General features: G+C 40.6%; 49 protein-coding genes and 2 pseudogenes (2 of these 51 running past the window's edge). 21 read left to right on the forward strand and 30 right to left on the reverse strand.

Going from position 1 to position 57,671, the window contains the following annotated elements:
- Positions 1 to 700, forward strand: the 3' portion of a protein-coding gene (locus F4W09_RS09885; RefSeq protein ID WP_151504675.1) for a PDR/VanB family oxidoreductase. It extends 245 nt beyond the left edge of the window; 700 of the gene's 945 nt are visible here — the last part of the coding sequence; its start codon lies off the left edge, out of view; it ends in the stop codon at positions 698 to 700.
- Between the two features lie 48 nt (positions 701 to 748).
- On the opposite strand, the gene F4W09_RS09890 is transcribed toward F4W09_RS09885, so the two are convergent.
- The 3 genes from F4W09_RS09890 to mhpT all read right to left on the reverse strand — a co-directional run bounded on the left by F4W09_RS09890 (position 749) and on the right by mhpT (position 3,325).
- Positions 749 to 1,432, reverse strand: coding sequence for a GntR family transcriptional regulator (locus F4W09_RS09890; protein WP_151504676.1), 684 nt, complete (start codon positions 1,430 to 1,432; stop codon positions 749 to 751).
- A gap of 125 nt (positions 1,433 to 1,557) precedes the next feature.
- Entirely contained in the window at positions 1,558 to 2,034 is a 477-nt protein-coding gene (locus F4W09_RS09895; protein WP_151504677.1) for a MarR family winged helix-turn-helix transcriptional regulator, read from the reverse strand.
- Between the two features lie 64 nt (positions 2,035 to 2,098).
- Positions 2,099 to 3,325, reverse strand: a complete 1,227-nt coding sequence (gene mhpT / locus F4W09_RS09900) for a 3-(3-hydroxy-phenyl)propionate transporter MhpT (protein ID WP_151504678.1) — start codon at positions 3,323 to 3,325, stop codon at positions 2,099 to 2,101.
- A 255-nt stretch (positions 3,326 to 3,580) separates the two neighbouring features.
- Between mhpT and F4W09_RS09905 the strand changes: the two genes are divergently transcribed.
- Both F4W09_RS09905 and F4W09_RS09910 read left to right on the forward strand, forming a co-directional pair.
- Positions 3,581 to 4,414: a p-hydroxycinnamoyl CoA hydratase/lyase gene (locus F4W09_RS09905; protein ID WP_151504679.1), complete on the forward strand. Its 834-nt coding sequence runs from the start codon at positions 3,581 to 3,583 to the stop codon at positions 4,412 to 4,414.
- Between the two features lie 39 nt (positions 4,415 to 4,453).
- A pseudogene (locus F4W09_RS09910) lies at positions 4,454 to 5,905 on the forward strand (aldehyde dehydrogenase); the annotation flags it as partial.
- Here F4W09_RS09910 and F4W09_RS17465 read toward each other — a convergent pair.
- A pseudogene (locus tag F4W09_RS17465) lies at positions 5,882 to 5,941 on the reverse strand (hypothetical protein); the annotation flags it as partial. The pseudogenes F4W09_RS09910 and F4W09_RS17465 sit on opposite strands and share 24 nt — an antisense overlap.
- A gap of 89 nt (positions 5,942 to 6,030) precedes the next feature.
- Between F4W09_RS17465 and F4W09_RS09915 the strand changes: the two are divergent.
- The 6 genes from F4W09_RS09915 (at position 6,031) to F4W09_RS09940 (ending at position 13,290) form a co-directional block, all read left to right on the forward strand.
- Positions 6,031 to 7,917: a feruloyl-CoA synthase gene (locus F4W09_RS09915; RefSeq protein WP_171492418.1), complete on the forward strand. Its 1,887-nt coding sequence runs from the start codon at positions 6,031 to 6,033 to the stop codon at positions 7,915 to 7,917.
- Positions 7,918 to 7,991: 74 nt separating this feature from the next.
- Entirely contained in the window at positions 7,992 to 9,131 is a 1,140-nt protein-coding gene (locus F4W09_RS09920) for an acyl-CoA dehydrogenase family protein (protein WP_151504682.1), read from the forward strand.
- Positions 9,132 to 9,213: 82 nt separating this feature from the next.
- On the forward strand, positions 9,214 to 10,467 hold the full coding sequence (locus F4W09_RS09925; RefSeq protein WP_215899324.1) for an OprD family porin: 1,254 nt from the start codon (positions 9,214 to 9,216) through the stop codon (positions 10,465 to 10,467).
- A 52-nt stretch (positions 10,468 to 10,519) separates the two neighbouring features.
- On the forward strand, positions 10,520 to 11,056 hold the full coding sequence (locus F4W09_RS09930; RefSeq protein WP_151504683.1) for a DUF3237 domain-containing protein: 537 nt from the start codon (positions 10,520 to 10,522) through the stop codon (positions 11,054 to 11,056).
- 54 nt (positions 11,057 to 11,110) lie between these two features.
- Positions 11,111 to 11,503, forward strand: a complete 393-nt coding sequence (locus tag F4W09_RS09935; RefSeq protein WP_016168000.1) for a PaaI family thioesterase — start codon at positions 11,111 to 11,113, stop codon at positions 11,501 to 11,503.
- A gap of 32 nt (positions 11,504 to 11,535) precedes the next feature.
- Positions 11,536 to 13,290 carry a tannase/feruloyl esterase family alpha/beta hydrolase gene (locus F4W09_RS09940; RefSeq protein ID WP_151504684.1) on the forward strand — a complete coding sequence of 585 codons (1,755 nt, stop codon included), beginning with the start codon at positions 11,536 to 11,538 and terminating at the stop codon, positions 13,288 to 13,290.
- Between the two features lie 309 nt (positions 13,291 to 13,599).
- Here F4W09_RS09940 and F4W09_RS09945 read toward each other — a convergent pair whose 3' ends face one another.
- Both F4W09_RS09945 and F4W09_RS09950 read right to left on the reverse strand, forming a co-directional pair.
- The gene (locus tag F4W09_RS09945) at positions 13,600 to 14,238 is read right to left on the reverse strand and encodes a LysE family translocator (protein ID WP_151504685.1); all 639 of its coding nucleotides are present in this window, start codon (positions 14,236 to 14,238) and stop codon (positions 13,600 to 13,602) included.
- Positions 14,235 to 14,879 carry an alanyl-tRNA editing protein gene (locus tag F4W09_RS09950; protein ID WP_151504686.1) on the reverse strand — a complete coding sequence of 215 codons (645 nt, stop codon included), beginning with the start codon at positions 14,877 to 14,879 and terminating at the stop codon, positions 14,235 to 14,237. Before F4W09_RS09950 ends, F4W09_RS09945 begins: the two co-directional genes overlap by 4 nt.
- A gap of 89 nt (positions 14,880 to 14,968) precedes the next feature.
- On the opposite strand from F4W09_RS09950, the gene F4W09_RS09955 reads away from it, so the two are divergent.
- Positions 14,969 to 15,904, forward strand: coding sequence for a LysR family transcriptional regulator (locus tag F4W09_RS09955; protein ID WP_151504687.1), 936 nt, complete (start codon positions 14,969 to 14,971; stop codon positions 15,902 to 15,904).
- A 170-nt stretch (positions 15,905 to 16,074) separates the two neighbouring features.
- Here F4W09_RS09955 and F4W09_RS09960 read toward each other — a convergent pair whose 3' ends face one another.
- Positions 16,075 to 16,947, reverse strand: coding sequence for a LysR substrate-binding domain-containing protein (locus F4W09_RS09960; protein WP_016168005.1), 873 nt, complete (start codon positions 16,945 to 16,947; stop codon positions 16,075 to 16,077).
- 140 nt (positions 16,948 to 17,087) lie between these two features.
- Between F4W09_RS09960 and F4W09_RS09965 the strand changes: the two genes are divergently transcribed.
- Positions 17,088 to 18,503: an aspartate ammonia-lyase gene (locus F4W09_RS09965; protein ID WP_151504688.1), complete on the forward strand. Its 1,416-nt coding sequence runs from the start codon at positions 17,088 to 17,090 to the stop codon at positions 18,501 to 18,503.
- Between the two features lie 167 nt (positions 18,504 to 18,670).
- Here F4W09_RS09965 and F4W09_RS09970 read toward each other — a convergent pair whose 3' ends face one another.
- Genes F4W09_RS09970 through F4W09_RS09985 form a run of 4 tightly spaced genes read right to left on the reverse strand, consistent with a single transcriptional unit; the run spans position 18,671 to position 23,736 of the window.
- Complete coding sequence (locus F4W09_RS09970) at positions 18,671 to 19,789, reverse strand: ABC transporter permease (RefSeq protein WP_151504689.1); 1,119 nt, start codon at positions 19,787 to 19,789, stop codon at positions 18,671 to 18,673.
- 4 nt (positions 19,790 to 19,793) lie between these two features.
- Positions 19,794 to 20,918, reverse strand: a complete 1,125-nt coding sequence (locus F4W09_RS09975) for an ABC transporter permease (protein WP_151504690.1) — start codon at positions 20,916 to 20,918, stop codon at positions 19,794 to 19,796.
- Positions 20,919 to 22,715 (reverse strand): ATP-binding cassette domain-containing protein, encoded by a 1,797-nt coding sequence (locus tag F4W09_RS09980; protein WP_151504691.1) that lies wholly within the window; start codon positions 22,713 to 22,715, stop codon positions 20,919 to 20,921.
- A gap of 1 nt (position 22,716) precedes the next feature.
- Positions 22,717 to 23,736, reverse strand: a complete 1,020-nt coding sequence (locus F4W09_RS09985; protein ID WP_151504692.1) for an HlyD family secretion protein — start codon at positions 23,734 to 23,736, stop codon at positions 22,717 to 22,719.
- A 120-nt stretch (positions 23,737 to 23,856) separates the two neighbouring features.
- Between F4W09_RS09985 and F4W09_RS09990 the strand changes: the two genes are divergently transcribed.
- The 3 genes from F4W09_RS09990 (at position 23,857) to F4W09_RS10000 (ending at position 27,912) form a co-directional block, all read left to right on the forward strand.
- Positions 23,857 to 24,507, forward strand: coding sequence for a TetR/AcrR family transcriptional regulator (locus tag F4W09_RS09990; RefSeq protein WP_151504693.1), 651 nt, complete (start codon positions 23,857 to 23,859; stop codon positions 24,505 to 24,507).
- Between the two features lie 159 nt (positions 24,508 to 24,666).
- Positions 24,667 to 25,455, forward strand: coding sequence for a crotonase/enoyl-CoA hydratase family protein (locus F4W09_RS09995; protein WP_151504694.1), 789 nt, complete (start codon positions 24,667 to 24,669; stop codon positions 25,453 to 25,455).
- Positions 25,456 to 26,100: 645 nt separating this feature from the next.
- Positions 26,101 to 27,912 (forward strand): monovalent cation:proton antiporter-2 (CPA2) family protein, encoded by a 1,812-nt coding sequence (locus tag F4W09_RS10000; protein ID WP_151504695.1) that lies wholly within the window; start codon positions 26,101 to 26,103, stop codon positions 27,910 to 27,912.
- A gap of 68 nt (positions 27,913 to 27,980) precedes the next feature.
- On the opposite strand, the gene F4W09_RS10005 is transcribed toward F4W09_RS10000, so the two are convergent.
- From F4W09_RS10005 to F4W09_RS10070, 14 genes are all read right to left on the reverse strand, one after another.
- Positions 27,981 to 28,874, reverse strand: coding sequence for a LysR family transcriptional regulator (locus F4W09_RS10005; RefSeq protein ID WP_016168010.1), 894 nt, complete (start codon positions 28,872 to 28,874; stop codon positions 27,981 to 27,983).
- A 113-nt stretch (positions 28,875 to 28,987) separates the two neighbouring features.
- Positions 28,988 to 29,626, reverse strand: coding sequence for an ATP-binding cassette domain-containing protein (locus tag F4W09_RS10010; protein ID WP_151504696.1), 639 nt, complete (start codon positions 29,624 to 29,626; stop codon positions 28,988 to 28,990).
- Positions 29,620 to 30,315 (reverse strand): molybdate ABC transporter permease subunit, encoded by a 696-nt coding sequence (modB, locus tag F4W09_RS10015; RefSeq protein WP_151504697.1) that lies wholly within the window; start codon positions 30,313 to 30,315, stop codon positions 29,620 to 29,622. The genes F4W09_RS10010 and modB overlap by 7 nt, the downstream gene beginning before the upstream one ends.
- A gap of 10 nt (positions 30,316 to 30,325) precedes the next feature.
- Positions 30,326 to 31,090 carry a molybdate ABC transporter substrate-binding protein gene (modA, locus tag F4W09_RS10020; protein WP_151504698.1) on the reverse strand — a complete coding sequence of 255 codons (765 nt, stop codon included), beginning with the start codon at positions 31,088 to 31,090 and terminating at the stop codon, positions 30,326 to 30,328.
- Between the two features lie 37 nt (positions 31,091 to 31,127).
- Positions 31,128 to 32,354 (reverse strand): molybdopterin molybdotransferase MoeA, encoded by a 1,227-nt coding sequence (locus F4W09_RS10025; protein ID WP_151504699.1) that lies wholly within the window; start codon positions 32,352 to 32,354, stop codon positions 31,128 to 31,130.
- Complete coding sequence (moaCB, locus tag F4W09_RS10030; RefSeq protein WP_131264851.1) at positions 32,354 to 33,277, reverse strand: bifunctional molybdenum cofactor biosynthesis protein MoaC/MoaB; 924 nt, start codon at positions 33,275 to 33,277, stop codon at positions 32,354 to 32,356. Before moaCB ends, F4W09_RS10025 begins: the two co-directional genes overlap by 1 nt.
- Before the next feature lie 22 nt (positions 33,278 to 33,299).
- Entirely contained in the window at positions 33,300 to 33,827 is a 528-nt protein-coding gene (locus F4W09_RS10035; protein WP_151504700.1) for a molybdenum cofactor biosynthesis protein MoaE, read from the reverse strand.
- Positions 33,828 to 33,832: 5 nt separating this feature from the next.
- The gene (locus F4W09_RS10040; protein ID WP_151504701.1) at positions 33,833 to 34,096 is read right to left on the reverse strand and encodes a MoaD/ThiS family protein; all 264 of its coding nucleotides are present in this window, start codon (positions 34,094 to 34,096) and stop codon (positions 33,833 to 33,835) included.
- Between the two features lies 1 nt (position 34,097).
- A complete protein-coding gene (moaA, locus tag F4W09_RS10045) occupies positions 34,098 to 35,108 on the reverse strand; it encodes a GTP 3',8-cyclase MoaA (RefSeq protein WP_151504702.1) in 1,011 nt (336 codons plus the stop codon).
- 128 nt (positions 35,109 to 35,236) lie between these two features.
- Positions 35,237 to 35,848 (reverse strand): molybdenum cofactor guanylyltransferase, encoded by a 612-nt coding sequence (gene mobA / locus F4W09_RS10050; protein ID WP_151504703.1) that lies wholly within the window; start codon positions 35,846 to 35,848, stop codon positions 35,237 to 35,239.
- Positions 35,845 to 38,625, reverse strand: a complete 2,781-nt coding sequence (locus tag F4W09_RS10055; protein WP_151504704.1) for a nitrate reductase — start codon at positions 38,623 to 38,625, stop codon at positions 35,845 to 35,847. The genes mobA and F4W09_RS10055 overlap by 4 nt, the downstream gene beginning before the upstream one ends.
- 60 nt (positions 38,626 to 38,685) lie before the next feature.
- Positions 38,686 to 40,305 (reverse strand): nitrite reductase small subunit NirD, encoded by a 1,620-nt coding sequence (gene nirD, locus F4W09_RS10060; protein WP_151504705.1) that lies wholly within the window; start codon positions 40,303 to 40,305, stop codon positions 38,686 to 38,688.
- A gap of 14 nt (positions 40,306 to 40,319) precedes the next feature.
- Positions 40,320 to 42,866 (reverse strand): nitrite reductase large subunit NirB, encoded by a 2,547-nt coding sequence (gene nirB, locus F4W09_RS10065; protein ID WP_151504706.1) that lies wholly within the window; start codon positions 42,864 to 42,866, stop codon positions 40,320 to 40,322.
- Positions 42,867 to 42,891: 25 nt separating this feature from the next.
- Entirely contained in the window at positions 42,892 to 44,232 is a 1,341-nt protein-coding gene (locus F4W09_RS10070) for an MFS transporter (RefSeq protein WP_151504707.1), read from the reverse strand.
- 470 nt (positions 44,233 to 44,702) lie between these two features.
- Between F4W09_RS10070 and F4W09_RS10075 the strand changes: the two genes are divergently transcribed.
- Together F4W09_RS10075 and F4W09_RS10080 are read left to right on the forward strand one after the other, a co-directional pair.
- Positions 44,703 to 45,290 carry an ANTAR domain-containing response regulator gene (locus tag F4W09_RS10075; RefSeq protein ID WP_016168024.1) on the forward strand — a complete coding sequence of 196 codons (588 nt, stop codon included), beginning with the start codon at positions 44,703 to 44,705 and terminating at the stop codon, positions 45,288 to 45,290.
- Between the two features lie 3 nt (positions 45,291 to 45,293).
- The gene (locus F4W09_RS10080) at positions 45,294 to 46,283 is read left to right on the forward strand and encodes an ABC transporter substrate-binding protein (protein WP_151504708.1); all 990 of its coding nucleotides are present in this window, start codon (positions 45,294 to 45,296) and stop codon (positions 46,281 to 46,283) included.
- Positions 46,284 to 46,298: 15 nt separating this feature from the next.
- On the opposite strand, the gene F4W09_RS10085 is transcribed toward F4W09_RS10080, so the two are convergent.
- The 5 genes from F4W09_RS10085 to F4W09_RS10105 form a co-directional block, all read right to left on the reverse strand.
- On the reverse strand, positions 46,299 to 47,096 hold the full coding sequence (locus F4W09_RS10085) for a thioesterase family protein (RefSeq protein WP_151504709.1): 798 nt from the start codon (positions 47,094 to 47,096) through the stop codon (positions 46,299 to 46,301).
- A gap of 57 nt (positions 47,097 to 47,153) precedes the next feature.
- On the reverse strand, positions 47,154 to 47,831 hold the full coding sequence (locus tag F4W09_RS10090; RefSeq protein WP_151504733.1) for a class I SAM-dependent methyltransferase: 678 nt from the start codon (positions 47,829 to 47,831) through the stop codon (positions 47,154 to 47,156).
- A gap of 83 nt (positions 47,832 to 47,914) precedes the next feature.
- The gene (gene bioB, locus F4W09_RS10095; RefSeq protein WP_151504710.1) at positions 47,915 to 48,907 is read right to left on the reverse strand and encodes a biotin synthase BioB; all 993 of its coding nucleotides are present in this window, start codon (positions 48,905 to 48,907) and stop codon (positions 47,915 to 47,917) included.
- Positions 48,908 to 49,004: 97 nt separating this feature from the next.
- On the reverse strand, positions 49,005 to 50,696 hold the full coding sequence (locus tag F4W09_RS10100) for an AMP-binding protein (RefSeq protein ID WP_151504711.1): 1,692 nt from the start codon (positions 50,694 to 50,696) through the stop codon (positions 49,005 to 49,007).
- 103 nt (positions 50,697 to 50,799) lie between these two features.
- Positions 50,800 to 51,429: a TetR/AcrR family transcriptional regulator gene (locus F4W09_RS10105; RefSeq protein ID WP_016168030.1), complete on the reverse strand. Its 630-nt coding sequence runs from the start codon at positions 51,427 to 51,429 to the stop codon at positions 50,800 to 50,802.
- 143 nt (positions 51,430 to 51,572) lie between these two features.
- Here F4W09_RS10105 and F4W09_RS10110 point away from each other — a divergent pair, with 143 nt between their 5' ends.
- The 5 genes from F4W09_RS10110 to F4W09_RS10130 form a co-directional block, all read left to right on the forward strand.
- The gene (locus F4W09_RS10110) at positions 51,573 to 52,769 is read left to right on the forward strand and encodes an isovaleryl-CoA dehydrogenase (protein ID WP_151504712.1); all 1,197 of its coding nucleotides are present in this window, start codon (positions 51,573 to 51,575) and stop codon (positions 52,767 to 52,769) included.
- Between the two features lie 90 nt (positions 52,770 to 52,859).
- Complete coding sequence (locus F4W09_RS10115) at positions 52,860 to 54,512, forward strand: carboxyl transferase domain-containing protein (RefSeq protein ID WP_151504734.1); 1,653 nt, start codon at positions 52,860 to 52,862, stop codon at positions 54,510 to 54,512.
- 10 nt (positions 54,513 to 54,522) lie between these two features.
- Positions 54,523 to 55,317, forward strand: a complete 795-nt coding sequence (locus F4W09_RS10120; protein ID WP_151504713.1) for an enoyl-CoA hydratase/isomerase family protein — start codon at positions 54,523 to 54,525, stop codon at positions 55,315 to 55,317.
- Positions 55,318 to 55,336: 19 nt separating this feature from the next.
- Positions 55,337 to 57,325 carry an acetyl/propionyl/methylcrotonyl-CoA carboxylase subunit alpha gene (locus F4W09_RS10125; RefSeq protein WP_151504714.1) on the forward strand — a complete coding sequence of 663 codons (1,989 nt, stop codon included), beginning with the start codon at positions 55,337 to 55,339 and terminating at the stop codon, positions 57,323 to 57,325.
- Positions 57,322 to 57,671, forward strand: the 5' portion of a protein-coding gene (locus F4W09_RS10130) for a hydroxymethylglutaryl-CoA lyase (protein ID WP_151504715.1). The gene runs 553 nt beyond the window's last position; 350 of the gene's 903 nt are visible here — the first part of the coding sequence; it begins with the start codon at positions 57,322 to 57,324; its stop codon lies off the right edge, out of view. Before F4W09_RS10125 ends, F4W09_RS10130 begins: the two co-directional genes overlap by 4 nt.

Raw genomic sequence — 57,671 nt, forward strand, 5'->3', positions numbered from 1 at the left:
TCAAAAAGGTGATGTATTAAGTATTGGACAGCCACGTAATTTATTTGCATTGCATGGCAATACAAAAAAAGCTGTATTGTTTGCAGGGGGAATTGGAATTACCCCTATTCTTTCAATGGCTTATTGTTTAAAAGCACAGAACATTCCATTTGAATTGCATTATTTCGTACGTAGTCATGAAATGATCGCCTTTTATGGCAATTTAACCCAACACTTTGCAGAACAGATTCATTTTCACATTCAAAATCAGGTTGATACAGAATGTAATATGGCAAACGTATTGCAACAACCCGATTCAAGCAAACACCTATATGTCTGCGGGCCAACAGGTTTTATGCAATTTGTAATGCAGTCGGCTGAAACAGCAGGTTGGCAGTCTGAACAGCTGCATCAAGAGCATTTTGTGGCACAGCAAAGCAAGCAGGAAAATGATGAAGCATTTACTTTGGAAATTGCTGGCACAGGACAGCGAATTGAAATTCATTCAGAACAGACTGTAACTCAGGCCCTGTTAGCACATGGTTTTGATGTGCCTGTATCTTGCGAACAAGGTATTTGCGGTACTTGTATTACCCGTGTTGTTTCAGGGGTTCCAGATCATCGGGATGTATTTATGACAGATGAAGAACGCGCCTTGAATAATCAGTTCACACCTTGCTGCTCTCGCGCTAAATCCAAACATTTGGTAATTGAGCTATAGGAATACTCATTTTACTCCTGCCCAAATTCATTGAGCAGGAGTTTTTCATTACACTTCAGTCAATATTTTTTTTACGGTTTCACCGAGTAAAGCGACACTGCTATGTTCCCGCATTAAAGTTTCGGCACGACCTGACTGGCGCTGAAGTAAAGCTTCATAAATAGAGCAATGCTGCAAATGTGCGTAGTGTAAGCGACGATATTCAGATAAGGCTCGTGATTCATCGTAAGTAATGGCTTGAACGGAAGCCATAGGCAATTGATTGTTTTTTGCCAAGGCTTGAATAAGTGCAATATTTTGCGCACCTTGAATAATCGTGTCATGGAAAATTACGTTAAATTCATGATATCGCTCTAATTCTTCATCCCCAAATTCAGTGTGTTCTGCAAAGAGTTGCTCTATTTTTTCTATACAGTTTTTGAGAGTTTGTTGCTGTACTTCAGATAAACCTTGCTCGGCTAAAGTTTTGGCTGCTAACCCTTCTAGCACACCACGAACTTCCAGAGCATCATTGACCAATTCGTTTGAGATTTCACGTACTGTATAACCACGTGTCGGATTTTTAATCAACAGCCCTTCTTGTTCTAAAAGTCGAAAAGCTATACGTACAGGCTGACGGGATACCCCAAGCAACTCTGCTGTTGGAATTTCTGCAATGCGACTACCGCCTTCAAGTTCACCTGCGATAATCATTTTTCTTAATTTAATTAATACTTGTTGCCCTGAAGACATCCTAGCCACACTTGTTCAAATATTTCAAAGTCATGCTAACAAGTTCAATCCTCAAGTGACAATACATTTTGAATAGAGAAAAGGTCTACATGATATGCATTGGGATATTAAAGCTTAATTCTGACTTACTCTGAAAGTGTTTCAACTTGAGATTGTTTTAAGTTATTGACCATAATATCCAAATTATTACGAATTAAATAAGCCAAATTCATATCAACGCCTTGCAACATTTTACTTTCCAATGCTTCAACCACCGCATTGCACTCGGCCAATTTAGCCAAACCAGTTTCTGTTACGGTAAGCAAAATACGACGACCATGGGTTGGATCTGGCGTTTTCTCAATCCATTGTTGTTGCAATAAATCTTGCAAAATTTTATTGGCCGACTGTGGCTTAATAAATGAACGTTCTGCAAGCTTTGCATTCGACAAATTGTTTTTAGAGGCTAAAACAGATAAGGCGGTGAACTGAGGCAAAGTGATGTCTAAATCTTTTAAATGTTCTGTTAAATATTTACTAATTACCCGATCTATACGTGCGATGGTATAGCTTAAGCGGGGACCATCTTCTATTTTTTTATCAACGATATTTGAACGCATCATAATTTTCATCACAAAAGCTAAAACTAAAAAAAGTATGAGAGTGGACTCCCATACTTCCTTGGACTTATCGAGCTGTCGAACTTTGTATTAACTGTACAGGCTGTTTAGGCTTTCTGACAAGCATCAAAGCAGAAATCGCCGCGATCAGAATAACAGGAATACTTGAGCCAATCACAATCGTGGCACTTTTACCAATCGACAGTAAAAAGCCTGCCAAGAGTGGACCTGCAAATGAGCCGATGCGCCCAATTGCCACTGCTGCACCCACACCCGTACCACGCATTTCGGTCGGATAGTACATCGCTGCCAGACCATACAATGCAGACTGTCCACCGACAATAAATAGCCCACAACCCACTGCTGAGAGTGCTAGTATCGCTACGGTTGGAGAAAAAGACAGACAACACAAGGATACCAAAATGCCGAGATAAATAAATTTAATCACGAAGCTCATACGCATTTTGTCTAACATCATACCCATTAAAATTGAGCCAAAAACTCCACCAATGTTATAGCCCATTTGCACATAATTGGCTTGCGGTTTGGTCAAACCTTGAGCACCCATCAATAGCGGCAGCCAATTCAGCAAGAAGTACAGCACCACCAACGTACAGAAAAAACTGATCCAAATTTGAATCGTCGACATTCTTCTTTCTTTAGCAAATAACACTTCAAAAAAAGGCGTTGCCGATTGAGTTTTATGGGTTATGTAATCCGATGATTCAGGTAGATATTTCATCAATAGTGGGATTAATAGAATAGGTGCGATTCCTCCCACATAAAAGATATGACGCCATTCTGCATCGCCAGCCAAAAGCATCGCAACCACAGAAGTGAGTAAGCCACCACATGGAATTCCACTGTACATAATACTGACTGCGGTACCTTTACGGTCAGATGAAACTGCCTCAGATGCCAAAGTAATCATCATGGGTAAGGCACCACCCATTCCGAGTCCAGTCAAAAAACGAATGACTAACAGGAGTTCATAATTAGCTGCAAAAGCAGTCACTAATGACATGACTCCAAAAAGCAATATACTAAAAATTAATACTTTTTTACGACCAATAATATCCGCAAGCCGTCCACCGACAATTGCACCTGGTAATGTTCCGATAATTGCAGCACTGAAGGCCCAAGCCATTTGAGCATTATCCAACATAAATTCTGCACGCATACGTGGGGCGGCAACCCCCATAGATTGAAGATCGAAACCCTCAAAAATTGCGATTGCAAAGCATAAAAGCAATGTGAGTTTGGCCCTTCCTGAGGGGTGATGCACTTTATCCATAATTAAATCCTTGTTTTGATATTTCCATGACATCTTGTTGTTTTGTGTTGTTCATCGAACACCTGTAAAATATCAGTTAGACTGATTTAAAAATCAACACAAAATTTTATTTATTTTATATAAAAATATTTTTATTTATATTTTTCAGTAATATAAAAAAATTAAAGAAAATTTTTCAAAAAACACTTGAATGTAAGTTTAACTGATATTATGTTGAATACAGAACAAACAAACTGTCATTTAAGGAGTAAGCACATGACATATGAAAAGCGTTGGGAAACCGTTGATGTTAAAGTTCAAAATGGAATTGCTTGGGTAACATTCAACCGCCCAGAAAAGAAAAATGCCATGAGTCCAACATTGAACCGTGAAATGATTGATGTATTGGAAACTCTAGAACTTGATCAAGATGCTCGCGTGTTGGTTTTAACAGGATCTGGGGATTCTTGGACAGCAGGCATGGATTTGAAAGAATATTTCCGTGAAGTAGATAGTCAACCAGAAATTGTACAAGAGCGTATTCGCCGTGATTCTTGTCGCTGGCAGTGGCAATTATTGCGTATGTATTCAAAACCAACCATTGCTATGGTTAATGGATGGTGTTTCGGTGGCGGCTTCTCCCCTTTAGTAGCGTGTGATCTAGCCATAGCAGCGGATGAAGCAACCTTTGGTTTATCTGAAATTAACTGGGGGATTCCCCCAGGCAACTTGGTAAGCAAAGCAATGGCAGATACCGTTGGACACCGTACCTCGCTGTATTACATTATGACGGGCAAGACTTTTAGTGGAAAAGAAGCGGAAAATATGGGCTTGGTCAATAAAAGTGTTCCTTTGGCTCAACTTAAATCAGAAGTCACTGAGCTTGCTAATATTTTGCTAGAGAAAAACCCTGTGGTATTGCGTACTGCCAAAAATGGTTTTAAACGCTGTCGTGAACTCACTTGGGATCAAAATGAAGATTATTTATATGCCAAGTTAGATCAATGTAACCATCGCGATACCGAAGGTGGACGCCAAGAAGGTCTGAAACAATTCCTAGATGAAAAATCTATTAAACCAGGTTTACAAAGCTACAAGCGTACTGGCTAATTTCTGGTTTTTTTAAATGGTTAAGTAAGGATACAACCCATGCATAATGTACAGTTAAAACAAGATGAATCTGTAGAGACATCAAACAGCCATACGGTGCAATTGCTCATTCACGGGCAATCTGTCGATGCATCGAATCAGGCAATATTTGAACGGATCAGTCCGATTGATGGTCAAGTCGCCAGTATTGCGGCGGCGGCAACTTTAGCAGATGTCGATTTAGCTATAGAGTCTGCGGCAAAGGCTTTTCCTGTTTGGTCGAAACTTTCCCCGACTGAACGCCGTTTACGCTTACTCAAAGCAGCGGATTTGATGGATGCCAGAACGGATCAATTTATTCAAATTGGGATGCGTGAAACAGGTTCAACTGCGACATGGTATGGGTTCAATGTCCACCTTGCTGCCAATATGTTACGTGAGGCAGCAGCCATGACCACACAAATGGATGGCAGCCTTATTCCGTCCGATGTGCCAGGCAATATGGCGATGGGAATTCGTGTTCCGTGCGGGGTTGTAGTTGGTATTGCGCCTTGGAATGCTCCTGTAATTTTACCGACTCGTGCATTAGCAATGCCACTGGCCTGTGGTAATACTGTGGTACTCAAAGCTTCAGAGGCTTGCCCTGCAACTCAACGTTTAATTGGGCAAGTGTTACATGAAGCAGGCCTTGGCGATGGTGTGGTAAATGTCATTACCCATGCTGCAGAAGACGCACCGCAAATTGTGGAACGCTTGATTTCGCACCCTGCGGTCAAACGAATTAATTTTACTGGCTCTACCAAAGTCGGAAAAATTATTGCAGAAACAGCGGCCAAATACTTAAAACCTGTTCTACTCGAACTTGGTGGAAAAGCGCCTGTAGTGGTGTTGAATGAAGCTGATGTCGATGAAGCTGTCAATGCAGTTGCATTTGGTGCTTTTTTCAACCAAGGGCAAATCTGTATGTCTACCGAACGCGTACTTGTTCAAGATGGGATTGCAGATCAATTTATTGAAAAACTGATTGAAAAGACCCGTACTATTCATGCAGGAAATCCAGCATTTAAAGGGCATGCTCTTGGTGTATTGGAAAGCCAGCGCGCTGCAAATCGCATTCGACATTTACTTGAGGATGCGCAAAGTAAAGGGGCTAATTTACCGCTCGGCATTCAAATACAAGACACTACAATGCAACCAACTTTGGTTTTAAATATTCAACCCGAAATGCAGCTATATCGTGAAGAATCTTTTGGCCCTGTTTGCACTGTACAACGCTTTAGCAGTGTTGAAGAAGGCATTGCCCTTGCGAATGACAGTGAATTTGGTTTATCTGCTGCCGTGTTTAGTCAAAATATTGCACAAGCACTGGATGTTGCGAAACAAATTGACTCAGGCATTTGTCATATTAATGGTGCAACCGTACACGATGAAGCACAAATGCCTTTTGGTGGAACCAAAGCCAGTGGATATGGACGCTTTGGCAGTAAGGCTTCGATTGCAGAATTTACAGAATTGCGTTGGATAACCATACAAACACAACCGCGTCATTATCCAATTTAGTAATTGGATTTGACCTTAATATTCAATAAGAATGCATGAAGCAAAAATAAAAAGCGCAGTGATGCGCTTTCCATGGAGTGAAACCAATGCAAATGAATGCCACTCAATCACAAGATCGCGAGCGTTTTGTAAAACTGGGAAGTCATGATGTCGATTATGTTTACAAAGATCAGGTTTTGTATCTTCATCCCAAAGAACAACTTAAAAATTACCCACAAAAATTGACGGATCGTCTGATTCATTTTGCACAAACCAAACCTGAGCATACTTTTGCGGCAAAAAAAAATACTCAAGGTGAGTGGGTCAAACTGAGTTATGCTGACACCTTACAACGTGCATGGCATATTGCTCAAGCCTTACATAATCGCAATTTGAGCGAACAACGTCCTTTGCTTATTTTATCGGGCAATGATCTTGAGCATTTAACGTTGTCGATGGCCGCGATGTTAGCAGGTGTTCCATTTTCTGCAATATCCCCTGCTTATTCACTGATATCCCAAGATTTTGGCAAACTCAAACATGTGTTCGACGTGCTCACTCCAGGTATGGTTTATGCCAATGATGGTCAGGCTTTTGCTAAAGCCATTCAAAGTTGTGCCCAAACGGAGATCGAAGTTGTTACCAATAAAGGGATTCTAGGCGAACATAGTTGCACTTCATTTCAATCACTTTTAGATACGCCTGTCACGAATGTGCAGGAGCATTATCAAAGTTTAGATGAACATCAAATTGCCAAATTTTTGTTTACTTCTGGTTCGACTAAATTACCGAAAGCTGTCCCAACTACACATTTGATGTTAAGCGTTAACCAGCAAATGTTATTACAAACTTTCCCAGAGTTTGAGGAAACAGCCCCAGTATTGCTTGATTGGTTGTCTTGGCATCATACCTTTGGCGGTAGCCACAATGTCGGGATCGCCTTATATAACGGCGGTACTATCTATATTGATGATGGTAAACCTGTTGCAGGCAAGTTCGATGAGACGATTCGAAACTTAAAAGAAATTTCACCCACAGTTTATTTAAACGTACCCAAAGGCTGGGAAGAACTCACCGATGCATTGGAAAAAGATGCTGAACTGCGTGATCGCTTTTTTGCCAAAGTGAAAATTCTATTCTTTGCAGGTGCTGCTTTATCCGAAGCAGGTTGGAATCGATTAGACCGAATTGCACAGCAACATTGCGGTGAAAAAATCCGCATTATGAGTGGGCTTGGCATGACGGAAACAGCACCCTCTTGTGCCTTTACCACAGGCCCGCGTGTTATGGCAGGCTTTATTGGCTACCCTGCACCGGGCTGCGAAATTAAGTTGGTTCCTTATGGGGACAAACTTGAATTTTGTGTCCGTGGCAAACATGTTATGAAAGGTTATTGGCGCTTAAATGAAGATCAGCAAAGCACAGTCTTTGATGAAGAAGGTTTTTTCCATACTGGAGATGCAGTTCGCTTGGTCGATGTCAATGATCCAACTCAGGGCTTGATGTACGATGGCCGTATTGCAGAAGACTTTAAACTCAATACAGGCACGTTTGTAAATGTTGGTACCTTACGCAATAAAGTCCTGATTCAGGGAAATTTACTGATTCAAGATGTCTGTATTACGGGGTCTAACCTAAACGCAATTGGTTTTTTAATTTTTCCCAAACTGGATGCCTGTGCCGATTATGCAGGGCTGTCTTTATCAGAACATCGCGCTGAAGAAATTTTGAAACATCCAAAAATCCAGCAATGGTTCCGTCAATTTTTAATGCATTACAACAAAGATGCAACAGGAAGTTCCAATCGCGTTTCTATGCTGTATCTGCAAACTGAACCACCGCAACTGGATGCGGGTGAAGTCACCGATAAAGGTAATCTCAATCAAGGCAATATTATTAAGCGTCGTGCCGAGAAAATTGAAGAGTTGTATCAAAAACAAACTGAGAATTCTCTGATTATTCGAGTCCCAACTTTAAACAACTAAACCACTGAAATAACAGTAAAAAAGCTCAATTTCTTTTGGGCTTTACCCTTACTTTTGCCAAAAAAAGGTTAAGTATGCAACAAGATACTGAATTTGAACTGTTTCGCGATAACTATCGCCGCTTTCTAAAAGAATTTGTCGCTCCACATTATGAGCAATGGGAAGAAGATGGTCTGATTCCGAGACAATTATGGAACCAGCTAGGTGAAAACGGCTTTTTATGTATTGATGTGCCTGAAGAATATGGCGGTTATGGCGCCCCCATTCACTATTCTCTGATGCTGGTACAGGAAACTGCACAAGCAGGTTTTACCTCCTTGGCTGTTGCAATTGGTGGACAAAATGAACTGGTTTCTCCATATATCCAAAACTTAGGCAGTGAAGAACAAAAGCAATATTGGCTACCCAAAATGGTTACTGGCGAAGTCGTCACTGCGATAGCCATGACTGAAGCCAATGCAGGATCGGACTTACAAGCCATTCGTACACAAGCTATTTTGAATCAAGACCATTATCTGGTGGATGGTTCAAAAACTTTTATTTCCAATGGGATACATGCCGACCTCATTGTCTTGGTGGCAAAAACTAATCCCGAAGCTCGAGCAAAGGGCATTTCCTTGTTATTGGTTGATGCTGCATTAGAAGGTGTTGAAAAAGGGCGATCTTTGAAAAAAATTGGACTCCATGCCCAAGACACCGCTGAGTTATTTTTTGATCAGGTCAAAGTACCTAAGAATCAAAGACTGGGAGAAGAAGGTCAAGGTTTTGCCTACCTCATGCAGGAGTTGCCCCGTGAACGTTTAAGTATTTCTATGATGGCATTGGGTTCAATTTTAGGTGCGATTGAGCTCACCAGTGATTATGTTCAGCAACGAAAAGCCTTTGGTCAACCTTTAAGTCACATGCAAAACACGCGTTTTGTGTTGGCCAATACGCAAATTAAAGCCAAAGCAGCTCAGGCCTTTGTCGATCAATGTGCGGAACAATATAGTCGAGATGCGTTAAGCGTCAGCCATGTTGCTGCCTTGAAATGCTTTATTACCGATACCCAATGCGATGTGATTGATCAATTACTACAACTGTTTGGTGGCTATGGCTACATGCAGGAATACCCAATTTCACGTTTCTTTGTCGATGCTCGTGTGCAAAAAATTTACGGCGGCACCAATGAAATTATGAAAGAAATTGTCGCGCGGGAAATGCTCGGAAAATAATTCGTTTAAACAACAAATGAAGAACAGACCTTGGTTTGAGGTCTGCATGTAAAACAACAATGATATTTCAGGAAGAAATGCAATGCAGTCTAAATTATGGATGTACTCTACCCTTATGCTCTCCAGTTCAGTATTTGCTGGTAACTTTATTGATAACAGCACAGTCGATTTAACCACACGAAATTTTTATTTTGATCGTGATTATCAAGAGCAGTCTAAATACCCAGCCGCTAAAGATTGGACACAAGGATTTATTCTAAAAGCCAATTCAGGCTATACCGAAGGAACAATTGGTTTTGGGATAGATATTTTAGCGACGGCTGGGTTTAAATTGGATGCTAGTGCTGACTATGCAGGAACAGGAAATTTACCACGAGATACTGTGACCAATGAACCTGCTTCCAGTTATGGGGAAATTGGAGTCACAGGTAAAGCTAAAATCAGTAAAACTGAATTAAAGGTTGGAACACTTCGACCAATGAACCCTGTACTGGTTGCCTCACCTGCCCGTTTATTACCACAAACCTATCGAGGCATTTCCTTAGAATCGAAAGATATCCCAAATCTGGATTTCCAATCGGCGTATATTGATCAGGTCAATCATCGTGATTCAACTAACTGGGAAAATCTGCGCATTTCAGCAGTCAATGGTCGCTTTAAAAGTGCCGATACCGACCAACTGTATTATCTAGGTGGTCATTATCAGCTTATTCCAAGTACCAAACTGACCAGCTTTTATATGGATGTGCAAGACCTATATAACCAGTCCATGTTTGGCATTACCTATAACCACAAATTCAATGACGGCAATAATTTTAGCTCACAATTACGCTATTACCGCAGCCGAGAAGATGGGCAAGCTAAAGCAGGCTTAGTGGATAACGACCTGATTCATGGTTATTTTGAACTGAAACATCAAAATCACAAATTTATTTTGGCGACTTTCCACCATAGTGGTGATACCGCATTTCCATATTTAACAGGTGGTGAAACAGGTTTGCTGATCGATACTTGGCCTGCGGAATTTTTGAATCCCAAAGAGCATGTGTATAGCTTACGTTATGAATATGACTTCAAAAACTATGTACCGGGCTTACGCTTTATGACCCGTTACACCACTGGTGACAATATTTATGCACCAAAACTAGGTGGAACCGATTTAAAAGAACATGAAACCGATTTTGACATTGGTTATACCGTACAAAATGGACCATTAAAAAATCTAGGTTTACGTGCCCGCTACGCCATGTATGACAACAATATGCTCTCTACTGCCAACATCAAACCGTCCAACGAAACACGTATTAACATTGACTACACATGGAAATTTAAATAATGCCTACAGAGGTTCTGCTGCTGCCAGAACCTTTTTTTGTGAGAGAAATTTGATGAAAAAAATACTCGGTCTTTGCTTTGGTCTGAGCCTATTCAGCCAGAGCTATGCTGAAACGCAATATCAGCCGCCAGCACCTCATTTAGAACCACTGGCTCAATTTAGCGTGGATTTGAATGCGCCTGTTTGGGAGCTTGGAGCTACTAGCGATAGTGGCAAACGTCGAATAATTCCAATTATAGGTGGCACCTTCCAAGGGAAACAACTCAAAGGGCGTATTTTAAATAATGGAGCAGATTGGCAAATTGTGGACAGTCAAGGACTTGCCATTATTGATACTCGATACCTACTTGAAACTGAAGATGGCGCTTTAATTTATTTACAAACCAAAGGTTACAGACATGGCTCAAAAGAAGTGCTGCAACAACTGGCGCAAGGTAAAGATGTCGACCCGAACAAATACTATTTCAAAATTACCATGCAATTTGAAACTAGTTCGCCGAAATATGCGTGGCTGAATCAAACTGTTGCCGTTGGGAGTGCCATGCGTTTAGGCAAAGCCGTAATTTATGACGCTTACACGCTGCAATAAGCATCGAAGCTTTATCTATCTTTTCGTCATTATTCGAGAAACGGATCTTTCATTATGACACCAAGCACTTTAACAAACCTTCCCCCCATTCATCATCTTCTGGGAGGTCACAATATCCAATGGAATGCTGACCAGACTGAACTAGAAATTAGTTATGTCGCGCTGGACAGCTTTACCAATCCGCGAGGCAGTGTAGAAGGTGGCATGGTCTGTGCCATGCTAGATGATGTGATGGGGCTGTTTGCTTATCTTGCCAATAATCAAACTCCAGCAACCACCATTAACTTAACTATGGATTTTTTACGTCCCTGCCAAGTGGGAACTGTACTCACCAAATGTCGCTTTACCAAACAAGGCAAAGCCATTCTGAGCCTTGAAAGCGAAGCATGGCAAAACCAAAAAATGATTGCACGAAGTACCGCCAATTTCATGGTTCTCCAATCTTAACCTTCAACATTGATTGATATGGAATTTCAATAATGCAAAAAAATTTAAAACAAAAAAATTGGTTCACACCGTTAAGTGTATTGACCTTATGTATTGGTCTTTCAGCCTGTGGCGATAATGACAGCTCAAAAACGACACAAACTACAGCCACAATTCCACAACTTGCTCCAGCCGTCGGAACCAACTTAAAAGGTTCATGCGCGGATTTACAAGGGTTTAAATATTCAAACACCAATATCACTTCAGCAACCTTACAAGCAGCGGGTAGCCTCAAGGTTGCAGGTCAAGATATTGCAGCACACTGCTTAATTACAGGCTACATGTATCAACGCGTTAGTCCCGTAGATGGTCAAACCTTTCAAATTGGTTTTGAAATGCGCTTACCTCTAGATTGGAATGGTCGTTTCCTTTATCAAGGTAATGGCGGTACAGATGGCAATATTGCGACAGCAACTGGTCAAGTCGGAAGTGGTGGACCACTAACCAATGCCTTACATGATGGTTTTGCTGTTATTTCATCTGATGCGGGACACAATGCAGCCCAAAACCCATTGTTTGGCTTAGACCCACAAGCTCGAATTGACTATGGGTATGGTGCAATCACTAAACTCACGCCAATGGCGAAAAATCTGATTCAAGCCGCTTATGGGAAATTGCCAGATCGTTCTTATGCAGGTGGAACCTCAAACGGTGGTCGACATGCCATGATGGCGGCAACACGTGTAGCAAATCAGTATGATGGGATTCTTGCCAGTACACCGGGTTTCCATTTGCCACGTGCTGCAGCAGCCCAACTTTATACGGCGCAACAATTACGCCGAGTGGCTACCGATGAAAACGATTTAAAAACAGCCCTCACCCTATCTGAACGGAAAGTGCTGGCGCAAGCTATTTTAAATCAATGTGATGGACTTGATGGTATTGCGGATGGTTTAGTTCAAGACGTGGAAGCCTGTCGTACGGCATTTGATATTCACCGCGATGTTCCTGTGTGTTCTAGCACACGAGATGGAAGTTGTTTATCTACAGATCAAATTGATGTGCTTGCCAATATCTATCGAGGTCCTGTCAATGCAACAGGTGAAGCATTATATGCCACACAACCTTTTGATCCGGGGCTGATCGGCAGTAATTGGGCGAGTTGGAAATTTGATTCGTCTGTTGGTACGGCACGTGACCCAGTTGCAGTCGGAATCATTTTTCAGGTTCCACCAAATCCAGACGTTATGCTCAATTCTCGTCAATTTGCCTTCAATTTTAATTTTGACACAGACTACGCAAAATTATCTGCCACCAATGAAACCTACTCAGAAAGTGCCATGTCTTTTATGATTCCACCTGATGAATTGAATCTGGATAAACTCCTTGCACGTGGCGGTAAAATGATTGTAGTTCAGGGCACGGCCGATGGCGTATTTTCTGTAGATGACACCCAGAACTGGTACGATAAATTACTACAAAAATATCAAAATAACGCCTCTGGCAATGCTCCAAGTTTTGTTCGTTTTTTTCGTGTTCCAGGCATGAATCACTCTCGTGGTGGTATCGCAACCGATCAGTTTGATGCACTCACAGCCTTGGTCAATTGGGTGGAATATGGTCAGGCGCCAGATCGAATCATTGCTGGAGCACGGGGTGAAGGCAATGCCAGTGGGCAAGTGAATACTGAATTACCTACCGATTGGTCGGCCACTCGTACACGCCCACTTTGCCCATATCCTTTAATCGCACGTTATAACGGTCAGGGAGACAGTGAGCAAGCCAAGAATTTTAGCTGTAAATTGTAATCAAAAATAAGTGTTTAGAAACAAAGAAAGAGCTAAAAATCAGCCCTTTCTTTGTTTGAGTCTGGTTAAGGCTATGTATAATTGAATGGCTCTAAAACCATCCTCAAACAAGACTTCTCCCCGAACGTTCGATTTTGTCGGTATAAAGTCAAAAATTTTAGAAGAGTTTAGGCTGTTGACTGTATCTATCAAAAGACTTGCATGGAAAGATTAGCAGTTTTAATCCTCATACCTCGTTGTATTTTAAAGATTTGAATTTTAATATCGTAATTTCAACAGCCTTAACATATGGTTATGCTTTATTGATGATTAGAACTCAATCCCTAAAATTAACCTTATTGCGATTGCACCCAATAACACGCCCATAACTTTCTCTAAAATAGAATTATATTTTAGAAAGCCTGATCTGATTTTAGACTGTGTAAAAATCAAACTGACTGCAATAAACCACAAAGTATTCACCAAACACATCCATCCACCATACAGAATCTGTATGTATAACGGCGTTGTTGTGCTAACTATACTGCTGAAAATAGCCAAGAAAAAAATGGTCGCCTTAGGGTTCAGTGCATTGGTCCAAAAACCTGTCATGAATGCTTGACGATAAGACATCGTTCTGTGTTCAGAGGTAACAACCGTGCTAATTTCAATTGGACTCGACCCTCCTTTCAAACAATTCCAGCCTAAATAGAGTAAATATAAGGCACCGATTATTTGAAAAAGGCTCATGAAAATATGATTTTGAGACAGAACAAAACCAACGCCCATAAGGGTATAAAACACATGAACAGAAATGCCAGAACCAATTCCTACTGCGGTCATACAGCCGATTCGATAACCGTGTTGGGTACTTTGCCGCACACTAATAATGAAATCGGGTCCTGGAATAATCACTGCAAGAAAATGTATGAGGGCTAGCGTAAGAAACTCATGGTAATAGACATTCATCCTGAAATACTCGTAGCTAAGGCATAATGTACAGTGAGTTTGTCTTTCTTCATTTCCATTTTAATAATTTTGACGTTACCAATTTCCGATAAAGATAGAACATGCGTTCCACCACAAGGATAAGCATTCAATTCACCAAACTGAATTTCACGAAATCCATTCTCATTAAGGGTGATCTTTGCTGCTAAATCTGCATCGATAAAGGCTTGTAGACGAGTTTCTAAATACATAGAATCCACAGGTTCACTGTTTTGGGTCACCAAAAACTGTACTTTTGAATTGTTTGGCCAGTGTTGTGCTTTGATTGGTTGCCAACCATAACTTTCAACAATATGTCCAATCAAATGTCCTGCACTGTGCAAACGACTGTGGAGTCGACGGGCTTGAATATCAACTTTTGCATATACTCGACCTAATGCTACAGCACTTTTACATAGATGAATAATCGTGCCATTTTCAACTCCAACATGGACAACTTCACTCTCTGCAATATATCCAGTATCACTCGGTTGTCCCCCACCTTGAGGATGAAATGGCATGTTTTCTAATTTAATTTCAAATTGACCATTATCTAATGCAGTGCAAGCAATCACTTCAGCATAACTTTCTGTAACACCAGATAAATAAAGATGTTTAACCATGAAATAACAACCGTATCAAAATATGAAAAAATTGTATTACTTTGTCTATGGAGTGATAATCTAGAAAATTATCAAATAACTTTTGCTTCATGAGCACAAATCAAAATTTAAACTTACTGAATGAAATGGTGACATTTGTAAAAGTGGTAGAAACAAGTAGTTTTTCTGAAACAGCCCGTCAGTTTGGAACAACACCTTCCGCAATCAGTCGAGCAATTTCACGCTTAGAAAAAGCATTAGGGACCCGACTACTACAAAGAACCACTCGTAAGTTACGTATAAGTGAAAGTGGACAAGCTGTATACGAGCGTTGCCTAGATATGGTGAATGCAGCTCAAGCCGTAATGGAAAGTTCGGAAAAATTTCACTCAGAACCTCAAGGTCAAATTCGAATGAGTGTGCCTAAGGCCGTTGGGCATTATCTAATTCACCCCTATTTACCTGAATTTTTGAGACTTTATCCTAAAATTGATATTCAACTGCTATTAGAAGATCGTTATGTTGATTTAATTGAAGATCAAGTCGACCTAGCTATTCGTATTACGGAGAAGCCACATGATGGTTTGATGGGCCGTAAACTTTTAGAAATAGACCATGTAATTTGTGCAACGCCTGAGTATTTATCAAGGTTTGGTACACCTCAGCATCCACACGATTTGAAAGAACATCAGTGTATCTATTTGGGTGAGCAAGCAATAGATTCAAAATGGAAATTTCAACAAGGGAACAAAAACCTTTCAGTCCATGTCAAAGGTCGCTACGCGGCGAATCATACAGGAGTACGACTTGATGCAGCCTTACAGCACCTTGGAATTGCCAGTTTACCGTTCTTTGTAGCCAATAAGGCAATGAAAAATAAGCAGTTAATTCAAGTTTTGCCAAACTGGTATTTTAAAACCTACTATAGTGGCGGAGCATGGTTGTTGTACCCAGCGACAAAACATTTGCCACCAAAACTAAAAGTATTGATTGAATTTCTGGCACAAAAATTGGCACAAGAACCGACATTGTTAAGACCAGATTGATAAAAAAATACGCAAAAGGTTGTATGCTGAAGCAATGAAGGAAGGTGCTTTAAATATGAGCAGAACCAGTAAATGTAAGAACAATTTTTGTTATTTATATTAGAAAAATAATATTGGCATTGTATAAATTGAATAGATGAAAATATTATTTATACAATGCCTAATTCATATTAATTAGTTAAAGTATTCCATATATAGTCCATACGTTGAGAATATATAACTTTACTGCGAATAAGATAAACATCTTGGAAAAAATGATAACCATCTAAGACGCGTAATTTATTTTCAGTAATTTCTTCTTCTACTAATAATTTAGGCAACCAAGCAACGCCTAGTCCTTGTAAAACCAAAGCTTTTAAATCTCCAGCATTATCTGTTTCATATAAAATTCGATAATCTAATTTATCCTCAATTTCACGATCGACACATTTTCTTAAATAAGCCTGCTTACTATAAGACAGCAACGGAAAATTTTGATCTAAACTGTATTTCTCATATTTATCGCGTGCAGATGCAACGGGAAGAATTTCCATTTTCACAATTTTATGAAATGCAAAAATTGCATGGTCTAACTGTTTTAGAGTTTCTTCATCACAATAGCAAATTAAAAAATCACATGAACCTTCTTTCAACAGTCGCATGCCCTGTTTCATATTGGCTGCAATAATTTCAAGCTGTAGATCTTTAATATCTGTATATAAATTGTGAATGAAATTAGGGAAAAACTGTGTAATTAACGAATGGGACACGGCAAACTTGATAGAAAGCTCATTGTTCCTAATATTTTTTTCCAGATACTTTATTGTTGTATCTAATTGATTTTGTATATTTTTTGCAGATGACAGCAGGATTTGACCAGCATCTGTAAAGTCTACATTCTTGCTATAGCGTTTTAAAATTTGAAAGCCTAAAGCATCTTCAATGGCTTGAATTCTGCGTGTAAAGGCAGATTGTGTTACATGTCTGAGTTCGGCCGCTTTTGAGATAGATTTTTCTTGTTCTAAAGCAAGTAAATCTTCAATCCAACGAATTTCCAATGACATTTGCGCTGTCCATAATCTAAGCGATATTGATAATTATACAGTGTTATGCAAAAAATGCATGGATAAATATTTTTTTACATTAGTCAGGCTAGGTGTTCTGGTTCTAAGATAAAATTATTCCCGCTATAGAGCATTTCTAAATGAATATTGAAATTAAATCACGGACTGAAAAAGATTTACTTGGTTTTAAAGAAGTCCCATTCCATTGTTACTACGGTGTACAAACACTTCGTGCATTGGAAAATTTCAATTTAAGTCCGAATAAATTAAGCCATTTCCCAATTTTCATTAAAGCATTGGCAATGGTTAAATCTGCATGTGCAGTTTCAAATTTTAAACTAAATAAATTAGAAGAAAATAAATACAATGCAATTCAACATGCTTGCCAGCAGTTGATGAATGATTTATATCATGATCAATTCCCAATTGATATGATTCAAGGTGGTGCTGGTACTTCAACCAATATGAATGCAAATGAAGTAATTGCAAATATTGGTTTGGAATATATGGGACATGCCAAAGGTGAATATAAATATTTACACCCAAATAATGATGTAAATATGTCACAGTCAACCAATGACGTATACCCTACAGCAATTAAAGTTGGTTTATTATTTTCTTTAGATCAACTTAACACACCATTCCAAAGCTTAATCGATAGCTTCCGTGTAAAATCTGAAGAATTTGCGCATATCTTAAAAATGGGTCGTACTCAGTTGCAAGATGCTGTACCAATGACTTTGGGTCAAGAATTTGGCGCTTTTGCTAATACTTTGCAAAATGACTTGAATATGCTTTACAGCATCATGCCGAATGCATTAAGTGTTGTGAACTTAGCAGGTACAGCAATTGGTACAGGTATTAACACTGAAGTTGAATACCGTTTACACGCAATTGAAGCATTGTCACAAATTACACAAAAGAATATTTCAAGTTCTCCTGACTTAATTGAAGCAACTTCAGACATGGGCGATTTCGTTCTATTGTCAGGCTTCTTAAAGCGTACGGCGACTAAACTTGCTAAAATTGCCAATGACTTACGTTTATTATCGAGTGGTCCACGTGCAGGTCTAAATGAAATTCACTTAGAACCACGTCAACCAGGTAGTTCAATCATGCCAGGTAAAGTGAACCCAGTAATTCCTGAAGCAATGAACTTGGCATGTTACCAAATTATTGCAAATGACTTGGCAATTACCCTTTCTGCTGAAGCGGGTCAGTTACAGTTAAATGCAATGGAACCGTTAATCGCATTTAAACTTTTCGAATCAATTGATTTGTTAGGTAAAGCAATGCGTATGTTCCAATTGAAATGTATTGAAAACATCCGTGCGAATGCTGAACATTGCCAACACTTGGTAGATAACTCAATTGGTATTATTACTGTATTGAACCCATACCTTGGCTATGAAACGACGACTCGTATTGCTAAAGAAGCAAACGAATCTGGTCAAAGTATTCTTGCGCTTATTAAAGCTGAAAACTTGCTTTCTGATGAAGTTTTAGCAGAAGTACTTTCAGTACAAAACATGGTACATCCTAAGCAATCTGCATAATATTTTTATGTAATTGCTCAAGAAAAAGGAACTTAGTCATAAGTTCCTTTTTCTTTGTCTTTCATACTCAATCAATCCGATACAGGAAGAATGTTACATACGATAATTTTTCATTTTGGTTAATGAGTACTCTAAAGAATGAAGAATATAAAATCCTTTCTTCACTTTTACGACAAGCGATTTCGAAACAACCAAGTAGCCAAAGGTAAAGTTATACAAGTCAAAATAATCATTGGAACAAAGTCATATTTTACTTGGGAAAATTCTGCACCTTCTAAATAAACACGTAACACTAAATCAATTCCAAATCGTAATGGATTAATATATGTCGCAATTTCCAATACTTGAGGCATATTTTGAACGGGTGTTAATAAGCCTGAAAGAAGCATCAGTGGCATGATCAGTAAAAAAGTAAAGAACATGGCTTGTTGCATATTGAGTGCAATGGCTGAGATCGATAGCCCTACACCAACAACAGCCACATTAAAACTAATCAGCCCCAAATATAGCAAGCCAATAGAACCTTGCATTGGAATTTGAAACCAAAACAATATAATAAGAAAAATAATCGTGGATTGAATTAAACCCACAAATATAGGCGGTAATGCTTTACCAATCATGATGTGTACAGGGGTGTATGGGGTGACCAGTAATTGATCGAATGTTCCTTGTTCCCGTTCCCTTGCTACAGATAAAGAGGACAACAATAAAGTTTGCATCATACTTAATGCAGCAATTAAAGATGGCATAATTCCCCAACGAGATTCATGATTCGGGTTATACCAAATTCGAGTTTCAATATTCAGTGGTGCTGTATTCTTTAAGCGTTGTTGATTAAACTGTTGCACAATACTTGCAATGTATGAGCCTGCGGCACCTGCTGTAGAAGAATTACGCCCATCTACAATGACTTGAATCGGTGATGCTTGCTGTTGCGTCAGCTTTTGTTCAAAATCTTGGGGAATGGTAATGACTGCCAGTGCTTCACGATTGTTAATTACTGACGTAATTTGCTGGCTATTTTCGAGTGTAGCAGTGCGTTGAAAAATACCTGAACCATCTAGTTTTGCAACAAATTCAGTCGCTGTTTGGCTGTGACTTAAATCCAGAATGGCATAATCAACCCGATTTACATCATAAGTTGCGGCATAACCAAACAGCAGTGACTGAATCAGAACTGGTGCAAATAAGACGATTCGGTTTGCAGGGTCGCTAAAAATAACCAAAAACTCTTTTCTGACCAATACAGCCAGATATTGGAACCATGATAATACGCGCTGAATCATGTCGTTATCTCAACTGTTTTTTGAGTGATTTGCAGGCAGCAAACATCAGCACAATCACATATAGCATTAAAATACTGCATTCTTTGAACCAGAGCTTCCAGTCATCTCCACCTAAAAATAGGGTTTTAATTAAGGACATAAAATGAGTGGCTGGTAATATTTGGCTAACAATTTGGATGACAAAAGGCAGATTACGAATATCGAATACAAAACCAGAAAGCATCATTGCGGGCATAAAACTGGCTAATAACGCAATCTGGCTGGCTTGAAACTGGTTTTGTGCAAAACCAGAAATTGTTAAACCGAGCAATAAGGAGACCAATAAATATAGAAAACATGCACTGAGAATTGAAAGCATGGAACTACGCATTGGAACTTCAAATAACAGTGAGGATGCAATTAAGCAGACGACAATATCAATGAGACCAATCACTAAGTAAGGTGTCAATTTGGCAATGACCAATTCTAATGGTCTTACTGGCGTCACAAAAAGTGCTTCTAAAGTTCCTTGTTCACGTTCACGGGCAATTAATAATCCTGTTAAAAAAGCCCCGATTAAGGTGAGTACCAAAACAATTAAACCAGGCACTAAAAACCAAGTGCTATTTGCCGACTCATTAAACCACATACGCTGTTCTATACTCACAGTCGCTTGTGTTGCTGTCGAATTTTGTCGCTCAACTTGTAGATTTAAAGTATTAGAAATTGCGCCCGAAACATAGCTTTGCATACTCGAGGCAACACTGGTCGAGCGTCCGTTGCTTAATAACTGAAGCTTGCCACGACCTTGTAATTGTTCAGCTTCAAAATTGGCTGGAATGACTAAAATAGCATCTACTTCATCATTTTTTATGGCTGTAATGGCTTCGGGCATCGCATAAAATTGCTGAACAGTTAAATACGGACTTCCCTGCATTCCCGCAACGATTTGTTGCGTTTGAGGAGATGGCTGTTCTACGATGACAGCAACTCGCCCATTACTTAGGTCAAAAGACAAGCCATAGCCAAATAGTAGAATTAAAATAATCGGTAATAATAGACCAATTGCCAGACTGCTTTTGGCACGTAACAGTTGAATAGCCTCTTTATGTATTAAAGCTTTTAAACGGATGAGAAAAGAAGACTGCATCTAAACACTCTCCTTGGATATGGTATTGACATGACGTGCTTGCTCAACAATTGCAATAAAAGCACTATTCATATCTTTACCTGCATGCATTCCTGCTTGAAGTCGGACTTCTTGTGGTGAGCCAAGCGCTAACAATTTACCCGCATCCTGAATGGCGATACGGTCACAATATTCGGCTTCTTCCATAAAATGAGTTGTCACAATAATCGTGATTCCCCGATTTGCAAGCTCTCCAATCGTATGCCAGAAGGTTCGACGTGCGAGTGGATCAATGCCGCTCGTTGGCTCATCTAAAAATAGAATTTCAGGTTCATGTAATAACGCCGCAGCCATAGAAAGCCTTTGTTTGTATCCTGCAGGTAAATTTCCACTAATGGCTTCAGGCTTCAAATGAAACTGAGCCAACATTTTTTCGATTTGTTGTTTTAATTTTTTCCCTGAGAGACCATAAGCACCGCCAAAGAATTTGAGGTTTTCATGTACACTTAAATTTCCATATAAGGCAAATTTTTGTGATACATAACCAATTTTGGCGCGGGCTTGTGCACGAGCCGTACGTAAATTTACTCCCGCGACTTCAAGTGTGCCGCTGCTTGCTGGCAATAGTCCGCATAACATGCGGAAGGTTGTGGTTTTACCTGCACCATTTGGCCCCAACAAACCAAAAATTTCTCCCCGATATACCTCAAAAGACGTACTCGCAACCGCAGTAAAATCCCCAAATTTACGCGTCAAATTTTGGACTGTAATGACCCTTTCATCACCATTATTGGATTGAATTGATTTTAAAATGTCTAATTCATCCACCTTCTCTAATTCATTTTCAATCAGTGTTTCTGTAGAGGATGTTTGTTGTGTTCGATGCAGAATCAACATAAATGCATCTTCAAGTTCAGCAGTTCTGGCTTCAGGTTTTAATTCTTCGGGCAAAAGCTGTTTTGGAAATTCGCTATAGGCATCTTGGGTAATAAAATGCACCATTTCACCTTTGGGTACAGCATCACAATAAAGCTTGGTATTCTCCAATAGCGCTGCTTGAAGCACTCTGGCTTTCATATGTTTCGGTGGTAAAACTTGCCATGTTCTATCCTTGGCATAGGTGCGTAATTGTAGAGGTGTTCCCTGCTGTATTACCTGTCCGTTATACATCACATAGACTTGGTCACAACGCTCGGCTTCATCCATATAGGCTGTGCTAATAATGACATTGAGATTGTCCTCTTGCACCAGTCGTTCAATGATGGTCCATAAGTCACGACGTGAAAGTGGGTCTACGCCAATGCTCGGCTCATCCAATAAAAGCAATTCTGGAGAACGTACTAATGTACAGGCTAAACCCAACTTTTGTTTCATACCGCCAGAAAGTTGTCCTGCCAAACGTTGAGTAAATGCAGTTAAATCGGTAATTTTAAGCAACCGATCAAAACGTTGTTGGCGGTCGTGCTTAGATACACCATGCAAATCTGCATATAAATTTAAGTTTTCGATAATGCTTAAATCTTCATACAGTCCAAACCGTTGCGGCATATAACTGATTCGGTTTTGAATGGCTTGCGCATGTTCAGCAACATTTAACCCTAAAACTTCTAGCACACCAGTTGTAGGCTGATATAAGCCTGCAATTAAACGAAGAAACGTAGTTTTCCCTGCACCATCAGGTCCTACCAAGGCGGTTAGTTCGCCTGCTCTAATTTGCATATTTATATTTTGTAATGCGCAGGTATCTTCTATGTGTTTTTGTTGAGACTTAAACACATGCTTCAAATCTTTTGCCTGAAGAATGTAGCTCTCACTCATCTTATTTTTTCTCTTGGATACTTGATGCAGTGGGTTGTATGTCTACTTTTACGGGTTGCCCCATTTTGAGTTGGTCATTTGGATCTTGTACATACACACGTACTTCATAAACCAAACTGGTTCTGATGTCTTCTGTTTGTACCGTTTTAGGGGTAAATTCAGCAACAGACGCGATATATCCTATTTCCCCATGAATGGGTTGGTCAGGTAAGCTATCGCGATAAATTTGGGCAACATCACCTAAATGAATGCGATTAAGTTGAGCTTCGTTGGCATAAACACGTACCCATTTAGGATTGGTTAGCGCCAGTGTATAAACTGCCTTTTGCGCATTGGTCATATCGCCCACTTCTTGTAAGCGTGTCCGAATGACAGCATCCGTTGGGGAGCGTAAAACGGCTTGCGTCAGCTGATATTGAATTGACTCTAAATTCGCTTTAGTCGCTTGGTATTGAGCTTTAGTTGCTTCACGATCTTCTTTACGTGCACCTTGGAGTAATAAATCTAAGTTGGCTTGACGTTCTTTGACCGATGCTTGAGCCACGTTTTGATTGCTTTGAGCAGCATCTACTTCTTGTTGACTGATGGCTTTTCCTGCACTGCTTGAGTTTAAAGCAAGTAAACGTTGTAGTGCTTTACTGGCTTTGTTCAGTTCTGCTTGTGCCGAGGCAATTTGAGCTTTGGCTTGCACAATCTCTTCTGGTCTAGCACCTTCATTTTGAGTCAAAATAGCTTGTTGTTGAATGATTAATTGGGCTTCAGCTTGTTTTTTTTGAATAACTAAAGCGGAAGTATCTAGTTCTGCCAGTGCTTGTCCTTGTTTTACATGATCACCTTCTTGTACTTGAAGGCTTTTGATTCTTCCTGAATTTTCAAAGGCTAAAGATACCTGACGGATATCAACATTACCGTATAAGGTTAGATCATTTTCAGGCTCATGCTTCTTAAAATAAAACCAAGCAATCCCACAACTAAGAATTACGATCATAGCCAAAATCAAGATTACCGCTGTTTTTTTCATTAAGATCAGCCTTTATTTATTATACTCAAACAATAAAGTTTAAATTTAATTTAAATTTAAACTATCATGAAATTAAGATCAAAGAATATACGTTATACCAATATACAATCGAGTAAGCAGATGTCCAGAGCCAGACGCAGTGATGGTGATTTAACCAAGTCAAAGATCCTTGAGGCCGCGGGTCGTTTGATCGCCCAATTAGGCTGGGCTAAAACCAGCAACAAGGAAATCGTTAAATTGGCGGAAGTGGATCTTGCTGCAATTAACTATCACTTTGGTGGACGAGATGGCTTGTATCAGGCTGTTCTTAGCGAAGCACATGCACATTATTTAAATGAGCAAGAACTACAAGAAATTGCTGAAATGCAATGTGATCCTGAAGAAAAACTGGGAGTTTTTTTTGAAACACTAGTTATAAAATTAGTGGAGCAAGACGTATGGCACGGCAAAGTTTTTATTCGTGAGATTTTCTCCCCTTCAGCACATTTATTAAATTTTTTTGAAACAGAAGGTACACGTAAATTTCAGATTATCCGTCATATTATTAGCCAAATTACCGATTTAGATGAAAATGATCCCACACTATTGCCCTGTATATTTAGTGTCGTTGCGCCATGCTTAATGCTGATCATGACTAGCGTGGCGGCATCAGGTCCGTTGCAGAATATGCGTTGTGTACCAGCCAAGCAGTTGGCTCAACATTTTAAGACCTTTTCTTTGGCGGGTTTAAAAGCGGTTGTACATCTCCAAAAGGAAAATTCACCACATTGAGCTAATAGCTATTCGATTTAGAAGTTTTTATATGGCACAGTGATTTTTTACAATGTGATCTCATGGATATCATTTGCATACAGTTTTCCACATTATCTTCATCAAAGTCATTCCATAATAAAAGCAGATCAATAAACTGAATAATCAAGGTATATAACAATGAATAATACAAATGGAGCCGTGAGTCGTGAAGTCCAAGATCATCTTTTATTCATTGGTTTAGATCGTGCCAGTAAACGAAATGCTTTTGATAGTCACATGATCTTGGCGTTATCTCAGGCACTCACTGAATATGAAGCCGACCCCGCTTTAAGATGTGCCGTTATTTTTGCACATGGTGATCATTTTACAGCAGGGCTAGATTTGCTTGAACTGCAAGATAAATTGGCTCAGGGTGTTTTTAATTTTGGTGTTGATCAAATTGACCCTTGGGGAGTAACGGGAAAGCCCAGAACCAAGCCTGTCGTTGTTGCTATACAAGGTACCTGTTTTACCGCAGGAATTGAACTGATGTTAAATGCCGATGTTGTGATTGCCAGTGAAGACTGTAAATTTGCACAAATGGAAGTATTGCGTGGCATTATGCCTTTTGGTGGAGCCACAGTACGTTTTGTCCAAGCCGCAGGTTGGCAAAAAGCGATGCCATATCTTTTGACTGGGAAAAGTTTTACGGCAGCAACGGCTTTAGATTTAAATCTTATTTCTGAGAAAGTTGCATGCGGTCAACAGCTTGCTCGAGCAACTCAAATCGCTCAGGAGATTTCTACAGCAGCACCCTTAGCCGTACAAGCCTTACTCTGTTCCGCCCAAGAAGCACAACAAAAAGGCTCAGCCTACGCACTACAAAATTTAGCCGCTTACTTGCCTGCTTTGTTCCAATCGGAAGATGCCCATGAAGGTGTTATGGCAATGGTACAAAAAAGAAAACCTGAGTTTAAAGGTAAATAGAATTTTTTGCTTTACGAACCTTTATTCAATAAAAGGCAGATACTTTACGCTAGCTAAGGTTTAAGTCATAAAATGCCTTTGAAACATTCATCACGCATACGAGAAAACATAACAGAAGTTTGAAAAATCTTTTCTTCTGTTATAGTTTTTTATCTAAAAAGTGTATCTACATCAGTCAACAGAACTTCGCCATAATCATTACAAGCCATAGTAGAGTGAGTTTTGTGATGAAAGATGATCAAGGTTCAAATAAGCCAGAAAAATATGCAGACAGTTCTATTTCCGATAAAGCCTTTAAACGAATGATTCTTTGGTTTTTCTTATACTGTGCATTTTTTTGCATCTGTGTCATCTTTGTGGTCAATGCCGACTCAGCATTTATGCTTTGATGTCACACAGTACAAAATAACATTAACATCCCCCTACATGAGATTTGCATCAGCAATCGAAATCTTCAAATTTGATTCTGATGCAATAAAAATGATAATTTTAAATCAGACTTCTCAAATATTCTCAAATATTCTCAAAGCCAATTTGGCGTCTATAGTTCTATCATTCAATCTGACTCAAGTTCAAATTATGATGTCCTCTGACCGCATAATCAGTTAATATTTTTCAAAATAATTCAATAAATATGAGAAATATATGAGTGCAGAAGCGGATTCTCTTAGTCTCATCTCCCCTGTAATCTTACTTACAGCAGCCGTCATCGCTGTGCCAGTGATCAAACGCTTGGGGCTGAGTTCTGTATTAGGATATTTAATTGCGGGATTAATTATTGGGCCTTTTGGTCTGGCTTTTTTCTATGATTCAGCATCAATTTTACACATCGCTGAACTGGGTATTGTGATGTATCTATTTGTGATTGGGCTAGAAATGCGTCCTTCACATTTATGGAGTTTAAGAAAGGAGATTTTTGGACTCGGAACCTTACAAATTATCGCATGTTCACTTGGACTGACAGGCGTTGGCTTAGTTTATGGCTATTCTTGGCAAGTGAGTTTCGTGTGTGCTGCGGGTTTTGTACTGACTTCTACCGCAATTGTGATGCAACTTTTGGGCGATCGAGGTGATATTGCACAACCTCGTGGACAAAAAATTGTCTCTATTCTTTTATTTGAAGATTTGCTGATTGTTCCTTTACTCGCGATAGTCGCGTTTATTGCACCAAATCATGTTGTTGAAAGCATCTCGGCGCGTTTGCAAAGTATTGGTATTGGCTTAATTTCAATTGCGGGTTTGATCGCGGCAGGCTATTGGTTACTTAATCCCCTATTCCGTCTATTGGCGGCAGCGAAAGCACGTGAAGTGATGACCGCAGCAGCATTATTGGTTGTATTAGGCGCAGCATTGCTCATGCAAATTAGTGGACTTTCTATGGCAATGGGGGCTTTTCTAGCGGGCGTACTCCTCTCAGAATCAACCTTCCGCCATCAAATTGAAGCCGATATTGAGCCCTTTCGAGGAATTTTACTTGGTTTGTTTTTCCTCGGTGTTGGCATGTCCCTAGACCTAAATGTGGTAAAAAATAACTGGCCACTGATTCTCAGTGCCGTCGTTGCACTCATGTTTGTTAAAGCAATGATGATCTATATCACTGCGCGTTTAACCAAAAGCTCGCATGTCGAAGCACTTGATCGTGCATTACTGATGGCTCAAGGCGGAGAATTTGCTTTTGTACTGTTTACGGCTGCAATGAGTGCCCAAGTAATCAGTGCTGTAGAACGCTCTAACCTTACCGCAATTGTAGTTTTGTCGATGATTCTTACACCAATTATCGGTATTTTATTTAAACGATTTACCCAAAAAACAGCACAAGTTTCATTAGATAATATACGCATTGCAGATGGGCTTTCGAGTAAAGTTTTGATGATTGGTTTTGGTCGTTTTGGGCAAGTGACCAGTCAATTGCTACTCGCGCGCGGTGTTGATGTCACAATTATTGATAATGATATCGACATGATTCAAAACGCGGAACGCTTTGGTTTTACCATTTATTATGGCGATGGTTCTCGCTTAGATATTTTACATGCGTCAGGAGCAGACACAGCAGAAGCCATTGTGGTGTGTGTAGACCATAAAGACACCACCAATAAAATTGTAGAGTTGGTACAGCATGAATTTCCCCTAACCAAACTATTGGTACGCTCCTATGACCGTGAACACGCCTTACATTTGGCTAAACAAAATGTCGATTACATGATTCGGGAAACTTTTGAGTCGGCCATGGTATTTGGTGAGGCGATTTTAGAAGAACTGGGTGTGGACCTAAATGAGGTTGAAGAAATTAGTCGCGAAACTCGTGAACGCGATAAAGAACGTTTTGAAACAGAAGTCGCAGCAGATGACGTCTATGCAGGAATTGGCCTACAGTACACAGGCCCACGCCCGACAGCACCATTAATCACGCCTAAGCATACAGGGCAAATTATTAATGAATGCGACACACAACAGTAATCAAGATTATAAAATTCATCAATAAAAAGAGGTCTAATTAGACCTCTTTTTTATATTTTGAGTAATTTCTATCGCGCTAAAATTTCATGACACATTTGTCTTAGCCATTGATGGCTGGTCTTATGATGACATGACATATGCCAGAACTGTTTTACGCTATAAGTCGGAAATGAAATAGGCGCATTAAAAATTTGTAAATTACCGCGCGACAATAATACTTCACTCAGGTAATAAGGCACAGTGGCAATCGCATCGGACTCTTGCACTACCAAACCCACACCCAAGTAGCTTGGTAAGCGCATGATAATATTGCGTTTTAGATCTAAATTTAACAGCTCATTTTCAATATGATAATGACCAATGCCAGCGTCAATATCTATATGTGACTCTGCCAGATACTGTTCAATGGTTAAATGATTTGGCGTTAAACGAGGATGGTTTTTCGCGGCAATCACCACATAGTATTGTTCAAATAACAATTGTTGATAAAAGCCATTTTCCATATGCGGCAAGAAACCAATCGCCAGATCAATTTCTCCATTTGCCATTTGATAACTGGTTTCAGAGGTAATCGGACGCACATTTAATCTTACATGGGGTGCATGCTGTTTCAAGTATTGTGAAATCTTTGGCAGCAACACTAAATGTGATACATCTGTCATCGCAATGTTAAATTGCTGATGTGAATTCATTTCATCAAAATCGATGGTGAAATTATTAATTAATTCAATTCGGTTTAAGGCTTCACTCACCAAAGGAAAGAGTTGTTTGGAAAGTTCGGTTGGCATCATTTCATTGCCAATACGTAAAAATAGCGGATCATTATAATGTTGACGGATTTTATTTAAGCTATTACTGACCGCAGGTTGACTCATGCAGAGTTGTTCTGCAGCAACCGAAACACTTTTAAATTTATACACATAGAAAAAAATGCTAAGAAGTTTACAGTCAAGTTCGAACACTAAAATAGAAATCCTGATTTTATTTCAATAAGCGCATATCATCGCTTTTTTTCATATTTACGCCAATATCAAATTCTATCTTTTTCTGTGATTGTATGTATTTTCTTAATTATTTAAATTAATAACTTTCCCTCACGCATGGTGAGAATCTCCGCCTCTAAACTTTTTAATTCATCAATATGGTGTGTGACATAAATCATAGGTAAATTCAGTTCATCTTTAATGCGTTTCAAAAAAGGTAATATTTGTTGTTTGAGTTGACGATCTAAACCCGTAAGTGGTTCATCTAAAAGTAATAAATTGGGTGATGACAATAATGCACGTCCAATACATACGCGCTGGGCTTCTCCTCCTGAAAGTTGATGGGCTTTGCGTTGAATCAGATGTTCTAATTCTAATAATTCTACAATTTGTGCAGAGTGAAATTTGATATTTTGAGGATCTTGAAGTTTTTCTGCATATTTTAAGTTTTGTTGAACATTTAAATGTGGGAATAACAACGCTTGTTGAAAGACTAAAGCAACTTGTCGTTGATGGGGCGCTAAGTTGATCTTCCGAGATGAAGCAAATAAAGTTTGAGAACCCAATTGAATATCACCAGATAGCGGATTGAGTAATCCTGCTATGTTCTTGAGCAAGGTGGTTTTACCACTTCCCGATGAACCAACAATGCCTAAAATTGGGTGCTGCATTTCAAGTTGAATATCTAAATTAAAATCAGCTCGTTGATAATGGAATTTACAGCTCAACATGACGTTAAACTCCTAATTTTTTTTTGATATTTCTGCAAAATCATATAATTGGCAATTAATGCACTAAATGCCAACAGCATAGAAAGTGCAACTAAGCGCATTGCCATTTCTTCGCCGTTGGGTTGTTGCAAAAATGAATAAATTGCAATCGGTATCGTGCGGGTTTCATCTGGAATATTGCCAACAAAAGTAATCGTTGCGCCAAATTCCCCTAGGCTACGGCTAAAACATAAGATGCTCCCAATAATGATGCCGGGAATTGCCAAAGGTAAACTAATACTACAAAACACCCGTATCGGGCTTGCGCCTAGAGTTGCCGCTACTTGTTCTAATTGTTGATTAATCAATTGAAAAGACAGACGAATGGGCTGAACCATCAAGGGAAAAGCCACAATCATTGAAGCGAGTACGGCGCCTTTCCAGTTAAAAACCACCTGAATACCGAGTTCATTTAAGTAGCGCCCAATCCAGCCTTGTTGCCCAAATAAAACCAAGAGTAAATAGCCCAAAACTACAGGAGGTAATACCATCGGCATTTGTAAGATGGCTTCTAACAAAAATTTAAGCCGAAACTCATAACGTGCTAAAACCCAAGCCAAAGCAATGGCAAAGGGCAAACTCAGCAAGGTCGCAAATAACGCGACTTTGGCTGATAAATATAATGCACTGAGTTCCTCTGGGCTTAACATGGATTCAGTCCTATTGTTTTAAAACAAAACCATAGCGTTGAAAAATTTGCTTTGCATGGCTATTCGTCCGCACATATTGTTCAAATAGTCTGGCATCTTGATTTGCTGTGCCTTGCTGAGTAAGCGCAATGGGATAAATAATCGGATGATGTAAATTGGCAGGGAAAGTCCCAATAATTTTAACTTTCTGGCTAATGAGCACATCAGTTTTATAGACAATTCCAACAGCACATTCCCCACGCTCAACAAATGCCAAAGCAGCGCGCACGTCGTCTGTTGCTACAATTCGACCTTTTAAAGCATTGAACCAATTCAGCTTAATTAAACTTTGCTTGGCATATTTCCCCGCAGGAACCGATTCCATTTGCCCTGTACACAGATATCCCTGAAAAGCTCCTGCAAAGTTAAATTGTGGTTTGGCTTGAAACGGAATATTTAATTGACGTGGGCTAATGGCGACCAATTGATTCAATAAAAAAGGATGAACTTGCTTACCGCTAATTTTCTGTTTTTGTACCAGATAATTCATCCAATCTAAATCCGCAGAGAAATAGATATCGCTACTTGCTCCCGCTTCTATTTGTTTGGCTAAGGCGGAAGATGCGCCAAACACAGGCACAATTTTAATTTTTGGATATTGTGCCTGATACTGTTTGGAAATATCAGTTAAAGCATTGGATAAACTGGCTGCGGCATAGATTTTGACGGTATTGGCATGACTTAAAATGCTCAAACAGCAGGTTGTAACAAGCACTAAAGCAGGTTTAATTTTCATACAATTCCAACCTCTTAATTTAACGATAGTGGTTTGATTACAGAAAAAGCCCTTGTACCGTTGACCCTGCACTTAAAACCTGATTCTCAGGTATTCGAACCAAACAATTGGCGTGCATCAGATTACTCAGCATATGTGATTGCTGTTTTGATAAATTTTCGACCCGTAATTGCCCTTGATCAAAATGAGCAAACATTCTCAGAAAGCGTTCTCTCGAATCACTTTTGATGGATTGCTTTAAGGTTGCGCTAAACCAGTTAGGTAATTGAGTCTGACCTTGTAATGTTTTTAATAAAGTAGCGCCATAAATTTGCATGCCGACAAATACTGCAGCGGGATTCCCCGGTAGCCCTAATAAATAACAGGCATCGCCAGATGCACATTGATATTTTGCAAAGAGCATCGGTTTACCGGGTTTCTGTTTCACTTTCCAAAAGATTTGCCGAAAGCCCTGCGCTAATGCCACAGGTCGCACAAAGTCATAATCCCCAACTGAAACCCCACCTGTGGTCAAAATCACGTCACACTGTTGTTTGAGTTGTTGAATTAACTGTTGTAGGGCCAGTTCGGTATCTTCGACATGATAAATATTGACGTTTTGCTGCTGTTGTTCAAACCATGCTTGGATTAACGGAGCGTTGGCATCAAAAACTTTTCCCGCACTAAAATCATCTAGTGTTTTAGCGACTTCATCTCCAGTAATCACTACAGCAACTTTGGGAAATTGATAGACCTCAACCTGTTGAACTCCTGCCATCGCTAGTGCAGCGATAGCCCCAACACTTAAATGCTGTCCTTGATTTGCCAGCAGTTGTCCACGACTCAATTCTTCTCCTATATCACGAATATCGGCATGTATTTCTAAGGCGATATTGATTTGAATTTGATCAGGACTCAATGCTGTGACAATTTCTTGCCGTGCAACGGTTGTTGTCCCTTCAGGGATCTTTGCGCCTGTGAAAATACGTAGTGCCTGTCCATGTTCAAGTTGCAAGTTTTGATCTTGCCCCGCACGGATTTCACCAATCAATTCAAACTTGGTATTCTCAAGGATTGGCTGATTGCTGCATATGGCATAACCATCGACCGCACTTTGACTAAACAAGGGCAATTCAATTTCAGAGTGAATATCTGCTGCTAAGTATCGATTCAATGCCTGTTGCAATGGAATACTTTCACTGGCTAATGCATGAACTCGATTTACAATAGTCGCAAGGGCTTGATCTACACTCATCAATCCTGTTTCAGTACCACAACCCGACATTATTGATATCCTCCTGCATGAGGAATATTTTTCTGCACGTCAAATAGATGAATTAATGCAGGTTGAATTGCAATGAGGGATTCTTTCGCACCCTGACGACTTCCCGGTAAAGTGATCACTAGACTCTGATCGATATAACCTGCAACACCACGGCTAAGCGCTGCATAAGGTGTGCGTTTCTGACCAAAACTACGAGAGGCTTCCATCAACCCCGGAATTTCTCGTTTCATTAATGGCTGTAAGGTTTCTACGGTAAGATCTTTCGGACCCAGTCCCGTTCCACCCACGGTTAGAATAAGAGGATACTCATTTTTTTGCTGTTCGATTAATGCCAGCAATTGCTCAGGACTGTCTGGAATCACCTGATAAGCAATCTCTTTAAAATTGGCTTCTTGAAGGATCTCCAGCACATTTAAGCCTGCGGTATCTGGCTTTTTACCTGCGGCAACAGTATCAGAAAGGACAATAATTGAAGCTGGAATGGCATCTTTTAGTGCACGAGTATAATGAGACTTGCCCCCTTTTTTCTTCGCCAGTTTACATTGGTCTAAGCATAAATCTTCTGGTTCGCAATGTGGCTTGAGCATGTCATAGAGGGTTAATCCCGCTAGACTGACCGCAGTTAATGCCTCCATTTCCACGCCTGTTGGACCAATGGTTTCAACGGTTGCTGTAATTAAGACATGTTGTTCGAAGAGTTCATATTCCACATCTGCACGGTAAATAGGTAAGGGATGACACAAGGGAATCAGTTCATCGGTACGCTTGGCTGCAAGGATTCCTGCGATACGGGCAGTTTTTAGTGCATCACCCTTTTCAGTATTGCCATTGCGGAGTAGCTCAATACAATGTGCAGGCGCATACAAAATACCCGTTGCTACTGCGGTTCTATAGCTTTCGGCTTTCATGCCTACATTTTTCATGGTGCTTTCCTATTGCTAAATATTAAACAGAAGCCGCTTTTGTTTGATGGTGTGAACATGATCCATGATGAGTATGTGACTGAACAGGCGTTGTAACGGCAACATAATCCTGATCTTTACGGATACAGCAACCTTCTACATATTGGCTCGAACCATCTGTATAAAACTCTTCTTTCCAGACAGGCACTTCATGCTTAACCCGTTCTACTGCTTCTTCACAGGCTTGGAAGGCTTCTCGACGATGTGCGGCATAAGCCATGGCAATAATTGCAGTATCGCCAATATCTAAAGCACCAATGCGATGAACCACCCGAACATAGGACACTTGATATTTGGCTTGAATTTCTTGCTCAATGGCGCGAATCATTTTTTCAGCAACTGGAGCATAAGCAGTATATTTCAACGCTTTGACCGCTTTACCTTCATGGTGATTACGTACCGTCCCGACAAAGATACCAACACCACCACATTCAGGAAAATGTTGGATACCATCAAAATCACTTTGTGTTAATGCGGTGGTTTGAACTCTTGGGAAATTTTTCAGGCTCATCTAACTTACCCCCCTGCCACTGGCGATAACAATACGAGGGTTATTGCATGTTCAATAACCAAATGACGCGGGATAATGTCTTCACCGATTGCACAGGCACAGCGCTCAATCAGGGTTTTAGCTTCAGGATAAAGTGACATGACTTGGCTTAAGACTGCCCCGATATCACTATGGGGCGGGCTGTAAATCACAAGGTTTGCAGGCAATAATTTTTCAACTGCACCATAAGCTTCAATTTTAATTTGGATGGTTGAATTTGATTGCAACATATTAACCTCCGATCATATGCATACTAATTTTTCTATAGGTTTGCTGTGCCTGAATGGCATGAAACCCCGCTTTTTTGTTCCAGATATAAGATTCAAGTTTCTGCTGTAACAGATTTGCATTTTGTTTCGTCTGAAGTTGCTCAATTTCAGTTTTAAGCGCTAGTCCTTGTGTGGCAAATAGGCAGTTATAAAACTCACCTTGTGCGGTCAACCGTAGACGATCACATTCTCCACAAAAGGCATGAGTAATGGTGGAGATAATGCCGATTTGATGCCCATCGACCCAATACTGTCTTGCTGGACTTCTGGACTGCTCTTGGATGGCTTGAACATTAAATTTCGATGCAAGCGTATCCAGTATCTGCTGTTCACTGACCACATGTTCAGCGTTCCAATGTCGGTCACCATCCAAAGGCATAAATTCAATAAAACGTAGTGGAATAGCGAGGTCTTTTGCCCATTGCACCAAGGGAATGATTTGCTCATGATTTTGCCCTTGAATGAGCACACTGTTAATTTTTAATGGCAGCCCCACAGCTAATGCGGCTTGAATTCCCTCAAGCACGGGAGCAAGCTGCTTTTGGGTGAGCTGAAAGAACTGTATTGCATCTAAACTATCTAAACTGACATTAATACTATCTAGCCCTGCATGTTTTAAATCATGCGCATATTTTTTTAAATAGTGACCATTGCTGGTCATCGAAATTTGTTTCAATCCAATTTTTTTAAGTTTTTGCAGTTCCGCAACAAAATGCACAACCCCTTGACGCATTAAAGGTTCCCCACCCGTAATGCGAATATATTCAATCCCGTTTTGCACCATAAACTGGCAAAACTGAAACAATGCCTCAAAGCTTAAAATCTGATGTTTCTTCATCCACTCAGGATGTTCAGGCATGCAATAGACACACTTAAAATTACAGCGATCGGTCACTGAAATTCTGAGTTTACGCTTGCTGCGACCAAATTGATCTATAAATGCAGCTCGGGTTTCTACCATAGATACTGTCATGCATGTTATTCCATGTGGGAATGACCAAATGCCCAAGAATTGTGCTTATTAACTGATTGCACTTTGATTGTGCTCATAGCTATAAATGACTCAGCAATAAGTGTTCCAACTTTGTGCTATCTCTGGATTTAATTAAGAAATTTTAATTGTTGGTACTGTTGTAGTTCATCGAGTGAGTTAATGCTGTGAAAAAATAGGTTTTTATGACTAAACCGTGCAACTTGAGGGTGCATTTCAGTAAAACATCTTTGTAAACTGAACTGTTTTTGTTCAATGTTTCGATTTAATTGCTCCAACGCACTGCGTTTTAACAAACAGAACGGATACAGTGCACGTCCATTCAATTCGACATAAGCCACTTCTGCCTGTGCATTTTTTGCCAGTACGGCATGAAGTTTCTCAAGCACACGAGATGGAATGTAGGTCACATCACAAGGAATAAATAGAACATAGTCCGATGTAACATGTGTCCAAGCGCTTTTCATGCCCATCAGTGGACCTAAAAACCCAGATTCCTCATCTTGATAGTAGGCAATACTTGGCACTAAGGCGCGGTAAAGTGAGTAGTCACGATGGCTATTCACCCAGATAGAATTGACCTTATGCTTTAGGGTTTGGTGAATTTTTAAAAGCTGAATCTGATCATCAAAGGTTTGTAACAGTTTATTCACTCCGTTCATACGTCGTGCTTGTCCTCCTGCAAGAATGACAAGATCAGTGGTAGGATAAGTTTGAATCATTCCACATCCTCCGTTTGACAGGCTTTAATTAAGCCGCGAATTTCAGGTAAGCAAGAACCACAATTGCCTCCTGCCTTTAAGCAAGCTGTAACTTGCTTTTCATTACTAATATTTTTCTCTTTAATGGTTTCAATAATTCGATTTTTACCCACTTTAAAGCAACTACACACCAATGGCCCTTCATTGTTGTTCATTGAAATAGGTTGACCCGCCAATAACGCTTTACGGTGCATGGCACTTAATCGCTCACGCTTAAATAATCCTGCAACCCAGTCTCGGTCTGGCAGTAAAGCACGTGGGGCAATATATAAACTGGCTATCAAAATGCCATCTTTTAAGACGATGCTATGACTGATTTGTGCTGAATGATCATCGACATTTAGCCACTCAAAACTTTCATCTTGAAACGGTAAAAGTTCTTTTAAATGTTTGGTAATGTCATCGTATTTACGGCGATCTGCCAGTTCATAACGAACAGCTTTGGCAGTGGTCACTTTGGTCCACCACACACAGGCTTCTATCGAGGCTTTGACCATAGCGGCGTACTCATTGCGAGCATAAAATACGCCCTGCCATTGAGTATAAAATGGTTGCAGCATTACGGGTGTATGCTTAAATTCTGGCTCACCTGAAATAGCATCCACCACAGGATTGACCACTCGACCAATGCGGGCATCTGAAGCGACTTGATCGTTCCAATGGATTGGGGCAAAAACTTGACCACGACGGATGCCTTGAGAAATAGCAGTTTTTAAAACACAGCGCCCCCAAGTTGATGCAACTTCGACCAAGTCCCCTTCTTTCAAGCCATATTTCAAAGCATCCTGCGCATGAATCTCACAAAATGGTTCTGCACGATGTGTACTTAAGTTGGCCGATAACCCTGTTCGACTCATGGTATGCCACTGATCACGGATACGACCAGTGTTCAAAGCCAGAGGATATTCACTGGTACAGGCATTTACAGGAGCAATATTTTCTACAGCAATAAATTTGGCTTTACCATCAGGATGGCTAAATTGCCCGTTAGCATAGATCTGTCGTACAGTTTCAATAGACTGTTTTTTATCCCATACTGGCCACTGAGTTGGATTTAGATCATCGTATTCTTGTGCTGTTAGCCCTGTTAAACCTTGTAAATTGAAATAACGGAAGGTCTTTGATTCATCACGTTGTGCTAAGGGGACATTTTCACGGGCTGAAAGTTGTGCATGCTCGTTAAATATTTCGCTGACATTTTCAAAATTAAATCCACTAAACCCCATCTTTTTTGCGACTTGCGAAACTGCCCACCAGTCTGCTTTGGCCGTTCCCGGTGCATCTAAAAATGCCCGTTGTCTGGAAATACGTCGTTCAGAATTGGTCACTGTTCCATCTTTTTCTCCCCAACCTAAAGCGGGCAGTAAAACATCGGCAAATGCTGTCGTATCGGTGTTTTGGCAAATATCCGAAACCACCACAAAAGGACATTTTTCTAAGGCACGTTTGACCTGATCAGCATTAGGTAAACTCACCACAGGATTGGTGGCCATAATCCAAAGTGCTTTAATTTTGCCACTTTCAACGGCTTCAAATAAATCAACTGCTTTTAATCCAGCAGATTTAGCAATGACAGGACTATGCCAAAAGTTTTGTACCAATTGCTGATGTTGAGGGTTATCAATATCTAAATGAGCTGCCAACATATTGGCTAAACCACCTACTTCACGTCCACCCATCGCATTTGGCTGACCTGTCATTGAAAACGGTGCTGCACCAGTTTTGCCAATTTTTCCACTGTATAAATGGCAATTGGTAATTGCATTGGCTTTATTCACACCTTGTGAAGACTGATTGACCCCCATTGAAAATAGGGTCATTACTCGTTCAGTTTGTGCAAATTTGGCATAAAATTGTTGTAATTTCTCCAGTGCAATGCCTGTTTGTTTTGCGACATCTTCTGGATTTTGTTCTGCTTGGCTGCTCTGTAAAGCAGCTTCAATACCTTGCGTATATGCATCAATAAAGGCTTGATCTGCACAGCCATGTTGATGCAAATATTGTAGGAGTCCATTAAACAGAGCGATATCTTGCCCTGGTAAGATTGGCAAATGTAAATCGGCTTGTTCACAAGTAATGGTAAAACGTGGATCAATCACAACCACAAAAATATCGCGTTCTGCTTTGGCTTGCATAATCCGTTGATACAATACGGGATGGCACCACGCCGTATTTGAACCCACCAAAACCACCATATCGGTTTGTTCGAAATCTTGGTAACTGGCAGGAACAATGTCTTCACCAAAAGCCCGTTTATGTGCGGCCACAGCAGATGACATACAGAGGCGAGAATTGGTATCAATATTGGCTGTACCTAAGTAGCCTTTTACGAATTTATTCACCACATAATAATCTTCGGTCAGTAATTGCCCCGATACATAAAATGCGATGCTTTCAGCCCCATATTGCTCTATACTGGTTTGGAATTGCTGCGCAATTTGATCGAGTGCAGTATCCCAAGTTGTCATCTTTTGCTGTGTATTTCTTCCGAGCATTGGCTGCAATAAACGTGTTTCTAAGCCAAGGGTATCCGCCAAATTACTGCCTTTAATACACAATTTTCCATAGTTAGAGGGATGTGATGCATCCCCCTCTACACTCACAACTTGACCTTGCGCCGTATGTTTAACATGTGCGATTACACCACAACCCACACCACAGTACGGACAGGTGGTTTTTGTGCTCGCTGTAACTGGAGCTGTTGAGTTTTGGAGTTCCACAAATGGAATACTGGTCATACGGTGCTCCCTATTCTTACTTTTAAAACCATGGCAGCAAAAAATGATGCGTGATCTGAATTAACCTACTTTTTTTAATGCAAAATCCCGACCAAAAAGCAGCTTATTGCGAATATTGGAAATTGGGGTTTGATCTGCAATTAATTCGGCATACCAAGCACCATCTTCCGTATCTCCGAACAAGACGGCTCCAATAACTTTGTCTTGTTGAATGATGATGCGCTTATAAATTTGACGTTTCTCGTCATTTAAAATGATGTCTTCAAAATCATCTTTAGGCTCAAAATTCCCTGCCGAAAACACATCGACACCACTGACTTTTAATTGGGTCGGAACCGTTGGGGCTTTAAAAGTCAGACTGCCATGTTCCGCCAAGTGACTCGCGCAAATAAAAGCCTGTCCCCATAAAGGCTCGACTAAACCAAAGGTCTGACTGCGATGTTCAATACATTCACCCACTGCATAAATACTTGGGTCAAAAGTTTGCATGGTGTCATTGACCATGACGCCGCGGTTGGTTCTGAGTCCTGCGCTTTGTGCCAAACTAATATTTGGTCTAATGCCGACAGCAAAGACCACCAAATCTGCATCTAACACAGTACCGTCTTTTAAACGTACTTGGCTGACCTGACCATCTGTACCGATTAGCTCTTCAGTATTGGCTTCGGTAATAATCCGAATCCCTTTTTGCTCAATACTATGGCGAAGCATTTGACTGGCCCGATCATCCAGTTGACGTTCCATAATCCGATTCATTAAATGTAAAACGGTGACATTCATGCCACGGCGTTTTAAGCCATAGGCAGCTTCTAAACCAAGTAAACCAGCACCAATCACCACGGCATTACGCTTGTTCTCACAATATTCCAGCATGGTATTGACATCATAAATATCACGGAAACTTACGACGCCTTTTAGGTCTGCACCTTTTACTGGTGGCACAAAAGGCTTAGACCCTGTGGCTAAAATGAGTCGGTCATAATCCACCACAATGCCTTTTTGCGTATGTACTTGTTTACGTGGTCGATCTATTTTCACGGCAGGATCATCTGCAATAAAACGCATACCTTTGTCGTGATACCACGCATGTGGGTGCAACATTATGTCTTCAACCGTTTTTTCACCTGATAACACTGGCGATAACATAATGCGGTTATAGTTGCCCCATGGTTCTTCACCAATTACAGTAATTTCATAACGATCTGGTGCCATATCCAATAAATCTTCAAGACAACGCATACCTGCCAAACCATTTCCAACCAGAACCAGCTTCATTTTTTCTAAAGAAGGCACATTGTTGGTGATATAGGTTTTTTGTGCTGTTGGACTCACCCAAACCCGCCCATCTTGAATTTTGGTTGGGAACACCAGTAGTTTTTGATCTTTATCTTCTAAGCAACGACCAGTCGCTAAACTAAAATGCTGCTTATAAATGGGCGATGCAATGACACGTTCACCTTGTAAGTCGCCAATAATACCGCGGCTCATGACATTGGCTTGGCTAAATGGGTCTTTATTGCTCAGTGCATAAACGCGTTTTTCTGTACCGACACGGAACAACGCAATCGCTTGCCCTTCAACCAAAGCCCCTACGCCCGTATTCGGGGTGATGTCATTTAAATCACAGACCTCAACCCAGTTTTGATCTGGAAGCATATTTTTATCATTTAAAATAGTCATTTACGTTCTCCTTATTATGCTTCAACCATTGGAATACGGTCTTCAGCGCGTTCTGCGCTGTTTAATGGGCGAATTTGTCCGCGTTCTTGAGTAAATTGAATATGCGGATCAGCTTGCTGTTCAGCATTGGCATTGATATAGGTTTGGAAACGTTTACGAATTTCAGGATTTTCAACCGCAGTACGCCATTCATCTTGATAAGTCCCAACAATGTGCTGCATACGACGTTCAAGTTCTGCGGCTAAACCCAGTGAATCCTCAATAATCACGGATTTGAGATAATCCAAACCACCTTCCATGTTGTCGCGCCATACACTGGTGCGTTGTAAACGATCTGCGGTTTGAATGTAGAACATAAAGAAACGGTCGATATAGCGAATCAGCATTTCGGTATCTAAGTCAGATGCAATCAATTCTGCATGGCGTGGCTTCATGCCACCATTACCACAAACATAAAGGTTCCAACCTTTTTCAGTGGCAATCACGCCGACATCTTTACCTTGCGCTTCTGCACACTCACGGGTACAACCCGAAACTGCCATTTTTAATTTATGTGGTGAGCGTAAACCCTTGTAGCGGTTTTCAAGGAAAATGGCCAAACCGACTGAATCATCCACACCATAACGGCACCATGTACTCCCGACACAAGATTTAACCGTACGTAATGATTTGCCGTAAGCATGACCAGACTCAAAACCTGCAGCATTCAACTCTTCCCAAATCAACGGCAGTTGGTGCACTTGCGCGCCAAACATATCAACACGTTGTCCGCCCGTAATTTTGGTGTACAGGTTGTATTTTTTGGCAATTTGACCTACAGCTATTAAGCCATCTGGTGTGACTTCACCCCCAGCCATACGTGGTACAATCGAGTAAGAACCATCTTTTTGGATGTTTCCTAAGTAGTAGTCGTTACTGTCTTGCAGACCCGCATGACTTGGTTTAAGTACGAAATCATTCCAGCAAGAGGCCAAAATGTTTGCAGCCGTTGGTTTGCAAATATCACAACCTAAACCATGCCCATGCTGGTGAATCAGGTCATCGAAGGTTTTAATTTCATTCACACGAACCAAGTGATAGAGCTCTTGGCGGGAGTATGGGAAGTGTTCACAAATATGGTTATTAACTGTAACCCCTTGACGTTGCAACTCTGCCTTTAAAACTTGAGTTACTAAAGGAGCACACCCCCCGCAAGCCGTCGCAGCTTTGGTACATTTCTTTAACGCACCCAAAGAGGTCGATCCGTCACTAATGGCTTGACAAATATCGGCTTTCGACACGTTATTACATGAACATATTGTGGCACTGTCTGGCAGTAAGTCGACACCACTGCCGCCTGCTTTAGCACCTGAGGCAGCAAACCCTGGCATGATGAGGCTTTCTGGAACCTCGGGTAATGCCAGACCATTTAACATCATTTGTAGCAAGTCGCTATATTCTTTGGCATCACCCACCAATACAGCACCCAAAAGTTTGGTTTTTTCTGCATTGACCACGATTTTTTTATACACCAATGCATCTTCATCGGCATAGAAATAGCTCAATGAATTTGGAGTCATGGCATGTGCATCACCCACTGATGCGACATCTACACCCATTAACTTCAATTTGGTGCTCATGTCTGCACCAGCGAAAATGTTGCATTCTTGCTGCATCACATGCTTGGCCGCAATACGTGCCATGTCATAGCCTGGTGCGACTAAGCCAAAAATTTTATTATTCCAAAGCGCACACTCACCAATGGCATAAATATCTTCATGACTGGTTTGGCAATAATCATTAATGACGATACCGCCACGCTCACCAATGGCTAAACCGCTTGAGCGGGCAAGTTCATCGCGTGGGCGAATACCTGCTGAAAACAAGACGATATCGGTTTCAAGTTCAGAACCATCACCAAATTTCATTACATGAACTGCGGATGAGCCATCTTCAATACATTGTGTGGCTTTTTGGGTATGAACTTTGACCCCGAGGTTTTCAATTTTAGTGCGGAGTACTTTGCCGCCTAAATCATCAATTTGCACCGCCATTAAGCGTGGCGCAAACTCCACCACATGTGTTTCTAAGTTCAGGTCACGGAGTGCTTTTGCTGCTTCAAGTCCTAATAAGCCACCGCCAATCACCACCCCTGTTTTTGCATTTAAACTTGCAGCTTTAATCGCATCTAAGTCTTCGATGGTACGGTAAACAAAACAGTTTTGACGTTCATTACCCGGAATTGGCGGTACAAAAGCATAGGAACCTGTTGCTAAAATTAATTTGTCATAACTTAGTGTTTCACCATGATTGGTGGTTACCAATTTATTTTCTGGATCAATTGCAGTGGCTTTGGTATTTAAACGCAGGTCGATGCCATAGGCATCGGCAAAGTCTGCACGTGCAAGTGATAAATCTTTGGCACTTTTACCAGAAAAGTATTCGGTTAAATGCACACGGTCATACGCTAAACGTGGTTCTTCTGCCAAAATGGTAATTTCTACTTCGTCACCTGCCTGCTCAAGTACACTCTCAATGAACTTGTGCCCGACCATACCGTGACCAATCATAAGTAGTTTCATATTCTTTCTCCTTAAATTTTTTTACTTATGCCATGTTGTTACGATCAAGCACGGCTTGTTCAAATAGACGTTGTTCTTTCTCTTTGTGTTCGACCGAAAAGCGAATCATGAGCACAAAACTTGCTGCTATCACCACCAGTCCACCCAGAACCATGAGGCAAGTTTGAATATCTAAGACACCTTTGAGTAGGAAACCTGCTGCAACCGCACCCACGTTGCCACCCGCACCGATAATACCCGCAACACCTCCTAAGGCATCACGATCAATAAATGGCACCAATGCATAGGTTGCACCGCAAGCCATGTGGGTAAACAAAGCAAATACTGTCATGGTTAAAATGGCCAATATCGCAGTGTTCATTTGTGAAAATACAATCAGGAATAGACCTTCCATCAGGATCATGCCGAACAAGACTTTAGTGCGCCCATCCAGCCCTTTTTTTGTTGCAACCTTATCTGAAATAATGCCGCCTAGAGCACGGGCAAACAGTGCCAAAAGTCCGAAAATACCCGCAGCTAAGCCCGCTTCTTTTAGTCCAAAGCCAAAGTTTTCCACGTAGTACATGGCGACGATGTTATGAATAAAAATTTCGATACCAAAGCAGGCGGCATAAGAGCCAAATAGAATCCAGACACGATAGTTACGGGCTGCATGCATTAAGATGTTTAAACCACCTTTTTTCTCACTGCCAACTTGAATGCCTTGAGCGCGTAATTCTTTAAAGTTGCCCTGCGGACAATCTTGCGTGTATTTCCAATACAGTCCACCCACAATCAGCATCATGATGCCAGGAACAAGTAAGGCAATACGCCAGCCCATAGCCTGTTCAACACCGAACATTACTAAAGCTGATAGTAGAAGTGGCATTAAAGCTTGAGTGGCACCGCCACCTGCATTTCCCCAACCCGCAGTAGTGGCATTTGCAGTCCCGACAACATTCGGGGCAAACATAATGCTGGTATGGTATTGAGTGATGACGAAACTTGCGCCAATTGCACCGATGAGCAGCCTAAAGAATAAAAAAGATTCATAACTGTTGGCCGATGCAACACCAAATACAGGAATGCTGCCAAGAATAAGTAATGCAGTATAAGTTTTGCGTGGGCCGTATTTGTCACACAGTGGACCAACAATCAAGCGAACCAAAATCGTAATTGCAACAGCTGCAATATTAATATTCGCGATTTGATCTTTAGTCAGATGAAATTCGCCTGCAATCACAGGCATGAGTGGTGCACAGGCAAACCATGCAAAAAAACAGACAAAAAAGGCGAGCCAACTCATGTGGAAGGCCCGCATCGCTGAAGTCTTAAAATTAAAAAGACTTATTGTTGTGGCTTTTTTCTCATATAAATTTGAAGACATAACCCTCTCCTTCCTGAACTGAACGTATATAAATTCCCACTCGGCAGAGTGATCTGCTTTACAGGTCGATCAGAACGGACATCGTTGGCCGTCTTGCAAATTTTTAAGAGTCGTCTTTGACTCATAAGGGATAATGCAATTGCTATGCCAATATTAATACTATTAACTTAAGATACTGTTTTATTGAAATAAATTTATAAATAACTATGTTTTCTTATATTGAAGCTGAAATTATGTTCAATCTCAAGTATTGGATAATTACCAGAAAAACATCGGAATTTGAGCTTCTGCCACTAAATTGCACATTTTGCTTTGTAATGGTGCACAGATAAATTTTAGGATTTGCTTATTTGTATTTTTTTGTATGTTTAATCACCAAAATGGTACATCGGCATGTTTATTGCTTGTTAATGCTACAAAATAAACATCATTTCTGCCCTGATTAGCAGCCCAATAGCGATAGCTCAAATATGCCAAAGCTTAAAATTGCCCTGATTGATGATGATCAAGATCGTGCCAACTATATAAAAGATTCACTGCTTCAGCACGATTTTGACGTGGTGGCCTGCTTAACCATCGATCATTTAAATATGTTCAAATTAGAGCACTTACAGGCCGATGTTATTTTGCTGGATATGGATCATCCGCATCGTGACATTATTGAAAGTTGTGTGAGCCAGTTTGATTTACCCACTGTGCTATTTACCCAAAATAGCCAAAAAGACATGATTAAGAGTGCTATTGATGCTGGAATTACGGCTTATATTGTCGATGGAATTGATCCTGCAAAATTAGATAGCATTTTAGAGATATCTATTGAACAGTTCAAAAAGCATAAGAAATTACTGACAGATTTAAAGGAAACCCAGAATAAACTGGCAGATCGTAAAGATGTCGAGAAAGCCAAAGTTCTTTTGATGCAACTGCATCAGCTCACTGAAGACCAAGCATTTCAATTACTCCGTAAAAATGCCATGAGCCATCGAATGACCATGGGAGAAATGGCACGTCGCCTACTCGATGCGCAAGAATTACTACAAACCAAGTTGAAGGATTAAGCTATGTCTACATTAGAAAAAACACATATTCAACTTGGCTATATTCCATTGCTCGATTGTATTTCTATACTTTGGGCAAAACATTGTGGTTATTTTGATGAACTTGGATTAGATGTCACACTGGTTAAAGAAGCCTCTTGGGCTAGTCTGCGAGACCGTTTGGCTTTTGGATTATTAGATGCAGCACACTGTTTATCAGGTATTTTACCCGCAGCCTCAATCGGTACAGATCATATTGGCATTCCATTTCAAACCCCTTTGGTTTTAAGTGTAAATCGCGCTTATATCAGTTTAAGTCAGAAATTATGTTTTGAGCTGGGCATTACCCATAACGACACCGCAAAGGAAGTCGCGGCTAAAGTTGTGACCGCGATTCAACACGGACAAAATATTCAATTGGCACATGTATTTGCCAATTCCATTCATCATTTTTGTATTCGTGAATGGCTCGCACTGGCAGATGCAGAATTAGCCCAAAGCATTAAACTCAGAATTTTACCGCCACCTTATATGGTAGAAGCCTTAAATAATCAGGTGATTGATGGCTTCTGTGTTGGGGAGCCTTGGAATACTCAAGGTGAAGTTTTAGGACTGAGTCAAATCGTGGCTTCTAGTCAAGATGTCATTCCTGAAATTGCCGATAAAGTATTAGCGGTGACCAAAGAATGGGCTACAGCCCATCCGAATACCTTAAAAGCAATTACTCAAGCCATTCAAAAAGCCCAGCGTGAAATCAAAACCATGCAGAATTTTAGCCAGATTTGGGCATTATTAACTGAATATGAAGTTTTACAATTTGAATGTTCAGATCGTATCCATGTTCAAGAATTTTATAAAATTCAAAATATTATTCGAAATTTCATAGATGATACAGCCATCCCTAAAGTTGAAGATTTTGAATGGCTGATTCAGCAAATGGAGAAATGGAGCAATGTTCAAGTGAATCATGCTGAGCTTAAAAACTTAAGTCAGCAATGTATCATTCAACTTTAGCTTTTATGGTTTAGATTAGAGTTTTCGTAAGGTTAAGATTTGTTCGCTGCGACCAAAGGGGCCATGTACATCATGCAGGACTGCACTGGTCAAACCAATGCCATCTGTACCATATTGCTGTTCGATGTCTAAACCGAGCCATTGTCCCTGAGGAATGCGATATAGATGAATTTGCAAATCTAAATTTGGAAATGCCCAGCCCGCTTGAGGGTCTTGGCGCGGCACAACACCATTTGCCGTATCCACCATGCCCATCAGTTTGACAAAATCTGATGTGGTTTTACCTTCCACCATATTACATGGGTTGGTTAGCCAAACGAGCCCTTTTCCTGCTCTGCGGGACGTTTCGGCACGGGTTTCAATACTCTGAATATAACCGCCTGGCCAGCACTTCATGCCATCCCAAACAGGCAATTGCTCTGGATGTTGAACTTTTTGATCTTCAAGTCCCGCAATACTATGCGTGTCCTGTGTAAGCATTTTCCATGCACGGGCCACAATACAGATTTTACCATTGGCTTGCATTTCACTTTCAATCAGCTCAATGGTTTTTCCACCTCGAACCATACGTGTGGTAATACTAAAATCGCCAAATCCAATTAAACCAAAAATATCGAGACTAATGCGCCCTATTCGCATGTCATCTCGAGGTAAAAATTGTTCCAATTCTGCACAAATTACACCTGTTGCAGGCGCCATATGTTGCTCATGCGGATTCCAAGCACCTTGAGCATGCAAGTTCGATTGATAATGCGCAGTTACACTTCCATCTGCATGTTGTTCGCGTTGTATTAAACGATAATAAGCAGGCATATTCATATCCTTATTCTTTTGTGTATTCCTTAATTAAGCTCGTTGTTTCAATGGGCATTATTTCACTGCACAAAATCCGTAATAATTTAGAATTTGGCTGTAGGTTTTAACTTTTTTAAATCCAACATTAGATAAGAGTTGCTGCCCCATTCTTGGCGACACCAAGAAAAAATCTTGCTGTAATCGTTCAACCATTTTTTCACTTTGAAGTGTGGTTAAGCCATTATTTTCACAAAGTTGCTTTAGTACAAAAATCTCATGTGCTTCGGTTTCTTTCATTAAGTCATAAGTCAGTAACATTCCATTGGGTTTTAGTTGAGTAAAGATATCTTTAAAGAAGTTTTGCTTTGATTCCAATGGAATAAAATGTGCCACTAGAATGGATAATACCGCATCAAAAATATGCGTTGTGCCAATGGATTTTGTATCGCCATGAATAAAGCGAATACGGCTTAAAACACCTTGCTTTTCTAGATGCTGCTTTGCCTTACATAACATGACATGCGATGGATCTAGCGCTGTAAAGTTCCAAGTTGGATGCTTTTGCGCCAAATATTGAATTTCATATCCTGTTCCACAGCCCACCACCAAAATGTCTACATGTTCTTGTTCGGCATAATGATGAGTTAAAATGGCATCGACTTGCTGATGCGTTAATTCATAGCCTGGAATAAGCTTGCGGATATGCTCATCATATCCCTCCACCACTTGTGGGCTGTTAAAGTCTTTGGCCATACTGCACTCTATTGAATAGTTCGGCAGCCCATGATGACATTGCTCAGAGCTATTCATCATTGCATACTGCTTTATGATTTTTGTTAAGCGACCGACATTGCATCCAAAGTCAGTTCCGCAATTGAAGGTTTTGGTTTTTCTACCGTTAAACCTAATTTTTGAAATAATTGTTGATCTTTGCCCTGTGCGACATTAGGCGTCGTCAGCAGTTTTTCACCAGAGAACAGTGAGTTTGCACCAGCCATAAATGCCAACGCTTGGTCTGAATCAGATAAAGATTCACGACCCGCAGAAAGACGAATATAGCTTTTTGGCATAATGATACGTGCAACAGCAATGGTACGAATCCATTCAGTCACATCGAGCTTTTCTACATCTGCCAATGGCGTACCTTCAATTGGAACCAACATGTTAATTGGCACTGATTCTGGGTGAATAGGTAATGTTGCTAGTTCAAGTAATAAGCCAATACGATCGGCAGTATCTTCACCCAAACCCACAATACCGCCGCTACACACTTTCATGCCTGCACCACGTACATATTCAAGTGTATTTAAACGATCATCGAAAGTACGGGTACTGATGATATTTGAATAATACTCACGCGAAGTATCAAGGTTGTGGTTATAGTAATCTAAACCTGCATCTTTTAAGCGTTCAGCTTGAGACTGGTTTAACATGCCTAAGGTCATGCAAGTTTCCAAACCTAAAGCTTTTACTTCACGAACCATTTCAAGCACATAAGGCATATCACGCTCATGCGGGTTACGCCATGCAGCACCCATACAGAAGCGAGAAGAACCAGATGCTAATGCTTCTTTTGCTTCGCTAATGACTTTGTCTACAGCAATACGCTTTTCTGCTTCTAGTTTTGAATCATAACGTGCAGATTGAGAGCAGTATTTGCAATCTTCAGGGCATTTCCCTGTTTTAATTGATAATAAAGTACTGACCTGAATCTGGTTCGCATTAAAATTTTGTCGATGGATTTGTTGTGCTTGAAAAACCAAATCTAAAAAGGGTTGCTGATATAGATTTTGTATTTCTGCGCGAGTCCAATCGTGACGAAGTTCCATCATGATTTCCTTATTCCGTTTGAATTATTCAGACCTTTTCGTTTTCTCCCTTTACCCTGAAGCAGAGTAAAGGGAAACTCCAAGTCAGAAGATCACGTTATGCAATATCTTCCATTAAATTCAGCTCTTTACGCATAAATTCTTGAAGTCGGAATTTTTGTGCTTTACCTGATGCGGTCATTGGAAACTCGGTAAAGAAACGTACATAACGTGGTACTTTATTATGTGAAATATGTTCAGCACAGTAACGTCGGATACTTTCTTCTGTCGTTTCATGGTGCTCATGGAGAATGATACAGGCACATAGTTCTTCACCATAGCGTGCATCTGGCAGACCAATCACCTGTACATCACTGACATCTGGATGGGTATATAAGAAATCTTCAATTTCTTTCGGGAACAGATTTTCACCACCGCGAATCACTACATCTTTAATGCGACCTTTAATTTTTACAAAGCCGTCATCATCCATTTCAGCAATATCACCCGTATGCATCCAGCGCGCGTTATCAATCACTTCTTGGGTTTTTTCACTATCTTCCCAATAACCCAACATCACTGAATAACCACGAACACAGAGTTCACCGAGTTTGCCACGTGGTACGACTTTTCCTGCTTCATCCACAATTTTGATTTCTAAATGTGGATGTACACGGCCTACTGTTCCCACACGCTGTTCCACGGTATCAGTGGTCGAGCTTTGTGCACTGACAGGTGCTGTTTCGGTCATGCCATAACAAATCGTAATTTCCGTCATGTGCATTCGCTCCATGACACGTTGCATAATTTCACGCGGACACGGACTACCTGCCATAATGCCTGTACGTAAACTACTCAAATCAAAGTCGTTGAATTGTTCATGCTCTAAAGTGGCAATAAACATGGTGGGCACACCATAAGCTGCCGTACATTTCTCTTGCTGAATGGCTTTTAAAGTGTCTAATGGGTTAAATACAGCCGATGGATAGACCATGGTTGAACCATGTGTAATACAGGCTAAATTCCCCATTACCATACCGAAACAGTGAAATAATGGTACTGAAATACACACGCGATCTTGTGGAGTCAAATGAATCGCTTCACCCACAAAATAACCATTATTTAAAATGTTATTGTGCGTGAGCATGGTGCCTTTCGGGTTACCTGTGGTTCCCGAAGTAAACTGAATATTAATGGTTTCATCAAACTGCAACTCACTTGCAACTACTTCTAAATGATCAAGTTGTTTTGCAGTGGGTTGTCCCAAAAGATCTTGAAAACGATGAATACCTGTATGCACTGCTTCATCAATTTTAATCACGTGTTTTAAATGAGGTAAACGTAGCGCATTTAAGATTTTATCTTCAGCTTCTTGCAGCTCTGGCGCAATTTTGGTTAAAAGCTCTTGATAATTTGTGGTTTTAAATTGCGATGCAATGACTAAGCCTTTACACGACACCTTATTCAGTACGTATTCTAGCTCGTTACTTTTATACGCGGTGTTTAGATTAACGAGAATAATACCTGCTTTAAATGCAGCGAATTGAGTAATGGTCCATTCCACACAATTGGGGGACCAAATGGCAAGCCGATCGCCTTTTTTGAACCCCAGTTTGAGTAAGCTACAAGCAAAAGCATTCACCTGTGCTTGTAGCTCTTTATAGCTTAACCGTACATTCTGATGCACACTGACCACAGCATCTTGATCTGCATATTGCACACATGCCTGATCAAATTTTTCACCAATGGTCATGCCCAGTAAAGGTTGACTGCTGGTTCCATACGCATAGCTTAACCGTACCTGTGTCATTTGAATCACTCTCCTTGATTCTTTGTAATTCTGATTCTTACTGTTTTATTTTGATCACAGAGATTACTTTGTACGGATTTCCCTCCTTTGCATATAAGACTATTTAATTACGATCCTGTAATTGCACAGCTTGTACACAAAAGTCTGCAACCTGTTTCACAAAGTAATCTTTGTAGTTTTGATCAAACATCACATTACGAGATGGATTTAAAGGTTCAATTACAACAAAAGTCATGCTTCCGACAATGCATAACGCCACCGTATTTAAATCTTCAAAACCGAACTCACCATTGACTTTCCCTTCGGCAAGAATCTCGTTAATCGTTTGTTTAATTAACTGTTTACTGCGAAAACGCTCATGCTCAACAATTGGATCTACAGGTTCGAACATGAGTGAATACGACAGTTGAGGACTGTTGAGTGCCCGCTTAACAAAGGTCGTGACAGCCTTATGTAATTTTTGTTGTGCTGTTAACCCTTCACTGCTCGCAATCGTATTCAAAATATGAATTTCATGCTGAATCGCTTCAGACAACACTTCAATTAAGACTTCACTTTTATTATCAAAATAGCGGTAAACCAAGCCACTAGAAACGCCTGCACGTTCCGCAATCGCTTGAATTTGGGCATCTTTAAATCCCCCTTGAGCAATAAGTTCTCGCGCAGATTGCAAAATCGACTGTCGATTTTGTTCCATTCGCTCTTGCATCAATGTCGATCTTTTATAACTCATAATCTTATTCTCATCCAGATAAAATGAATTGTAAATCATTTTGTGAATTTTAGTTCACTTTTTTAAAAAATAGATGTATTGTAAAACTACAAGCACAACAACAATGCTTATTGGACAACAAATATAACCTCAGGATGAACAGCATGAACGCACACGTTCCATTACAACTTAGTCTACAAACCTTAAGTTTCGGTTTAGATGAAACTTTGATCGCACTGCGTGATTCAGTTGCTGCATTTTGTGCAAAAGAAATTGCACCAATTGCTCAACAAGTGGATCGTGACAATGTATTCCCTGCACACCTTTGGAAGAAAATGGGTGATATGGGCTTACATGGTTTAACAGTAAGCGAAGAGTATGGTGGTTCTAACCTCGGTTATTTAGCGCATATTATTGTTATGCAAGAAATCTCACGCGCATCTGCCGCTATAGGATTGTCTTACGGAGCACATTCTAACCTATGTGTGAACCAAATTAAGCGAAATGGTAACGAAGAACAGAAACAACGTTATTTGCCTAAACTTATTTCTGGTGAATTTGTAGGTGCATTAGCAATGTCTGAACCAAATGCAGGCTCTGATGTGGTCAGCATGAAATTAAAAGCGGAAGAACAAGGCGATCATTACCTATTAAATGGCTCAAAGATGTGGATTACCAATGGTGGTGATGCCGATGTCTTGGTGGTTTATGCCAAAACCGATTTACAGGCTGGACCTAAAGGTATGACGGCATTCCTGATTGAAAAAGATATGCCAGGATTCAGCTATGGGAACCATCTCGATAAATTGGGGATGCGCGGTTCAAATACGTATCCATTATTTTTCGACAACGTTAAAGTGCCAAAAGAGAATGTGCTTGGCGGCGTGGGGAATGGCGTAAAAGTGCTCATGAGCGGTCTGGACTATGAACGTGCGGTATTAAGTGCTGGTCCTCTAGGTATTATGGATGCCTGCATGGATACCGTGATTCCTTATATTCATGATCGTAAACAGTTTGGACAAGCGCTTGGTGAGTTCCAGCTCATGCAAGGCAAAATTGCCGATATGTATTCAACTTGGTTGGCATGTAAAGCTTTGGTTTATGCAGTAGGTGCTGAATGTGACAAAGCTGAACATAGCCGTAGCTTAAGAAAAGATGCTGCCAGTGCCATTCTTTATGCTGCTGAAAAAGCAACATGGATGGCAGGTGAAACCATTCAAGCATTGGGCGGCAATGGCTATATCAACGAGTTTGCAGCAGGTCGTTTGTGGCGTGATGCAAAACTTTATGAAATTGGTGCAGGAACTTCTGAAATCCGCCGTATGTTAATTGGTCGTGAATTATTTAACGAAACGGCTTAACGCTTCTGGCTCACTTTATACAAGGAAGTTTATATGAATCAATTACAAACCCAACTGCAAAGCGGCCATGAAGAGTTGAATCTGGTGAAAATGCCAAAACAGAGCAATCAAAACATTACTTTCGCAAGCCAAGGCTCGGATTTAAATCAACTGCAAAGCAAAATTAACAGCCGCAGTGAAGAATTTAAAAACAATCAGGCAACGATGTTGAATTTGGTACAAGATTTAAAACAAATCAGCCAAAAAATTGCCTTAGGTGGTGGTGAAAGCGCGCGTCAAAAGCATATTGCTCGTGGAAAACTGTTGGCACGTGACCGTATTGATCAACTGATTGATGCAGGTACAGCTTTCCTTGAAATTGGACAATTGGCTGCACATAAAGTTTATCCTGATGATGTCCCTGCTGCTGGTGTTGTGGCAGGAGTTGGTCAAGTGAATGGTATCACCTGCATGATCGTGGCTAATGATGCAACGGTGAAAGGCGGTACTTATTACCCGCTTACTGTGAAAAAGCACTTACGCGCACAAGAAATTGCAGAACAAAACCACTTACCTTGCATTTACTTGGTGGATTCAGGCGGTGCATATTTACCTATGCAAGATGAAGTGTTTCCAGATCGTGATCACTTTGGGCGTATTTTCTATAATCAAGCCCGTATGTCGAGCTTAGGTATCGCTCAAATTGCCGTCGTGATGGGCAGTTGTACCGCAGGTGGTGCTTACGTTCCTGCCATGTCGGATGAAACCATTATTGTGCGTAACCAAGGCACGATTTTCTTGGGTGGTCCACCATTAGTAAAAGCTGCTACAGGTGAAGTGGTCAGCAGTGAAGACCTTGGTGGTGGCGACGTCCATACTCGCCTTTCTGGGGTCGCTGACCATTTGGCAGAGAATGATGAACATGCCCTTCAGATTGCGCGGAATATTGTAGCGAATTTAAACATTCAACCGAATAAAACACTAGAAGGAATTGAAGAACCACTTTTCCCTGCCGAAGAACTGTATGGCATTGTGCCGAGTGATACACGTAAACCCTTTGATGTACGCGAAATTATTGCCCGTATTGTCGATGGTTCGCGTTTAGACGAATTTAAAGCACGTTTTGGAACAACTTTAATTACGGGCTTTGCCAAAATTTATGGTATGCCTGTCGGCATTATTGCCAATAACGGCATTCTATTCTCTGAGTCAGCACAAAAAGGCGCGCACTTTATCGAGCTCTGTGTACAACGCAATATTCCCTTATTGTTTTTACAAAACATCACGGGTTTTATGGTTGGACGTCAGTACGAAAATGAAGGGATTGCTAAACATGGTGCCAAATTGGTCATGGCGGTTGCCACAGCCAATGTGCCTAAACTGACTTTGATTATTGGTGGCTCATTTGGTGCAGGAAACTATGGTATGTGTGGTCGTGCTTATTCGCCACGCTTCTTGTGGACTTGGCCAAACTCTCGGATTTCAGTCATGGGTGGCGAACAGGCAGCGAGCGTACTCTCGACCATCAAACGTGATCAAATTGAACAAAAAGGTGAATCTTGGTCTGCCGAAGCAGAAGATCAATTCAAACAACCCATTCGTGATCAATACGAACGTCAAGGTCATCCATATTACTCTTCTGCGCGTTTGTGGGATGACGGCGTAATTGACCCTGCTCAGTCTCGTCAAGTGTTAGGCTTAAGTTTGGCAGCAGCATTAAATGCTCCAATTCAGCCAACCAAGTTCGGCGTGTTCCGCATGTAAGAGGTGAAAAATGGACTATCAATTTTTACAACTCGAACAACAGCAACAAGTGGCAACGGTTTGGATCAATCGTGCTGAACTGCATAATGCGTTCAACACAACAGTAATTGAAGAATTGCATCACTGCTTTCAACAACTGAATGAACGTAATGATATTCGTGTGGTGATTTTAGCGGGTCGTGGCAAAAGTTTCTCCGCAGGTGCTGACTTAAACTGGATGAAACAGGCAGGACAAGCCTCTCAAGCGGATAATGAAGCAGATGCGTTAAAACTGGCGAAAATGCTACAAAGCTTAGCAACTTTAAAACAGCCAACCATTGCGCGTGTACAAGGCATCGCCTTTGGTGGAGGTATGGGACTTGCTTCGGCTTGTGATATCTGTGTGGCCAGTACGGATGCGAAATTTGCCACATCGGAAGTCCGTTTAGGTTTGGCACCTTCAACCATTAGCCCTTATGTCATTCGTGCAATTGGCGCACGTCAGGCTTCACGTTACTTCCTCACAGCAGAACGTATTACGGCTGAGCAAGCATTACAGATCGGTTTAGCGCATGAAGTGACCACACCTGAATTACTTGATGCCAAAGTTGATGAAATTGTACAAACACTGTTGTTAGGTGGACCTGAAGCTCAAGCAGCGTCGAAGCAATTGATTCAAATGGTGAATCAGCAAAGTGTGGATGAAAGTCTACTTTTGAAAACGGCACAACATATTGCCCATGTGCGCCAAGGCGAAGAAGCAAAAAATGGACTAAACGCATTCTTAAATAAACATAGCCCAGCTTGGATTAAGGCAACGGCATAACGATAATAAGGACAGAACAATGTTTGAAAAAATTCTAATTGCAAACCGTGGTGAAATTGCCTGTCGTGTTATTCGCACTGCTAAAAAACTCGGCATTGCGACAGTTGCTGTCTATTCAGATGCTGATGCAAATTCTCAGCACGTTAAACAAGCAGACGAAGCAATTTATATTGGTGAATCCCTTGCTTCTCAAAGCTATTTACAGATTGACCGTATTATTCAAGCAGCTCTAACGACAGGCGCACAAGCAATACATCCAGGTTATGGCTTTTTGTCTGAAAATGATCAGTTTGCAGAAGCTTGTGAAAAAAACAACATTACCTTTATTGGTCCTCCTGTTGCTGCCATTTTAGCTATGGGCTTAAAAGCGACCTCTAAAGCTTTAATGGAAAAAGCAGGTGTGCCCTTAACTCCGGGTTATCATGGCACCAATCAAGATGCAGCTTTCCTAAAACAGCAAGCAGATCAAATTGGCTATCCCGTATTAATTAAAGCCAGTGCTGGCGGTGGCGGTAAAGGAATGCGTTTGGTTGAACGTGAAGCTGACTTCTTAAGTTCCCTTGCATCTTGTAAAAGTGAGGCCAAATCAAGCTTCGCCAATGATGACGTATTGATTGAACGCTATGTGATACAACCACGCCATATTGAAGTGCAAGTTTTTGGTGATACCCACGGTAATTATGTACATCTGTTTGAACGTGATTGTTCAGTGCAACGTCGCCACCAAAAAGTACTTGAAGAAGCACCTGCCCCTTTGATGCCGCAGCATAAACTAGAGGCGATGCGCCAAGCTGCAATTGATGCTGCACGTGCAGTGGATTATGTCGGTGCGGGTACGGTTGAGTTTATTGTAGAACAAGACGGTACAGCGTATTTCATGGAAATGAATACTCGCCTACAAGTAGAACACCCTGTAACAGAAATGATTACAGGACAAGACTTAGTCGAGTGGCAATTACGTGTCGCTTATGGTGAGCCATTACCGAAGCAACAACATGAATTACAGATTCATGGTCATGCGATTGAAGCGCGTGTTTATGCGGAAGAACCTGAAAAAGGCTTCCTTCCTGCGATTGGTCAAATTAGTTATTTACATTATCCAAAGCAAAATCAGCATGTCCGTGTGGATAGCGGAATTGTTGAAGGCGATGAAATTACCACGTTCTACGACCCAATGATTGCCAAGTTAATTGTTTGGGGCGAAAACCGTGAAGCAGCATTGGTTCAAATGCACCATGCTTTAGGTCAGTTTCATGTAGAAGGCTTAGGCAATAATATTGCATTCTTGGACCGTATCATTCGCTGTGATTCATTTAAAAATGCCAAACTGGATACCAATCTGATTCAACGTGAAGATGCGTTTTTAATGAATGCGGAAGTTGCTTCATCCGAAACCATTGTATCAGCGGCATTTATTGAACTATTGAAGCGTTTTCATCAACAGCAAAATGCAAATCCTGTTTGGTCATCATCACCGCTTTGGCGTGTCAATGTGAAGACTCAATACGGCATAAAATTGCAACTAAATCAACAAGCTATCGAGGTGCGCTTTACTGCTATCGATAACGGCTTTATTGCACACTATCAGGGTCAGGAATATCCTATTCAAGGTCAACTGCTAGATGCACATGTAGCCCAACTCAATCTGAATGGTAAACAGTCGAAATTGGCCTTTAGTGTAGATGCAGACCATTTAACTGTTTTTGAAAATGGGCAAACACATAAATTTGCTTATATCCGTCCGAACTATGGCAATGTCGATACTCAACATAGTGAGGGTAATTTGAAAGCGCCAATGCCGGGCGTGATTACCCAAGTTTTGGTTGAAGCCAATGCACAAGTGAAAAAGGATGACATCCTGCTTACTTTAGAGGCCATGAAGATTGAATATGCAATTCGTGCGCCACGCGATGGTGTGATTACATCAGCCTATTTCCAACCAGGCGACCAAGTTAAAGCGGGTGATGAACTGGTGGAGTTTCAGGCTTTAGCAGAGGAAGTGGCATGACTGAATTTGTGAAAATCGTTGAAGTCGGTCCGCGGGATGGGCTTCAAAACGAGAAAACTCCGCTCACGCTTCAAGATCGTAAACAACTGATTTTGGATTTAATGCAGACGGGACTTAAAGCCATTGAAGTCGGTTCTTGTGTGTCTCCGAAGTGGGTGCCACAAATGGCATTGAGTGATGAACTCTATGCTGAATTGCCCAAGGACCCGAATGTTCAATTCAGTTTGCTCACGCCAAATATGAAAGGTTTTGAATCTGCTTTGGCTGTCGGATGTAAAGAGGTTGCGGTTTTTACCGCAGCTTCTGAAAGCTTTACGCAAAAGAACATCAATTGTTCAATTGATGA

This window comes from Acinetobacter tandoii (assembly GCF_008867985.1).
GTDB classification, from domain to species: Bacteria; Pseudomonadota; Gammaproteobacteria; order Pseudomonadales; family Moraxellaceae; genus Acinetobacter; species Acinetobacter tandoii.

Bases quoted from the DNA above. Each gene is read 5' to 3' on its own strand.
- F4W09_RS10025 (WP_151504699.1), bottom strand. From the start codon at position 32,354: ATGTCGGGTTGTGGTACTGAAACAGGATTGATGAGTGTAGATCAAGCC.
- F4W09_RS09970 (WP_151504689.1), bottom strand. From the start codon at position 19,789: ATGATTCAGCGCGTATTATCATGGTTCCAATATCTGGCTGTATTGGTC.
- mhpT (WP_151504678.1), bottom strand. From the start codon at position 3,325: ATGGATAAAGTGCATCACCCCTCAGGAAGGGCCAAACTCACATTGCTT.
- F4W09_RS10080 (WP_151504708.1), top strand. From the start codon at position 45,294: ATGTCTACATTAGAAAAAACACATATTCAACTTGGCTATATTCCATTG.
- F4W09_RS10100 (WP_151504711.1), bottom strand. From the start codon at position 50,696: ATGACACAGGTACGGTTAAGCTATGCGTATGGAACCAGCAGTCAACCT.
- F4W09_RS09990 (WP_151504693.1), top strand. From the start codon at position 23,857: ATGTCCAGAGCCAGACGCAGTGATGGTGATTTAACCAAGTCAAAGATC.
- F4W09_RS10115 (WP_151504734.1), top strand. From the start codon at position 52,860: ATGCCAAAACAGAGCAATCAAAACATTACTTTCGCAAGCCAAGGCTCG.
- F4W09_RS09905 (WP_151504679.1), top strand. From the start codon at position 3,581: ATGACATATGAAAAGCGTTGGGAAACCGTTGATGTTAAAGTTCAAAAT.
- F4W09_RS10110 (WP_151504712.1), top strand. From the start codon at position 51,573: ATGAACGCACACGTTCCATTACAACTTAGTCTACAAACCTTAAGTTTC.
- F4W09_RS09890 (WP_151504676.1), bottom strand. From the start codon at position 1,432: ATGTCTTCAGGGCAACAAGTATTAATTAAATTAAGAAAAATGATTATC.
- bioB (WP_151504710.1), bottom strand. From the start codon at position 48,907: ATGGAACTTCGTCACGATTGGACTCGCGCAGAAATACAAAATCTATAT.
- F4W09_RS10035 (WP_151504700.1), bottom strand. From the start codon at position 33,827: ATGAGCCTGAAAAATTTCCCAAGAGTTCAAACCACCGCATTAACACAA.
- F4W09_RS09980 (WP_151504691.1), bottom strand. From the start codon at position 22,715: ATGAGTGAGAGCTACATTCTTCAGGCAAAAGATTTGAAGCATGTGTTT.
- F4W09_RS09950 (WP_151504686.1), bottom strand. From the start codon at position 14,879: ATGGTTAAACATCTTTATTTATCTGGTGTTACAGAAAGTTATGCTGAA.
- mobA (WP_151504703.1), bottom strand. From the start codon at position 35,848: ATGATTCAAACTTATCCTACCACTGATCTTGTCATTCTTGCAGGAGGA.
- F4W09_RS09940 (WP_151504684.1), top strand. From the start codon at position 11,536: ATGCAAAAAAATTTAAAACAAAAAAATTGGTTCACACCGTTAAGTGTA.
- moaA (WP_151504702.1), bottom strand. From the start codon at position 35,108: ATGACAGTATCTATGGTAGAAACCCGAGCTGCATTTATAGATCAATTT.
- F4W09_RS09925 (WP_215899324.1), top strand. From the start codon at position 9,214: ATGCAGTCTAAATTATGGATGTACTCTACCCTTATGCTCTCCAGTTCA.
- F4W09_RS09975 (WP_151504690.1), bottom strand. From the start codon at position 20,918: ATGCAGTCTTCTTTTCTCATCCGTTTAAAAGCTTTAATACATAAAGAG.
- moaCB (WP_131264851.1), bottom strand. From the start codon at position 33,277: ATGAAAAATGTAGGCATGAAAGCCGAAAGCTATAGAACCGCAGTAGCA.
- F4W09_RS09920 (WP_151504682.1), top strand. From the start codon at position 7,992: ATGCAACAAGATACTGAATTTGAACTGTTTCGCGATAACTATCGCCGC.
- F4W09_RS10010 (WP_151504696.1), bottom strand. From the start codon at position 29,626: ATGTTGAGCTGTAAATTCCATTATCAACGAGCTGATTTTAATTTAGAT.
- F4W09_RS10070 (WP_151504707.1), bottom strand. From the start codon at position 44,232: ATGTCTTCAAATTTATATGAGAAAAAAGCCACAACAATAAGTCTTTTT.
- F4W09_RS09945 (WP_151504685.1), bottom strand. From the start codon at position 14,238: ATGAATGTCTATTACCATGAGTTTCTTACGCTAGCCCTCATACATTTT.
- F4W09_RS10075 (WP_016168024.1), top strand. From the start codon at position 44,703: ATGCCAAAGCTTAAAATTGCCCTGATTGATGATGATCAAGATCGTGCC.
- F4W09_RS10055 (WP_151504704.1), bottom strand. From the start codon at position 38,625: ATGACCAGTATTCCATTTGTGGAACTCCAAAACTCAACAGCTCCAGTT.
- F4W09_RS09930 (WP_151504683.1), top strand. From the start codon at position 10,520: ATGAAAAAAATACTCGGTCTTTGCTTTGGTCTGAGCCTATTCAGCCAG.
- F4W09_RS09960 (WP_016168005.1), bottom strand. From the start codon at position 16,947: ATGTCATTGGAAATTCGTTGGATTGAAGATTTACTTGCTTTAGAACAA.
- F4W09_RS09995 (WP_151504694.1), top strand. From the start codon at position 24,667: ATGAATAATACAAATGGAGCCGTGAGTCGTGAAGTCCAAGATCATCTT.
- modA (WP_151504698.1), bottom strand. From the start codon at position 31,090: ATGAAAATTAAACCTGCTTTAGTGCTTGTTACAACCTGCTGTTTGAGC.
- F4W09_RS09935 (WP_016168000.1), top strand. From the start codon at position 11,111: ATGACACCAAGCACTTTAACAAACCTTCCCCCCATTCATCATCTTCTG.
- F4W09_RS09955 (WP_151504687.1), top strand. From the start codon at position 14,969: ATGAGCACAAATCAAAATTTAAACTTACTGAATGAAATGGTGACATTT.
- F4W09_RS10000 (WP_151504695.1), top strand. From the start codon at position 26,101: ATGAGTGCAGAAGCGGATTCTCTTAGTCTCATCTCCCCTGTAATCTTA.
- F4W09_RS10085 (WP_151504709.1), bottom strand. From the start codon at position 47,096: ATGCCTGCTTATTATCGTTTAATACAACGCGAACAACATGCAGATGGA.
- F4W09_RS09985 (WP_151504692.1), bottom strand. From the start codon at position 23,736: ATGAAAAAAACAGCGGTAATCTTGATTTTGGCTATGATCGTAATTCTT.
- nirD (WP_151504705.1), bottom strand. From the start codon at position 40,305: ATGACTATTTTAAATGATAAAAATATGCTTCCAGATCAAAACTGGGTT.
- F4W09_RS10120 (WP_151504713.1), top strand. From the start codon at position 54,523: ATGGACTATCAATTTTTACAACTCGAACAACAGCAACAAGTGGCAACG.
- F4W09_RS10105 (WP_016168030.1), bottom strand. From the start codon at position 51,429: ATGAGTTATAAAAGATCGACATTGATGCAAGAGCGAATGGAACAAAAT.
- F4W09_RS10090 (WP_151504733.1), bottom strand. From the start codon at position 47,831: ATGGCCAAAGACTTTAACAGCCCACAAGTGGTGGAGGGATATGATGAG.
- F4W09_RS10125 (WP_151504714.1), top strand. From the start codon at position 55,337: ATGTTTGAAAAAATTCTAATTGCAAACCGTGGTGAAATTGCCTGTCGT.
- nirB (WP_151504706.1), bottom strand. From the start codon at position 42,866: ATGAAACTACTTATGATTGGTCACGGTATGGTCGGGCACAAGTTCATT.
- F4W09_RS10040 (WP_151504701.1), bottom strand. From the start codon at position 34,096: ATGTTGCAATCAAATTCAACCATCCAAATTAAAATTGAAGCTTATGGT.
- F4W09_RS09895 (WP_151504677.1), bottom strand. From the start codon at position 2,034: ATGATGCGTTCAAATATCGTTGATAAAAAAATAGAAGATGGTCCCCGC.
- F4W09_RS09965 (WP_151504688.1), top strand. From the start codon at position 17,088: ATGAATATTGAAATTAAATCACGGACTGAAAAAGATTTACTTGGTTTT.
- modB (WP_151504697.1), bottom strand. From the start codon at position 30,315: ATGTTAAGCCCAGAGGAACTCAGTGCATTATATTTATCAGCCAAAGTC.